This window comes from Micromonospora sp. NPDC049107 (genome assembly GCF_040648595.1).
Lineage (GTDB): Bacteria > Actinomycetota > Actinomycetes > Mycobacteriales > Micromonosporaceae > Micromonospora.
In genome coordinates this window covers 1,009,867-1,066,335 of sequence record NZ_JBEZEC010000001.1, presented here as the reverse complement: position 1 = coordinate 1,066,335, position 56,469 = coordinate 1,009,867, and the positions used below count along the sequence as shown (strand labels likewise).

The following is a 56,469-nucleotide window of genomic DNA, read 5'->3' as shown; positions in this document are numbered from 1 at the left end:
GGATGTCCACCGGGTCCCGGGACCGACCCCGGGTCACCTCGTCGGGCGGCCGGTAGTCGAGGCGTACCGCGTGTTCGAAGGTGTGGTGGACGTCGAAGCGGTAGGTACGGGCCTCGATCAGCTCCGGGCCGCCGCCGGCGCGCATCCGCGCGACGGCGGCGGACGCGGCGGCGCGTACCGTCTCGGGGTCCTGGCCGTCGACCTGGACGGCCGGGATGCCGAAGGCGGCGGCGCGGCCGGCGATGCTGCCGGCGACCGCGCCGCCGACCGGCATGGTGGTGGCGTAGCCGTTGTTCTCGCAGACGAACAGCACGGGCACCCGCCAGAGCGCGGCCAGGTTGAACGCCTCCAGCAGCATCCCCTCGTTGACCGCGCCGTCGCCGAAGAAGCTCACGCCGACGGTGTCCCGGCCCTGCCGTCGGCAGGCCCAGACCGCGCCGGTGATGATCGCCCCGGACGCGCCGACGATCGCGTTCGCGCCGAGCACGCCGATGCGCAGGTCGGCGGCGTGCATCGAGCCGCCCCGGCCGGCGTTGAGGCCGGTGACCCGGCCGCACAGCTCGGCGAGCATCCGCGCCGGGTCCGCGCCCCGGGCCAGCACGTGCCCGTGCCCGCGGTGGGTGCCGGCGAGCACGTCGTCGACGCCCAGCGCGGCGCAGACGCCGGCGGCGATCCCCTCCTGACCGAGGTACGGGTGGATGCCGCCAGCGATCTGCCCGCCGTGGACCAGCTCCACCGCCCGCTCCTCGAACCGGCGGATCAGCCGGACCGTGCGGTAGAGCCGGACCGGATCGGCGTCGCTCACGCCGGGCCCTTGATGGCGGCGAGGATGTCGTCCCAGAGCCGGGCGCGGGCGGCGAGGGCGGTGTTGACCGTGTCGGCGCACTCCTGCCACCTGGCGTCGTCGTCGCCGCACAGGTCGGCGAGCATCTGCATGGCCATCGGCGTGTGCTGCTCGCCGTCGACCTCGATGTGCCGTTCCAGGTAGTCGACGAACGTGTGCAGCCGGTTGCTGCGTTCGTTGACGGTGACGACCTGGGTGAACATGTCGGGGATCAGGTCCTCGCGGCCGAACGCGAACGCCGCCGCCTGGCAGTGCACCGGGGTCGACTCGATGATCTGCCAGGTGGTCGCGGCGAACCGGGCGGACGCCGCCGGCGCCCCCGCCTCGGCGAGCGCGTCGGTCACCGGCCGGCCCGCGCGCAGCAGGTCGACGAGGGCGTTCACGGCGGTGGTGTCCGCGCCGGCCTCGGCCATGCCCCGCACGTACAGCTCGAAGTGGCTGAGGTAGCCCTCGCCCAGTTCGTCGCTCTCCTCGACCATGACGATGTCGTTGATGAGCCGGCGACTGCCGGTCGGGCCGGTGGGGATCCACGGCACGCTCACACAGGTCAACTGCCGCTGCAACGACTTCAACAGGGACATGAAGTCCCAGACCGCGAAGACGTGGTGCTCCATGAAGGTGACCAGCGCCTGGTGGGTGTCCAGGTTGGCGTAGAGCGGGTGCTTGACCACGGCGTCGCGGCGCTCGGTCACCGCCGCCTCCAGCCGCTCGATGCCCGGGTGCGTCCTACCCCAGTCGTACCGTGACATTGTCAACCTCCCTGCTGGGCGCGGTCGCGCCAGATGACCGGGCAGTAGTCGGGGTCCGCGTAGTCCGGCCGCCCCTCGTGGGTGCGGCGGACCAGCACGTCGTGGTTGTACGCGGCGAGCGTGCCGTCCGAGAGGGGATACTCCCGCCAGGCGTTGTCGCCGTCCTGCAGGTGCAGCGAGATCGCCTGTCGGGGACGACCGCTGACGTTGGGGCCGCTGCCGTGGTAGGTGCGGCAGTGGTGGAAGCTCACGTGTCCCCTCGGGATCACCATGGGGATCTTGCGGATCTCCGCGCCGTTGTGCGCGGCGTTCTCGGCCAGCATCTCCTCGAGCTGGCTCCGGTCCCGGTCGGCGAAGTGCCGCACCACGGTGTCGTCGACGCCGATCTCCTTCCACAGGTGCGAGCCGTCGACCATCGTGATGGTGCCCATCTCCTCCCCGCAGTCGTGCAGGGGGATGAACGCGGTGAGCATCTTCTCCGACAACGAGGACGCCCAGTAGTGCTTGTCGAAGTGCCAGGGCACGATGTTGCTGGGCTCGCCCTCGATCGGTGGTTTGAGGATCAGGGTGGACTGGAAGACACGGATCTCGTCGGCCTGGGCCAGGCGGGCGGCCACCGCGCCGAGCAGCGGCTTGCGCAGGATCGCGCCGAGCCCGTCGTGTTCGTGGTGGACGTAGTCGTTGTGCCGCTGTACCGGCCCGTTCGACGGCTCCCAGTAGGCGAGCTTCGGTGGGCGTACCGGCAGCCGGCGATCCCGCTCGCCGTCGTAGTAGCGCCGCGCGGCGGCGGCGAGCGCCTCCACCTCGTCATCGGTGAAGATCTTCTTGGACAGGTACCAGCCGTGCTCGGCGTAGTGCCGCACGTCCTCGTCGGAGGGCAGCAGCGCCTGCTCCGCGGCGGTCAGCGCGCTCACGCCCCCACCCCCTGCGCGGCCAGTTCCCGCTCCTTGGCCTCGTAGAGCGCCTTGATGTTGCCGCTGCCGAAGCCGCTCGCGCCCCGCCGCTCGATCAGCTCCAGGAACAGCGTGCGGCGCACGTGCATCGACTCGGCGAAGATCTGCAACAACTGTCCATCGTGGTCGGAGTCGACCAGGACCCCCAGCTCACGCAGACGGTCCAGCGGAGCGTCCACCCGACCCACTCGTGCCTGGAGGGTGTCGTAGTAGGCGCCGGGGGTGCCGGCGAAGCGAACCCCCCGCCGTCCGAGGGACTCCACGGCCGCCACGATGTCGTCGGTGCGCAGCCCCAGGTGCTGCACGCCCCCACCGGCATGCTGGTCGAGGAAGGCGTCGATCTGCCCAGGCCGGCGGGTACGGTCCGGCTCCAGCAGGACCACGGTGACGCGGCCCGACGGGCTCTGCACCACCTTCGAGTTCATCCCCTGGCCGGCGACCTCGACGTGCTCCTCGAAGATCTGCGCGAAGCCGAACAGCTCCTCGAAGTGCCGGACCGTCCCGTCGAGTTCCCCGGGCGGCACGCACACCGCCAGGTGGTCGACCTCGGCGAGGACCGCCTCGGCGTCGTCCGGCCCCGGCGGCGTCGGCGTGATCACCCCGGGCAGGAACTCGCTTCGACTCCCCCGACGCTGCACCAGGCGGTGCCGCACGTCGGCGAAGCCCTGCACCTCGGCGGTCACCACCTCGGCGTCCGCGCCGGTGCGGGTGGTCGGTGGCGTCACGCCCGTCGCACCCCGGGCCAGCAGCTCGGCGTACGCGCCCACGACGTCGTCGACCTCGACGGCGACGACCGCGATGCCGTCACCGTGCCGGTGCACGTACCGGGCCGCCGGATGGTCGACGCTCAGCCCCGAGGTGAGCAGCAGTCGGATGTCGCCGTGGCAGAGCAGCAGCGAGCGCTGCCCGGTCAGCCCGGTCTCCGGGCCGCCCTGCCCGCAGAGCTGGAAACCGACGGCGGTGCTGAACCAGAACGCCGCCTGTCGGGCGTCGCCTACGTAGAGTTCGATGTGGTCGATACCACGGATGTCCATGTCGTCACGTGCCCTTCCCCATGCTTCGCCCGTGTTGCCGTCCGGACGCCCCCAGCCCGGGATGCGCGTCGCTCACCTCCTCGGCTCGGCGACCCGCGCGAGCACCAGGCTCACGTTCTGGCCGCCGAACCCGAACGAGTTGGTCAGCGCGTACTCCGCGTCGGACCGGCGGGGCGCCCCCCGGATGTGGTCACCCGGGCAGGCCGGGTCCAGGTCGTCGAGGTGGTACGTCGGCGGCAGCAACCCCCGACCGAGCGCCAGCGCGGTCGCCGCCGTCTCCAACACCCCGGACGCGCCGAGCAGGTGACCGGTGAGCGCCTTGGTGGAGCTGACCGGCACGCCACCGTCGCCGAACACGTCCGCGAGGGCCGTGGTCTCCGCGATGTCGCCGAGCTTCGTGCCGGTGCCGTGCGCGTTGACGTAGCCGACCGCCGCCGCCGGCACTCCCGAGCTGCGCAGCGCGCCCCGGATGCACGCCGCCGCGCCCGCGCCGTCCGGACGCGGGGCGGTCGGGTGGTACGCGTCGGTGGTCGCGCCGTAACCGGCCACCTCGGCGTACCCCCGGGCGCCGCGCGCGGCGGCGTGCTCGGCACGTTCGAGGACCAGCAGCGCCGCCCCCTCGGCCAGCACGAACCCGCTGCGGGAGGTGTCGAACGGCCGGCTCGCCCGGGTCGGGTCGCCGCCGGCGCGGGCCAGTGCCCGCGCGTTGCCGAACGTGTCGGTGAAGGTCGGGAAGAGCGGCGCCTCACTGGCCCCGCAGACCACCACGTCGGCCTCCCCGCACCGGATCAGCCGGACCGCGTCGGCGACCGCCTGGGCCCCCGAGGCGCAGGCCGTGCCGACCGACGAGCTGTAACCCCGGATGCCGTACGCGATGGCGATCCGCGCCGCCGGCATGTTCGGCAGGATGCCGGTGAGCAGGTACGGGCTGACCGCCGACCGTCCCCGCGCCGCGCGGGCCAGCACCTGCGACTCCAGGGTGGCCAGCCCGCCGACACCGCCGACGATCACGCCGATCCGGGAGGGGTCGACGTCGCGGCCCACCTCGATGCCGGCGTCCGCGAGCGCGTCGGCGGCGGTGAGCAGCGCCAGGACCACGGTCCGGTCCAACACCCGGCTCTCCGGGCCGGGCAGGACGCTACGCGGGTCGATGTCGGGCAGCAGACCGGCGACGTCCAGCGAGCCCGACGCCGGATGGCCCTCGGGTGGGCGTGTCAGCCCGGACCGCCCGGTCGTCAACGCCTCGAAGGTCTCCTCGACGCCCCGCCCGACCGGAGAGAACAGGCCCATCCCGGTGATCAGCGCGCTCACGCCGGCGCTCCGCTTCGCTCCGCGCCGGCTTGAGACTCCGAGCGGCTGAGCTGCTTGGTTCGCTCGCTCCGCTCGCTCACGCCGGTGCTCCGACCCGCCCGCTCACGACGCGGCCTCGGTGAGGTAACGCTCCCGCAGGGCCACCTTGCGGACCTTGCCGGTCACGGTCACCGGAATGTCGTCGGAGCGTACCGGCACGACCCGGCGCAGCGTGGCGCCGACGTCCGCGCCGAGGGCGGCGCGCACCCGTTCGGTGCGGTCCTCGGCCTCGTCGGCGCCGGCGGCCAACTCCAGCAGCACGTCGGTCACCACCCGCCCGCCCTCGGCGACGATCACCACCGTGCAGTCGGTGACGTCCGGGCAGGTGGCGAGGATCCGCTCCTCCGACAGCGCGGTGAAGAACCGCCGCCCGTCCCCGGCGTCGACCGAGTCGACCGCGCGGTCCAGGTGGTAGTACCGGCCCTCGGCGTCGGCGCGGACCAGGTCGCCCGTGAGGTACCAGCCACGCTGGCGGAACCGGTAGGTGGTGGCCGAGTCGTTCCAGTAGCCCCGGAACAGCGACGGCGAGTCGACACCCAGGAAACCCACCTCGCCGACCGGCACCGGCTCGCCGTCGGTATCCAGCACCGCGACCCTGGTGAACTGGTACGGCCGGCCGATGCAGCGGCCGTACCGGTCGGTGTCGGCGCGGTGGGTGATGTGGAACATCGAGTGCCCCATCTCGCTGGAGCCCAGCCCGTCGATGAACAGCGAGCCGGGCACCCGCGCCACCCCGTCGCGGGTCACGGTGTCGTGCCAACCGACTGCGACGAGGCGGCGGATGTGCGGCTCGTGCGAGCAGTCGCCGGTGTTGAACCACAGCCGCACCGAGTCCAGGTCGTACCCGGACAGGTCGAACCGGGCCAGCTCGGCCCAGGTGACCGAGAAACCGAACACCCCGTCGGGACGCCAGCGTTGGATCGCGTCGAGGACCCGCTCGCCGCCCTGCTCGGAGAGCAGGAACATCTGGGCGCGGTTACCCAACGCCTGGTTGACCATCAGCACAGTCGCGGTGTGCGGTGCGGGAAGGGCGTTGAGGATCCGGCTGGTGCCCTGCGCCTGCGGCATGCTCAGCAGGTGCCGGGTGGCCGCGAAGAGGCTGGCGTGGGAGTGCAGCACCGCCTTGGGCACCCCGGTCGTCCCGGAGGTGTGGGTGATCACGATCGGGTCGTCCGGGTGGTGCCGGTAGTGCGGCGGGGCCTTCGCCGGGTCGCCGGTGCCGGCCCGCGCGGGCGTGCCGAGCACCGGTACGCCCAGCTCGTGCCCGGCCAGCAGCGCGGTGTGCGCGTCGTCGGCGAGCACCCCGACACCACGCAGCCGACGGATGTACTCGGCGGCGATCTCCGGGCGGAGCTTGCCGTTCATCAGCGCCGGGATCGCGCCGAGCCGGGCCAGCGCCAGGAAGCTGAGCACCATATCGGCGGCGGCGGTGGCCCAGACGGCAACCGGGTCGCGGGGGCGTACCCCCTGCTCGTGCAGCCACGCGGCGCGGGCGGCGACCCGCTCGTCGAGCTGACCCAACGTGAGCGGCGTCTCGGCTGGATGCCCGTCGACGGCGGTGTCGAAGGTCAGCGCCGGCCCGTCCGGGTCGGCGCCGTGCGCCAGCACGCGGGCCAGCATGTTGCCCGCGCCCAGCTCGGTGTCGGCGGCCAACCGGCCGCGCAGTCCCGGTGTCCTCATGGTCGTGCTCCTCCCCCCAGCAGCACCGCGACCGCCTCGGTGGACAGGTCGGGCGTCTGTTCGATCAGGATCAGCAACACCTCGTCGGCGTCGCCGTCGTCGTGCAGTAGTGCCGCCTGCGCGGTGCCCTCGGCGTACGGGTCGCCGGTGGGGCTGAGGCAGACCACCGGACCGCGCAGTCCCCAACGGGCCGCGAGGTGCCCGGCGACGCTGTTGGGCACGGACTGGTAGAAGAACAGCGGCCCGATCCGTCCGCCGGCCTCGACCGTCACGCGGACGTGATCGGCGCTGGCCCGGTCACCGCTGGCGCTGACCAGCACGATCGCGGTGCGTACCCCCTCCGGCACCGGCTGGTCCCCGTACCGCCGCCGCAGGCACCGCTCGCCGACCGCCACGACCGTGGGCGCGAACGCCGAGTGCACGAACCCCGGCACCCCCGGCACGACCCCGTCCCCCGGCTCGGGCCAGCGCGCCCGCGCGAGCTCCCGCACTCCCACCTCCCGCGATCTTGCGGTTTCTGTTGTGGATTCGCGTTCTTCGCCGGATTCGTCGGCGCAGAAAGTGCACGATCGCGGGGAGGTGGGGGTGGTCATGGCGCGCCGACCAGGAGCGCGGTGTTGGCGCCGCCGAACGCGGAGTTGAGGGTCAGGGCGTGGGTCACCGGCGCACGGCGCGACGCCGCCGTGATGACGTTGACCGGACACGCCTCGTCGGGGCCCCGCCAGCCGGCGTTGACCGGCAACTCGCCGGCCCGCAGCGCCATCGCCGTGACCACCAGTTCGAGCAGCCCGGACGCCTCCAACGCGTGCCCGTGCAACCCCTTCGTGGAGCTGACCGGCACCTCGTTGGCGTACCCGTCGAGGGCCCGCCGCAGCGCCGCGGCCTCGGCGGCGTCGCTCTGGGCGGTGCCGGTGGCGTTGGCGTTGACGTACCCGATCGCCCGCGGCGGCAGCCCGGCCCGGCGCAGCGCGGCGCTGGCCGCGCGGGCCAGCCCGGCGCCGGTCGGGTCCGGCTGGCACGGGTGGTACGCGTCCCCGGCGCGTCCCCAGCCCGCGACGGTCGCCACCGGCTCCGCGCCCCGCCGCGCCTCGGCGCGGGACTCGACCACCACGGCGGCCACGCCGTCACCGAGCAGCAGCCCACGGCGGCCAGCGCTGAATGGGCGGACCGCGCCGTCGTCGGCGAGGGCGCGGCCGGCGTCGAAGAGCGCGAACTGGTCCGGCTCGACGAGATAACCGGCGGCCACCACCACCCGGTCCAGATCACCCCGGCTGATCAGGGTGGCGGCGTCGGCGACCGCCGTACTCGCCGACACGCACGCGCTGGTGTAGACCCGGGTGTGAGCGGACAGCCCACACCGGGCGGCGAGCTGGCCGGCGAGCGCGGACGGGACCGGCTCCACGCCGGGGGCCGGGCCGCCGTGCACGGCGAGCAGCAGCGCACACCCGGCACGCCGGGCGCGGTCCAGGCCGGCCGTCCGGCAGGCCGCGTCGATCGCGTCGGCCAGCTCGTCGGCGAGGGTGCCGACCTCCGGCAGGGTGGCCGCCACGGTGACCCGGCGTGTGCTCGTGTCGAAGCGACGGATCGGTCCGAAGGCCGGCGTGGCGGCGAGCTGCGCCTCGGCGCCCCGCCCGAGGGCGCTGACCGCGTGCACACCGGTGAGCTGGACGACGGGCGGCTCAGCCATCTGCGGGAGCGGCCAACGACGCCCGCAGGACCGCCAGGGCGTCGTCGACGGTACGGATGCCGGCCAGGTCGTCGTCGGTGAGGTCGAGCTGACGCTGGTAGCGCTGCTCGACGAGGTGTACGAGCCAGGCCAGCTCCATCGAGCCGACCCGGTCCGGGACCTCGTCGGCCGGTTTCGCGGTGAGTTCGGCGAGCATGGTCAGCAGGTCAGCTCGCCCCAGGTCGGGCTGACCGGTCATCAGGCGGCGTCGCGCTTCGCCTCGGCGACGCGGTCGGCGACCATCGTGGTGAACTCGCCGACCGTCATCAGCGCGAGCTTCTCCGACTCGTCGTCGGCGAACGTCAGGCCGAACTGGTCCTCGACGCGGACGGCCAGATCGGACAGGGCCAGCGATTCCAGGTCGACGCCGGACGGGCCGAGCGTGGTGGCGTCGTCGAGCCCCTCGACGTCGTAGTTCATGTCGACGAGCTGCTCGACGACGAAGGCGCGGACCTCGGCTCTCATGGATACCCTCTCTGCGTAAGCCAGGTGACGGTGTCCGATCGGGACACCGCGTTGGTCTGGGTCGGTGGGGACACCGGCGGTCGGCCGGATCCCGCCGTACGGTCGCCGCGCGCGGGTGTCGGCGCGGTAGTCGGCGCGGGTGTCGGCGCGCTTGACGGCGCGGGTGTCGGCGTCGAGGTGGCGCAGCGGGCCGGTCACGACGTCACCGCCGAGCGCAGCGCGTCCGTCGAGCGGACCAGCTTGCCGGTGGTGGTACGGGGCAACGCGTCGAGCAGGCGCAACACCCGGGGTCGCTTGTAGCCGGCCAGTCGTTCGGCGAGGAGCTTGTCCAGGACCTCCTCGGACAGCGGGCCGTCGGGCTGGACGTAGGCGGTGATGCCGTCGTCCCACACCACCACGGCGGCGGCCACGCCGGGCAGCTGGGCGACGGTCGCCTCCACCTCGGTTAGGTCGACCTTCATCCCGCCCACGGAGACCTGCGAGTCGAGGCGGCCGCGCACGGTGACCAGGCCGGTGTCGGCGTCGACAGTGCCGGCGTCGCGGGTGTGCAGCCAGCCGTCGGCCCAGCGGGTGGGGTCACTCAGCCCGACGTACGGCGACGCCGGACAGGACACCCACAGCTCACCGCCGGACTCGCGGACCTCGATGCCGGGCGCGGGGGCGATCGACGGGCGGTGCGCGCCGTGCAGGTCGGTGCCGATGACCCCGACCTCGGTCATCCCGTACATGTTGCCCAGCGGCACCCCGTACCGGTCGGTGAACGCCCGGACCACCGCGGCCGGGACCAGCTCGCCGCCGGTGGTCATCCGCCGGAACTGCGGCAGCGGACCGGTCGGCCGGCTGGAGGCGAGCAGACCGATGTGGAACGGCACGCCCAGCACCGTGGCCGGCGTGGCCTGGGCGGCGATGGCGGCCAGCACCGCGTCGCCGCTGAGCCGCTGCGGCGGCACCAGCTCCACACCGGCGTGCAGACCGTAGAGCAGGCCGCCGACCAGGCCGAGCACGTGCACCATGGAGGGCAGCAGGATGATCCGCTCGCCGGGCAGCGCCACCCCGTCGATACGGGTGTAGCGGCGCACCTCGGCAACCAGGTCGGCGGCCGTACGGCCGATCACCTTGGACGGGCCGGTCGAGCCGGAGCTGAGCTGGATCACGGCGTGGCCGCTGACCGCTGGACCGTCCGCGTACCGGGTGACGCTCTCGGTGACGTCGACGAACACCTTCAACGCGCCCCCGCCGGTCCGCAGCGGGGCGACGACCACCTGCGGGGCGAGCCGGGCAAGCGCCCGGTCCACCTCGTGGTCGGTGAGCCGGTGGTCGAGCAGGATGGCCTGCGCTCCCGCCCGCCAGGCGGCGAGCAGGTTGACGACGTACGCCAGCGACGGCGGCAACCGCAGCGCGGCGGCGCCACCGGGACGCAGTCCGGCAGCGGTCAGCCGGTCCTGCGCGGCGGTCACCAACCGGTGCAGGGTGGCCCGGTCGATCGGTTCCGGCAGGCGGAGACAAACATCGGTTGGACGGCCGGCGAACAGGACTTCATCCACCCAGCCGGGGTCATCTACCGTAAGGTTTTCGGCGACATGATTCATTGCCCCCACCATTCGACCCGCAGCGCAAAGTAGGGCATAGGAGCCAATTTCTGGCATCTTTCGAGGTGCTGCCGGAACCCTACGACAGCCACGTTGAGCATCGCTAGATGCAAATGGCTAGATCAATTTGAGCGCCCGGACCGATTGCCGCATACCGCCGCCCACCACTCGTTCCCACCTGCCGACCATGATCGACTCGACTTCCTGGAAGTCGGGCCGTCCCAGCCGATCGGACACCGCCGTTTCCGGGATCCCGAGTCGATCAGGGATGGGTGAGGCCAATGAGGTCGGCCAGCCGGGCCACGCCGGCGGCCGCCGGTCCGCACTGGGCGATCTCGGCGACCAGGGTACGGACAGCAGGGCGACGGTGGATCTCGCCGGGCGCGACGGTGTGTGCGTCGGCCAGCGCGCGCCCGGCTCCGGTGACGTCGCCGCCGTCGAGGTGGGCGCGGGCGGCGTCGACGAGGTGGGCCGCGCGAAGGTCGGCGGGCAGCAGGGGCCAGTCGTCGCGGCGAACGGCCATCCGATGGTGGCGCAGGGCCTCGTCGGTGTCGCCGACGCGCAGTGCGGTCAGGAAGCGGGCGAGCCTCGGGAGCCAGGCTGTGCAGACGTTGACGGGGCAGGTCACTTCCGCCAGGTACATCAAGCACGTCGGCAACCTGGTGGGCGCGCGCCAAGTTCATAACGGTATTGAGCGAGGAGGCAGCCTCGCGCTGGTCTCGCTAACGTGCGGAGCCAGCAGATGCGCGCATCCTGAGCCTCGGTCAGTCCCGGGCAGACCGCTACAGGTGCTCGGCCGCAAGCTGCTCGGCTTCCAGGGTGAACTCGTCCAGTTCGGCCGGACTGAGGTCGGCTTCACGAAGAAGCTGGCCGAGCATGAATAGCTCGGCTCCGAGGGCGGTCTCGGGGGAGATTGAGTCGACCAGTTCCGGCTCCCCGAGGACTGCCCGGATAAGCCCTTCCATCTCGAGTACCGGCAGTGGATCTCCGCCCTGCTGCCGGGATCGGATTCCCGAGACCCAAGCAGCCACGTCACTCGGAGTGGCGTCCGCACCGAATCGCCGTTCGACAGCGACGGCAAAGGCAGCCCCAATGACCTTGAGACCGTTACCCAACCCGTGCCGGCCAATCTCGACTGACAAGGCATCGACCGCGTCCCAGTCCGCCCTGTGCAATGCCCGGATGAGTTCGCTGAGCGGCTGATCAATCACTTCTGGTTCAACCTGGCCTTCCACTGTCGGATCACTCCGGAAACTCGCTGCGCTGCCACGCCCGCCAGCAGCCCAGCCACCACGAGATGCCCCGCAGCCTCCGACCCATCGATCTTCGCGCGTGGTGACGGGCCAGGACCGGTGGGGGTGCTCGTTCCGGACGAGTGTGCACCGGAGGGACGGTCAAAGTCACGCAGGGCCGTAGATCCCTTCTCCACGGCGTCGACACCTGCCGAGACCTGGTCCTGCACGTCGTCGGCCCTTCGCGCCGCACGAATGAGGAAGGCGCCTCTTCTCCGGCCCAGGTCCCGTCGATCGCTGTCAGCCAAGAGTTCCTCCCCCGGCGGTGACCCGGAGGTGGCTGCCGCCGATCGTGGCGCCGAGCCAGGTGCCACGGCATTCAGGAAGTCCGCGACGTTCCGCGCCGCATCGCTGCTCAACCGGGCGATCCGGCGAGCCTTGTCGGCACCGGTGCGGCTCTGACCTACCGCCGCGCGCAGCCTGGGATGGTCGGTACCTCTCCCGACCGTGGAGTACCGGGCATGCCCCTGAGTGACGTCCGATGCGGCACGTGTCGCCTGGACCGCGATCGCGTCCAGGCGGTCGATCGTGGACCGGAGTTGGGCCACGACCTGAGCGAGCAGGTCGCTCACCCCAGCGCCCTGCGGAATTCGTCAGCACTTTCCTGTGCGGAGGTGATGACCCGCAGGGTCAGCGTCACCTCGCGTATCGCCTCAGCGAGAGCCCGGCGGGCCTTCTCGGCCTCCTCGCGCCGGCTGTCGTGCATGGTGGGGAGCATGACCCCAGCGGCTTCGTCCAGGGATGCGCCGATGCCCTCGATCGTCGTCCGGCTCTGGTCGAGAAGGTGACGCGCTTCGTCGAGGGCTGCCTTGACCTCGCCGATGCTCATAGTCAGCCAAGGATGTTGATGTACTGCCGGGCCGCCGCGGTGCTGCCCTGGAGGGTCGTGGCTGCCTCGGTCAGACGTTGCTTGCTCTGCTCGGCTCGGGCGATCGCCTCAGCGATGGCCGGATGGCCAGTGCCTGCGGATACCGCGCGCAGCCGAGCGAGCACCTGGTCGGTGCCGTCGATGGCGGCGCGGATCTGGCTCGTCGTCGTGACGCTCTGCTCGGCTGCCTGGGCGAGCGCGGCTTTGACTTGCTCGATGCTGGCCATGCCGTCCTTCCGGTCGATCGCACGGCGAGGGGCACCGGCGTTCTGCACGGGCAGTAGCGACGCAGACACTACCCAACATGAATCCCTCTCCGTAGCCCCGTCTCGGGGCGTCGCGCTAGCCCGGTTTGATGCTGGCGAGCTGGACGAGAAGTTGAATCAGCCGATATGCCTCGGCGGCGTCGACGGCGCGGAAGGCGACCGTCCGGCCGCCGCCGACCCGGGTCACACCCGGCACCAGAACGGCGAGGTCGACCATGTACGGGCCGTACAGATCGACCTCCACGTCCAACGGCCCGGACATCGTCCACGGGGGAATCGAGGCGCGGCGGGTGATGGCATCGGCGGCAGCGTGACGCAGCCGCTCGCGCGCCTCCTGCGGATGCAGAGCCACCGCGGCGGCCTGGCCCAGGGTCTGTTTGACGGCGACGGTGACCGCCGAGGGCACCAGCTCACCGAACTCGGCGCAGGCGGCGTCGTCTCCGCTGAGCAGGACGACCGGCACGTCCAGGTGCCCTGCCATGGCGGTGTTGAGGCCGATCTCGCCTAGTGACCGACCCGCCACGCGTACGTCGAGGATCGCGTCACTCATCGTGTGGGCCAGCACGGCCGGGCCGGCACCGGCCCGAGCGTGATAACCGATGAACATGACGGCGCCCGTGTGCTCGTCCAGACCCGCGAGCATGCCCAGCGGGCGCGGTTTGCCGCGCACGAGGTGCGCCCGTCGGTCGAGGTCCTCCGGCAGGATGTTGCGGAACGTGCCGTGCGCGTCGGCAACCCACACGACGGCGTCGGGTGCGGCATCGAGAACGCCGGCGATCACCGCGTTCGCCTCGGCCGTCATGAGGGCCCGGCCGCGCTCGTAGTCGTACCGATCGGGATTCGTCTCGGTGGGATGCACGATCCCCGAGACGCCTTCCAGGTCGACGGAGATCAGCACCTTCATGACCTCGGGATCCTACGCGCTCCCGATGGTCACGAAGGTGGTCGAGTTGATCGACAGCAGGTCGCCGAGGTGGGGGCATCCACCCGCTCCGGATACCCCCACCTCGGCGATCTGGAGTGGATCAGAGCCCTGCGGCGGCGGCGAGACGGGCCTCGTCCGGGGTCTGGGCGTGGATGTGGAAGCGCAGCGACCGGGCGTCGGTGAAGCACTCCCGCATCGGCCGCACCAGGTCGCGGTGCTCCTCGGTGCGCTCCCACGCCTCGAAGTCGGCCAGGCTCGCCCACTCGCTGGTGATCAGCCACTGCTCCGGGTCGGTCGACGAGCGGCACACCTGGTCCACCAGGTGCCCCGGCACACCGTCGGCGACCAGGTGCCGGATCTGCTCGTACGCGGCCAGAAACGCCTCCGTACGCGGCGCCGGCACCCGGACCAGGAAGACCACTCGGGCCCGCTGTCCGCTCACGGCGTCTCTCCTTCCGTCGGCGCGGCGCCCCGCAGGACCAGCGCGCTGTTGAATCCGTCGAAGCCCCGCGCGCAGACCAGCGCCAGCCGGCTGCGCGGCCGGCGGTGCTCACGCAGGAAGTCCAGCTCGCACCCGTCGGCGACCTCGTCGGGGCCGGCCGAGGCGGGCAGCGTGTCGTGCGCGAACGCGAGCAGGGCGGTGGCCACGTCCAGTGCCGAGCCGCCCTGGTGGGCCCGGCCGGTCAGCGGTTTCTGGGTGGTGACCGGGGGCGGCCGGTCGGCGAAGACGGCGCGCAGCGCCGCGGCCTCGCTGCGGTCGTAGCGGAGTACGCCGAGGGCGTCGGGCAGCACCACGTCGATCGCGGTCGCCGCGACGCCGGCGCGGTCCAGGGCCAGCCGCATCGCCCGCGCGTACTGGATCGGATCGCCGGCGCTGTCGGCGGTGGTGTGCGCGGCGTCGTGGGTGGCCCCCCAGCCGCTGACCTCGCCGTAGATCCGGGCGCCCCGGGCCAACGCGTGGCCCAACTCCTCCACCACGAAGACCGCGCCGCCCTCGGCCGGCAGGTAGCCGCTGGCCGTCGCGTCGAACGGCCGGTACGCCCGCTCCGGGTCGGCGACGTCGCTGAGCAGCCCGGAGCGCAACTGGCAGGCCAGGGCGTACGGGCTCAGTGGACACTCGGTCGCCCCGGCGATGACCACCGGAGTCCCCCGGCGCACCGCGCGGGCGGCGTGCGCGAGGCTGTCCAGCCCGCCGGCCGCCTCCGCGACCAGCACGCCGCTCGGACCCTTGAACTGGTGGTGGATGGAGAGCTGTCCGACGCTCGCCGCGTAGAACCAGGCGATCGACTGGTACGCGCCGACGGTGCGCGACGGCCCACCCCAGAGCCGTTGCAGTTCCCGCTGCCCGAACAGGTTGCCCCCGGACGAGCTGGCCAAGGCGACCGCGTAGCCGTACGGGTCGGGTGCCCGCTCGGGCAGCCCGGCGTCGGCCAGCGCGAGGCGGGTGGCGGCGAAGCCGAGGTGTGTCCATCGGTCGGTCTGCACGAGTTGCCGGCTCTCGGCGTAGGACTCGGCCGCGAAGTCGGGCACCTCGCCGCCGAGGCGGGTGGGGTAGCCGGCCGGGTCGAAGAGCGTGATCGGCCCGGTGCGCTGGGTGCCGGCCAGGACGGTACGCCAGTGCGCGTCCGCGCCGACGCCGCTGGGCGCGACCACACCGATTCCGGTGACGACCGCCCGGGCGGTGCTCACGCCGCCGCCGGAAGTCGGCGGAACACCATCGCCGACTGGAAGCCACCGAACCCGCTGCCCACCGACAGGGCCACGTTCACCGGCACCTCCCGCGCCTCGTTGGGTACGTAGTCCAGGTCGCACTCGGGGTCACGGGTGCTCCAGTTGGCCGTCGGCGGCACCACCCCGAACTCGATCGCGAGGGCGCAGGCGGCCATCTCGATCGACCCGATCGCGCCGAGCGAGTGCCCGACCATCGACTTGATGGAGCTGATCGGCACCCGGTACGCGGCCTGGCCCAGCGCCCGCTTGAACGCGGCCGTCTCGTGCCGGTCGTTCTGCCGGGTGCCCGAACCGTGCGCGCTGATGTAGGAGACCTGCTCCGGGATGATCCGGCCCTGCCGCAGCGCGTCGCTGACGGCGAGGCCCATCTCCAGCCCGTCGGGGCGCAGCCCGGTCATGTGGAAGCCGTTGCTGCGGCTGGCGTAGCCGGCGACCTCGCAGTAGACGTGGGCGCCCCGCCGTCGGGCGTGCTCGGCCTCCTCGAGCACCAGCACGGCCGCGCCCTCGGCCAGCACGAATCCGTGCCGGTCGGCGTCGAACGGGCGGGAGGCGTGCGCTGGGTCGTCGTTGTCGGGACTGGTCGCCTTGATCGCGTCGAACGAGGCGACGGTGACCGGTGAGATCGGCGAGTCGGCCGCGCCGGCCAGCACGATGTCCGCCTCGCCGTCCACGATCATCTGGTGGGCGTAGCCGATGGCGTCGATGCCGGACGTGCAGCCGGTGGAGACGACCTGCGCCGGGCCGTGCAGGCCGTGCCGGCAGGCCACGTCGGCGGCCAGGCTGCTGGGCACCAGCGCCTGGTACAGGTATGGGCCGCCGAGTGCCGCGTCGACCAGCCACCGCCGGCCGTGCTCGCTGACCCGCACGTACTCCTCTTCCAGGGCCATCGTGCCGCCCACGGCGGTGCCGAGCACCACCCCGGCGCGGTCCCGCTCGGCGTCGGTAAGCACCAGGCCGGCGTCGGCGATGGCCTCGGTGGAGCAGGCCAGCGCGAACTGGACGTAGCGGTCGGCGCGACGCCGCTCGGCGTCGGTGAGCCCGGCGGCGACCGGGTTGAAGTCACACTCGGCGGCGATCTGCGAGCGGAACGGCGACGGGTCGAAGAAGCTGATCCGCCGGGTGGCCGTACGCCCCTCGGTGATGGTCTTCCAGAACCGGTCCCGGCTGGCGCCGCCGGGGGCCACGACGCCCACGCCGGTCACCACGGTGCGACGGCCGGTCACCGCGCCACCTCTGTTCGCGACTGCGGGGCTCGCAAACCCGGCTCACTCCTCGCGCTCACGACCCACCCCCTGTTCGACGAGTTCGGTGTCGACGTGCCCCAGCTCGGGGCGCGGGGCCAGGGGGCCCAGGTGGAAGACCACCTCGGCCGGCTCCGTGCCGGTGTTGCGCAGCCGGTGCCGCACGTTGACCGGTACGAACAGCGCCTCGCCGGTGGCCACCTGCGTGGGCTGGTCGTCGAGGTCCACGGTGATCGCGCCGCGAGCCACGTACAGGAACTCCTCGCTGTAGGGGTGGTAGTGCTCGGCGATCCGCTCCCCCGACGCGAGGGTCGCCACCCCGAGGAAGCCGGAGGTGCTGCCGACGGTGCGGGGGCCCAACAGCACCCGCAACTCACCGCCGCGTCGCCGGTCCGCCGGTACGTCCGAGGCCGCTATCAGCCGGGTGCCCAGGTCACTCATCGCCGGCCTCCCCCGCGGCGGAGCCGGCCTGCGCCGAGGCGTCGCCGTCGACGGAGCCGGCCTGCGCCGGAACCGAGCCGCCGGCCGGGCCGCTCCGGCCGGCGCGTTCCCGGGCGATCCGCTCCACCCGGTCCTTGATCACGGCGAGTTGGATGACGCTGTTGGTGTTGATCCGCTCGGTCATGGCGGCGTTGTCGACAGGCGCGGTCGGCTTCATGGCGAAGTCCTGCATCCAGGTCATCCGGGTGCCGCCGGCCTCCTCGATGTAGCGCCAGTGGATCCTCATGTACTCGAACGGCCCGGTCTCCACCCGGTGCGCCCGCACCTGACGGCTCACCGGGTCGGCGGTGCGTTCGCTGACCCAGCTCCACGCCACCCCGTTCTCGTCGGGGTACATGGTGAGCCGGAACCGTACGGTGTGCCCGTCGCGGTGCAGAATCTCCACCACGGCGTACTCGGTGAACAGCTCGGTCCAGTTCGCCACGTCGTTGGTGACGTCCCAGACCAGCGCGAGCGGCGCGTCGATGAGCACGGTGTTCTCGGTGTGCCCGGGCGGGTCGGTACGGCGGGCGACCAGGTCGGCCACCGCCGCGATGCTCAGTTGCCCGGCCTGCTCGGGGATGCTCACCTGCCACCGGTCGGCGACGACCGCCGAGAGTTCCAGCAGGGCGAGCGAGTCCATGCCGAGTTCCTCCAGCGACGCGGCGGGCGTGCGGGCCGCGGCCTCGGCGTCCAGGCCGCAGTGCGCCACCAGGATGTCGGTGATCTCGGCGGTCATCGGGCGACCATGGGTGACGGTCATCGGGTCCTCCTGTGGGTTACGTCGGGCTCCGCGGCGGGCGCGGCGCGGGGTGTTGGGGTGGCCGCCGGCCGCGACGCGGGCGCGGCGAGCAGGCGGTCGACGAGGCCGGTGGTGTAGCGGCCCTTGCGGAACCCGGCGTCGTCGAGCACCCGCCGGACGAACGGGATGGTGGTGTGCACACCCGGACCGGCGATGTCGAACTCGTACAGCGCGCGTTCCAGCCGGTTGAGCGCCGACTCCCGGTCGGGCGCCCAGACCACGACCTTGGCCAGCAGGGAGTCGTACCAGGGGCCGACCAGGTAACCGGCGCGGGCGTGGGTGTCCACCCGGGTGAACGGGCCGCCCGGCGGGGTGAACCGCTCGAGCCGTCCGGGGGTGGGGGCGAAGCCGCGTGACGGGTCCTCGGTGTTCACGCGGCACTCCACGGAGACGCCGCGCAGGTGTATCTCCTCCTGCCGCCACCGCAGCGGCACGCCGGCCGCGATGTGCAGTTGCTCGTGCACCAGGTCGATCCCGGTGACCATTTCGGTGACGGGGTGCTCCACCTGGATCCGACAGTTGATCTCCAGGAAGTGGAAGCGTTCCTCGGCGTCGACCAGGAACTCCAGCGTGCCGGCGCCGACGAAGCCCACCTCCAGCGCGCCCCGCAGCGCGGTCTCGGCGATGGAGTCGAGCGTCGCGGCGGACAGCGCGGGGGCGGGGGCCTCCTCGACGAGTTTCTGGTGTCGGCGCTGCACCGAGCAGTCCCGGGTGCCCAGGTGCACGCCGTTGCCGTGGGCGTCGCAGAGCACCTGCACCTCGACGTGCCGGGCCTCGGTGAGGTAGCGCTCGACGTACACCCGGTCGTCGCCGAAGGCGGCCTGGGCGGCGGCCCGCGTCCGCGCGTACGCCCGGACCAGCTCGGCCGGACGGCGCACCACGGTCATCCCCCGGCCGCCGCCCCCGGCGGCGGCCTTGACGATCACCGGGTAGCCGACGGCGTCGGCGACCTCGGCCGCCGCCGCGGCGGTGGCCACCGGCGCGACGCTGCCCGCCGGCAGCGGCAGTCCGGCCCGGCTCATCAGGGCCCGGGCCGAGGACTTGTCGGCCAGCGCCGCCATCACCGCCGGCGGCGGCCCGATGAACGTCAGCCCGTTGTCCGCGCAGATCTCGGCGAAGTCGGCGTCCTCGGAGAGGAACCCGTATCCGGGGTGGACGGCCTGCGCGCCCACCTGGCGGGCGGCCTCCACGATCGCGGCGGCGTTGAGGTAGCTGCGCCGGCTGGACGCCGGTCCGATCCGGACGGCCTGGTCGGCGAGGCGGACGGCCGCGGAGTCCGCGTCGGCGGCGGAGTAGACCACCGCCGTGCGGACGCCGAGTTCCCGGCAGGCCCGCAGCACCCGCAGGGCGATCTCGCCCCGGTTGGCGATCAGAACGGTCTCGAACATCGCCACCCCCGCCGTCAGGCCGGATCCAGCTCGACCAGTGGCTGGTCGTACTCCACCGGCTGACCGTCCTCGACGAGGATCGCGACCACCCGGCCGGCCCGGTCGGCGCTCACCTCGTTCATCAACTTCATGGCCTCGACGATCGCCACCGGCTGACCGGGACGGACCAGGTCGCCGACCGCGACGAACGGCCCAGCGCCCGGCTCCGGCGCGCGATAGAACGTGCCGACGATCGGCGCCCGGATCGCGGCGCGGCCCGGAACCGGGGGGCGGATCAGCGCGGCCGGCGGACCGGGCGCGGCCGCGGTCGGCGGCGGCGTGGCGGCGGCCACCGGCAGGGCCGCAGGTACGCCCGAGCCGCCGACCGGCTCGTCCGGATGCCACTCGATCTCGAGCACGGTCGCCCCGCTGCGCAGCCGGATCCGGCGTACCGGCCCGGCCAGCTCGGCGAGCAGGTGCCGGGCCTGTCGGCGTAGCCCGGCCAGCACCTCCTCGCCGTCCGTGTCGGATCCCTGGGATCCGTCCGCCCGGAGGCGACCGTCGACGTCCGCCCGGCCGTTCGGGCCGTCGGCGGTGGACACCGTCGCGCCGGCCGTCATCGGGCACCTGCCTGGTTGCCGGCGCGGGTGGCGCCGAACCGACGGAAGCGCTGCCGTCGCAGGCGGACCAGCATCGCGGGCGGCACGTCCAGCAGTGGCAACAGATTGGCCAGCAGGGCGGCGCGCAGCCGCCGGGCGGTCTCCGCCGGGTCGTCGTGGGCGGCCGTCGCGGGCTCGGGGACGATCTCGTCGACGACGCCGAGGCGACACAGGTCGGGCGCGGTCAGCCGCAGCGCGCGGGCCGCCTGTGGGGCGGCGGAGCGGTCCGGCCAGAGGATGGCGGCGCAGCCCTCCGGGCTGATCACCGAGTAGACGGCGTGTTGGAGCATCAGCACCCGGTCGGCGACGCCGAGGGCCAGCGCGCCGCCGCTGCCGCCCTCGCCGGTGATCACCGTGACGACGGGAGTCGGCAGCACGGTGAGGGTGAGGATGTTCTCCGCGATCGCCGCCGCCTGCCCCTGCTCCTCGGCGCTGATCCCCGGGTCCGCGCCGGGCGTGTCGATGAGGGTGACCACCGGCAGGCCGAGTCGCGCGGCGAGACGCATCAGCCGCAACGCCTTGCGATGCCCGGCCGGGCTGGCCATGCCGAAGTTGCGGGCGACCAGGTCGGCGGTGGTGTGCCCCTTCTGGTGGCCGATCACCATCACGTGCCGCCCGGCCAGGCGGGCGATCCCGCCCACGATGGCCGGGCAGTCCCCGCCGAGCCGGTCGCCGTGCAACTCGACGAACCCGTCGAAGACCGAGTCCAGGTAGTCCAGGGTGGTGGGTCGGCCGGGGTGGCGGGCCGTGCGCACGGTGTCCCACGCGTCGCGTACCGCCGGCTGCGTGCCGTCGTCGGCCGCCGCCGTGGGCGGTCGCTGCCCGTCGGCCACCGCCGGCGGGACCGCGTCCACCAGACGCTCGTGGTGTCGCGCCGGCTCCTGACGGGGTACGGACGCCCGCGCCGGACGGCCGGTGCGGGCCGCGGCCAGCAGCGCCGCCAGCCGACCGCGCAACGACCGGCGCTGCACCACCATGTCGACCTGCCCGTGACGCAGCAGGAAGTCAGCGGTCTGGAACCCCTCCGGCAGGGCGCGACCGGTGATCTGACGGATCACCCGTGGACCGGCGAAGCCCATCCGGGCGCCGCTCTCGGCGAGCACCAGGTCGGTGTTGGTGGCGAAGGACGCCGCCACGCCGCCGTAGGTCGGGTCGGTGAGCACGCTGACGGTGAGCAGGCCCGCCTCGCGCAGGGCGGCGATCGCCTGGCTGACCGTGGCCATCTGCATCAGCGACAGGGCGCCCTCCTGCATCCGGGCGCCGCCGGACGCGGTGACCAGGATGAGCGGCACCCGGTCGTCGAGCGCCCGCTCGGCGGTGCGGGTGATTAGCTCGCCCACCGCGGCGCCGAGGCTGCCGCCGAGGAAGCGGAAGTCCATCACCGCCAGGGCGGCCGGGTGCCCGCCGATGGTGGCGGTGCCACAGAGAACAGCCTCGGGCAGGCCGGTGGCGGCCCGCGCCGCGGTGAGCCGGTGCGGGTACGGGAGCACGTCGACGAAGTTCAGCGGGTCCGCCTCGGGTATCCGGTCGGGCAGCAGGCGCAGCGAGCCCGGGTCGACGAGCTGCCGCAGCCGCTCCGGCGCGCCGAGGCGGGAGTGCTCCCCGCACTCCGGGCACACGTCCAGGTTGCGGCGTAGCCGCTTGCGGTAGAGCAGGCTCGCGCAGCCGGCGCAGCGGGACCAGAGCTGCTCCTCCTGCCCCGCGGCGGCGGTCACGAGCGCCCTCCGGCGTCGAACCGGTAGAAGCAGCGCGCCATCGCGTCGCGCGGGGAGCGCCAGGTCGGCAGGTACGGCGAGACGTACGGCCGGAGCCGGTCGCTGACCCGGATGAACTCGGGGTGGCCCCGGGCGGCCTCGACCGCCGGCTGCGCCGGCTGCTCGGTCTCGAGCAGGTGCACGTAGAGGTCGTGCAGCCGGTACAGCGCGCGGTGCCGGACGCCGACCAGGCGCGGTAGCTCGGTCGCGTCCGACTCGGCGAAGATTTCGGCGACCTGCTCCTGCGCGGTCGGTACGACCTTCGCGATGATCAGCGATCGGTCCATGGCTGGGCCTCCCCCCACGGCGTCCGGGTCGGCCGGATGAGCCCCGGGGACGCGCTGGACGACTGCCGCCACGATGCGGCAGTCGTCGTCACGGCGGCGTCACCGCGACGGATCGACCGGCGACGCCAAACGGTGACGCTGCGTTGACGCAACCTGTGTATGAGCTATGCGTCCCATGTGCAGCCCGCCTCGAATGATCGATGTTTTTGCAGTTCAGAACCGATTTCATGGGCGAGATTGGGCCAACATGGGCGTTGACTCACCGTGACCGTAATTGATAATCTTCACGGTGGTCAGCCCGGCGGCTCCGGCGGGTGACGCCGCGCGTGGACAGCCGTGGTCGGATTCCATCGACGGAGCCGACGGTGGCGACGCGGGCAGCCGATCCGGGACACAGCAGACAGTCGGGACGAGCGTTCCACAGAGGGGTGCCGCCGTGGCCGCTGATCCGTCCGTGCCGACCGCCGAAGGACCCGGCGAGGGTGACCTCGCGCTGCACCTGCTCGGCGGCTTCCGCCTCCTGCACGCCACCGCGCACATCGTGGTGCCGCGCGGACTGCAACGGGTGATCGCCCTGATCGGGCTGCGCCCCGGCGCCACCCGCAGCCAACTCGCCGGGCTGCTCTGGCCCGACGTGTCCGAGGAGCGGGCGCTGTCGTCGCTACGGACCGCGCTGTGGCGGCTGCGGCAGGACCCGTGCTGCCCGATGGTCGTGGCCGGCGACACCGTCCGGCTGGCCCCGGCCGTCCGCCTCGACGTCGACGACCTCGTCGGGACGGCCGAGCGCGTCCGCAACGGCGACGACCCGCGGACCACCGCCGGGGCGCTCGCCGCCGGCCGGCACGACCTGCTGCCCGGCTGGTACGACGACTGGGTGTTGCTGGACCGGGAACGGCTGCGGCAACTGCGTCTGCACATGCTGGAGCAGGTGTCCGCCCAGCACCTCGCCGCGGGGCGGCACGGCGAGGCGTTGGAGGCAGCGTTGGAAGCGATGGCCGCCGAACCGCTGCGCGAGACACCGCACCGGCTGGTGGTCCGCATCCACCTCGCGGAGGGCAACGCGTTCGAGGCCGTGCACGCCTTCTACGTCTACCGGGACCTGCTGCGCCGCGAGCTGCGCCTCGAACCCAGCCCGGCGATGAACGCCCTGCTCGACGACACGCTCGCCCCGATCCGGGCGGCCACCCGCCCCGCCGCCGGCCGGGACCCCGCCGTACGGCCGTCACCGGCCGGTCGGCACACGTGACGGTGACGTGACACGGCCTGCGGCACGGTGACCGCATCAAGCACGTGACCACCGGCCTGCGGGTCGGGATCGGCCACCGGCGGAAGGGGTCCCATGAGTCGTCTACTGATCGTCAGCCGGATCATCCCAGGCGCGGAGGGGCGGGTCGCCCAGATCTTCGCCGAGTCCGACGCCACCGAACTGCCCGGCCTCACCGGCGTCACGCACCGGTCCCTGTACGGCCTGCACGACGTGTTCGTGCACGTCATCGAGACCTCGGACGTCAATCCGGGCGCCCTCGCCGCCGCCCGTAACCATCCGCTGTTCCAGCAGGTCAACGAAAGGCTCGCGGCGCACACCTCGCCGTACCTGTCGACCTGGCGCTCCCCGAAGGACGCCATCGCCGAGTGCTTCTACCGCTGGGACGCGGCCGACGCGGCGGCGCCTCACCCGGCCGGCTGACATGTCCACCACGGGACCGCACGTCCTGGTCATCGGCGCCGGCACCGGCGGCCTGTGCCTGGCGCACGGGCTGCGCCGCGCCGGCATCAGCGTCGCCGTCTACGAGCGGCATCGGCACAGCGGAGAAGGGCTGCTCGGATACCGCGTGGGCATCGGTCCGACCGGCAGCCGGGCACTGCGCGACTGCCTGCCACCTCAACTGTTCGCCACGTTCCTGGCAACCTGCGCCCGGCCACCGAGCTACTTCAACGTCGTCACCCAGCGGCTGCGCGAGACCGCGTCGTTCGAGCTGCGGCCGGCCGTCGATCCCGTGCGGACGGAACACTCGGTGGCCCGGATGGTGCTGCGCCAGGTGCTGTTGACCGGCCTGGCCGACGTGGTGCACTTCGACAAGACCTTCGTCCGGTACGAGCAGCACGACGACGGCACGGTCACCGCCCACTTCGCCGACGGGACCACCGCCACCGGCGACCTGCTGGTGGCGGCGGACGGCACGCACTCGGCGGTCCGCCACCAGTACCTGCCGCACGCGGTCATCCGGGACGCCGGGACGATCAACATCGCCACGCGCATCCCGCTGACCGCGCAGACCCGCGGTCTCGTGCCCGAGCGCGTCGCCAAGGGCATCTCGCTGATCTTCGGCGTCGGCGGCACGATGGGCGTGCTGCACGTGATGGAGTTCAAGTGGGACGCGAACCGGACGATCAAGCCCGGCGTCGGCGACGACGACGCCGCCCTGCTGCGGGCCTGGTCCGGCCTGTCCGAACAGACCAGCGCCGACTACATCAACCTCATCATCTGGAGCACCGCCCGTCGGTTCCCGTCCGACGTCCTGGAGCGCCGGGGCGAGGACCTGAAGCGGGTCGCGCTGGACCTGACCCCGAACTGGCACCCAGACCTGCGGGAACTGTTGCGGACCAGCGATCCGGGCAGTGTCCTGCCGATCAGGGTGAGCACGTCCGAGCCGACGCCACCCTGGAAGAGCAGCACCGTCACCCTGCTCGGGGACGCCATCCACACGATGACCCCCGGGCGCGGGGTGGGGGCGAACACCGCGCTGCGCGACGCCCGCCTGCTCTGTCAGCACCTCACCAGCGCCGTCGCCGGGGACAAGACGCTCGTGCAGGCCGTGGCGGACTACGAAGCCGCCATGGTGCCGTACGGCTTCGCACGGGTCGCCGAATCACTGAACCGCAGCGGCACCAACGGCGAGGACCGGATGTACCGCCCGGTGGTGGGCCGTCTCGCCCTGCTCGGCGCGCGCGGCTACTTCGGAGTGACCAGTCGGGTGCCCCCACTGCGACGCCGTTTCGTCGACGACTTCCACACCTACGAGGGCGACGAGGACTGACCGCGGCACCCACCGACCCGGGTACGACGTGCGAGCGTCGTACCCGGGTCGCCTCGTGCCCGGCGGGCGCCGGTCGCGACGTCGGCGCTGGTGGGCGCGACGCTGCGTCACCCGTCGGGCACCCCGCGAGGTGGTGGGCGTCGGCGCGCGCCGTACGACCGGTCCTGTCTGTCGTCGTCCGATCGCGTGTGCGAAGCTGCGGCGAGTTTTTCTCGTGACTTTCTCGACGAGGTGAGAGGGAGGTTCGCCGTGGAGTGGTCTATCGGACACTCGCTGATAGTGGTCGTGGCGGTGTTGCTGGGCCTGGCCGCCGGATGGTTGCTGCGCGGCCGGCAGGGCGCGGGGGCCGCCGCACGGCCCATCGTGGACGGCGATCCCGTCGCCGGTCTGGCCGTGGTCACCAGCCCGGAGCCACCGGCCATGACCGACGAGGCCCGGCCGGCGGCGAGCATCGACTCCCCGCCCGCGGCGGTCGCCGACGAGCCGGCCCCGGTCGACACGGTCAGCGCGCCGGCCACCGTGACCACGTCGGACGATTCCGCGCCGGACGCCGTCGACCCCGGCGACATGGCCCTCACCGAAGCCCCGCCGACCGTTCCGGCCGATGACCGGACCGACGCGGTCGACGAGCCGGGCACGGTCGACGAGCAGCCCGCCCCGGCGACGGTGGTCGCCCCGCGCCAGCCGCTGGACGACCGCACCGACACTCCGTCCGACGAGCCGATCGACGCCACGCCGGTCGACACCACGCCGGCCGAGCCGGTCGACGCCACCCCGGCCGAGCCGATCGACGCCACCCCGGCCGACACGACGCCGGCCGATGCCACCCCGGCCGAGCCGATCGACGCCACCCCGGCCGAGACCGTCCCGGCCGCGCCGGACGAGCAGGCCGAGGCCGCTCCCGCCGAGAGCGCGTACACCGGGACGACGCCGGCCGACACGACCCCGGCGGTCGCGGCCGGTCTGCCGGCGGTGGACGTCGACGAGGCCGAGCCGGCGCGGGCCACGCCGCCGGTCCGCGCGGCCGACGCCCCGCCGATCCCGGCGACCACGGCGGACACCGACCCGACGGGCCCGGCGGACGACTTCCGTCGGATCCAGGGTGTGGGGCCGAAGATGGCGGCCGCGTTGCAGGCGGCCGGCGTGCGCACCTACCGCCAGCTCGGCGAGCTGGACGAGCCGGCGCTGCGCGACCTGATCCGGACCGCCGGCCTGCGCGCCGCGCCCGCGCTGGCCACCTGGCCCCAGCAGGCTCGGGTGCTGGCCGGCGCCGGCGACGCGGCGAGCGCCGTCCTGCCCGGCGGCGACCAGGGCTGACGCACCACCGTGAACCCCCGGACGTCCGCGCGGACGTCCGGGGGTTCGCTCGTTCCGAGCGCGCCCGACGGAGGCCGGGACGCGGGTCGACCAACCGCCCGGTCGGGGGACGGTGGGACGAATCCCGAGGTGGCGGGGTGGGCCGCTGGCTAGCGTCGGTCGGGGTGGGCCGGACGGTCCGCCACGTCGACCGGCACCGCAGGAGCGAGCGTGCAGTTCTCCGCGCCGGAGCCCGGGCCTGGCAGGACGCGACCACCGGTACGCGACCCGGATTCCCCCCGCCGGGTGACTCTGCTCGAACTCTTCTTCGACCTGGTGTTCGTGGTCGCGCTCGCGCTCATCTCACGCGGCATGGTCGACCAGCTCGACTGGCACCGCGCCGGACAGGCGTTGATCCTGCTGGCCGCCGTCTGGTGGACGTGGGCGATCACCACCCTCGTCACCGACCTGTACGACCCGGAACGGACCGAGATCAAGCTGCTGATCGCCTCGGTCATGTTCGGCGCGCTGCTGATGACCACCGCGATCCCCGAGGCGTTCAACGCGCGCGGCATCGTCTTCGCCGGCACGTACGTGGCCATCCACCTGGGGCGCGGGCTGTTCCTGATGCCGGCCGTGCGTCGCCAACCACAGACCCAGCGCCGGGCGTTGCGCATCTTCACCTGGTTCGTCGTGTCGGCGATCCCCTGGATCATCGGCGCGTTCGTCGCCGGTGACGCCCGGCTGGCGTGCTGGGCCATCGCGCTGGCCATCGACTACACCGGCTTCCGGCTCGCGTACCCGGTGCCGGGGCTGGGGGTGGTGCCGGAGCCGCAGCGCAACGTCACGGCCGAGCACCTGTCCGAGCGGTACCAGCAGTTCTTCATCATCGCGCTCGGCGACGCCATCCTGACCATCGGCACCATGTTCAACCTGGCGCACACCGAGGCCCAGAACATCGCCTCGTTCGCGGTGGCGTTCGGGACCACCCTGCTGCTCTGGCGGATCTACGTCCACAAGTCCGGCCAGCTGCTGCCGACGGCCATCAAGATGTCCGGCGCGCCGGCCAAGTTTCTGTTCACCGCCCCGTACACCCACCTGCTGATGATCGCCGGAGTGGTGACCACGGCCGCCGGGTTCGACCTGGTGCTGCACGACCACCCGGGACGTACGCCGCCGGCCTGGGTGGCGGTGATCCTCGGCGGCCCGGCGCTGTTCCTGGTCGGCCGGTCCTCGTTCGAGTACGAGGTGTTCAGTCGGGTGTCGCCGTCCCGCCCCGGTGGGCTCCTCGCGTTGCTCACGATCGCGCCCGTGGTGATGTACCTGCCACCGCTGGCCGCCTCGTTCGGCGCGCTGCTGGTGCTGGCCGGGGTCGCCTACGCGGACCACCTCCGCAGCCACGGCAAACCGCCGGAGCCCCCCGCACCGCCGCACTGAACCAGCCGCCGGCCGGCGGGCGGTCACACCAGCGCGCCCGCGTACCCCCGGGCCTGTAGCCGCTGCCCGGCGGTGTTGCCGAGGCGCACCTGGAGGCCCAGCGGCACGGCGGCCCGGCGGACGTCGTCCACGTGCAGCGAGCCGTGCCGGTCAACGGTCAGCACCGGCGGCTCCTCCAGCTCGCCAACCGGCGCGTGGAAGGAGAGCAGGGTCACCGAGGTGGTGAGGTAGCCCGGGTAGGCGGCGCGGGCCACCGCCTCGTCCGGGTGGGCGAGCACCACCAGGTCGCGCAGGTGAGCGAAGTCGGCCGCGAGCGCGCCGGCCTTCCAGTGGGCCGGCTCGTCGGCGGCGCCGGTGTGGTGCCGGGACCGGTTCGCCGACGTGATGTAGAGGTGGTCGGTGCCGGTCTCGGCGAGCGCCCGCTCGAAGAACGTGTTGGACGGACAGGTGAGGCCGGGAGCGATGACCTGGGCGGTCCGCAGTCCGCAGTCGACCTGGGTGAGGTGGTCGGGCAACCGGTCGGCGGCCGGACCCCGGAAGCCGAACGGCCCGGCACCGTAGAGGGCGTCCATCAGGGCCCGCACCCGGCCGACCGGCAACCGGGGTGAGATACGGGACCAGTCGAACATCCCCGGGATACGTCCGATCGCGGTGGTGATGCTGCCGACCTGGTCGACGGCCCGGCCCTTGGCCAGGTTCACCCGACGGACGGTGGCCGGGTCCGGGCGGGCGACGAGGGCGTAGACGTTGGCGAACGCCACCGCGACGACCGCGCCTCCGGCGAGCGCGCGGGCAGCGACCGCGACGTCGTGGGGGCGGTCGACGTAGAGCGATGGTGTCGGGACGTCCATGGGTCCTCCTCGGCGGGCCGTGAGGCAGTTCTACGTCCGATGCCCCGCGCGGCGGCCGGGTCGGTCGGCGATCCGATAGCCGCGCGCGGAGACCTCGTGCGGGCGGCCGATGCCGGCATCGGCCGGACGGACGATGCGGCGGGGGTACGACGCGTCCACCGTTAGCGGCGCGACCCGATTGGGTACAACGCGTGCACCTCAGCTCCACCACATTCCTTCAGGAGGCAGCGATGCGCGGCACCTCGATACTCGGAGTCATCGTCGTTATCTGGCTGGTGATCGGCGCGGTCGCCGCCGGCCAGCGGGGCTACTACAGCGGCGACGACACCAACTGCGCCGAGGCGGGCACGATCCTGGTCACGATCGTGGCCGGACCGTTGAACTACATCGGGGCCAATCCCAAGATCGACTGCAAGCTGCCCGAGCCGTCCAAGTAGGACGAAGGCGGTTCGCCCGGCCCGCGCCCGCGTAGGGCGCGGGCCGTTTTCCGTCCCAGGGTCGGGCGGGCGGTCGGCGGTCGGCGGTCGGCGGTCGGCGGTCGGCGGTCGGCGGTCGGCGGTCGGCGGTCGGCGGTCGGCGGTCGGCGGTCGGCGGTCGGGTGATGGTGAGGGCGGTGCCCAGGGCGGGCGCAATGGGGCGAAGAAGCCGAAAGGTGATGTCGGGGCGTTCATCGCGAAGAGGGGACATCTATCCGGCACCTGGCCGCTGACAGCCAAAAAGTTTTGTGGGGTCTCTACAACTCAGCGGCGGTTGGTTCGGCCGTTGCACCATGGCGCCGTCCGCTCCGAGCCGGAAAAGTGATCACTGCCGGGAGCCGTCGTGTCTCGGCACGTACAGATGGTCTACCAAAGGGGTCAGTCGGGTGTTCAACCGCGTCGCCATCGTCAACCGTGGTGAGGCCGCCATGCGGCTCATCCACGCGGTCCGGGAGCTGGCCGCGGAGACGGGCAGCCGGATCGAGACGGTCGCCCTCCACACCGACGTCGACCGCACGGCCACCTTCGTGCGCGAGGCCGACATCGCCTACGACCTCGGGCCCGCGTCGGCGCGCCCGTACCTGAATCTCGCGACGCTCGAGCGCGCCCTGACCGAGACCGGCGCCGACGCCGCGTGGGTCGGCTGGGGCTTCGTCGCCGAGGATCCCGCCTTCGCCGAGCTGTGCGAGAAGATCGGGATCACCTTCGTCGGACCGAGCCCGGAGGCCATGCGCCAGCTCGGCGACAAGATCGGCGCAAAGCTGATCGCCGAGCAGGTCGGCGTGCCGGTCGCGCCGTGGAGCCGCGGCGCCGTCGAGAGCCTGGAGGCCGCGACGGCGGCAGCGGCCGAGATCGGCTACCCGCTGATGCTCAAGGCGACGGCCGGCGGCGGCGGGCGCGGCATCCGCGTGGTCACCAGCGACGCCGAACTCGCCGACGCGTACGAGCGCACCAGCCAGGAGGCGGCGCGGGCGTTCGGCAGCGGCATCGTGTTCCTGGAGCGCCTGGTCACCGGTGCCCGGCACGTCGAGGTCCAGGTGATCGCCGACGGTCAGGGCACCGCGTGGGCGCTGGGCGTGCGGGACTGCTCGGTGCAGCGGCGCAACCAGAAGGTCATCGAGGAGTCGGCCTCGCCGGTGCTCGACAAGGCGCAGGCCGCCGAGCTGAAGACGTCGGCGGAGCGGCTCGCCGTGGCGGTCGGCTACCGGGGCGCGGCGACCGTCGAGTTCCTCTACCACCCCGGCGACCGGCTGTTCGCGTTCCTGGAGGTCAACACCCGCCTGCAGGTCGAGCACCCGATCACCGAGCTGACCACCGGATTCGACCTGGTCAAGGCGCAGCTGCACGTCGCGTCGGGCGGCCGGCTCGTGGGTGACCCGCCGGTGGAGCGCGGGCACGCCATCGAGGCCCGACTCAATGCCGAGGACCCCGACCGTGACTTCGCGCCGTCGCCGGGGCGGATCGCGCGGCTCGACCTGCCCGCCGGGCCGGGCATCCGGGTGGACACCGGCGTCAGCGAGGGCGACACCATCCCGGCCGACTTCGACTCGATGATCGCGAAGATCATCGCGTACGGGCGGAACCGGGACGAGGCGCTGGGCAAGCTACGGCGGGCGATGGCCGACACCACCGTCATCATCGACGGTGGCGCGACGAACAAGAGCTTCGTGCTCGACCTGCTCGACCAGCCGGAGGTCATCGACGCCAGCGCCGACACCGGCTGGATCGACCGGGTCCGGGGCGAGGGCCGGCTCGTCACGCACCGGCACTCCGCGGTCGCCCTGGCCGCCGCCGCGATCGAGTCGTACGAGGAGGAGGAGCACGCCGAGCGGCAGCGGCTCCTGTCGACCGCCGCCGGTGGGCGTCCGCAGGTGCAGCACGCCAGCGGCCGACCGCTGGACCTCAAGCTGCGCGGCGTCACCTACCGGCTGCGGGTGGCCCGGATCGGCGCGCACCGGTTCCGTGTCGGCATCGAGGCGGGCGGCGACGTCCGCACGGCCGACGTCGAGCTGGACCGCTTCGACCGGCACACCGGCCAGATCGCCGTCAACGGCATCCGGTACCGGCTGCTCACCGGCACGCACGGCCCGACCCACCTCGTCGAGGTGGACGGCGTGACGCACCGGGTCAGCCGGGACGAGGGCGGCGTCCTGCGCTCCCCCATGCCCGCGCTCGTCGTCGCCACCCCGCTGGAGGTGGGCGCCGAGGTCGAGGCGGGCGCGCCGGTGCTGGTGCTGGAGGCCATGAAGATGGAGACGGTGCTGCGCGCGCCGTTCCGGGCCCGACTCAAGGAGTGCGCCGTCTCGGTGGGCAGCCAGGTGGAGGCCGGTGCGCCGCTGCTGCGGCTGGAGCCGGTCGCCGACGAGGCCGCCGACACCGTGGCCGCCCCGAGCGGCCCCACCGTCGAGCTGGACCTGCCCGCCGCCGACGCCGGCCTGTCGGCGTACGAGCGCAGCCGGCGCGGTCAGGAGGACCTGCGCGGCCTGCTGCTCGGCTTCGACGTCGACCCGCACGACGACCGGCGGGTGCTCGACGACTATCTCGTCGTACGCCGGTTGGCGGCCGAGGACGGGCACCGGCCGCTGGCCGCCGAGCTGGACCTCGTCGACGCGTTCGCCGACCTGGCCGAGCTGAGCCGCAACCGGCCGACCGGCGAGGACGGCGGCGCGCACGCGCGCAGCGACCGGGAGTACCTGCACACCTACCTGCAGAGCCTCGACGTGGAGCGGGCCGGTCTGCCGGACGCCTTCCAGGCCAAGCTCGCCAAGGCGCTCAGCCACTACGGCGTGACCGACCTGGAGCGCTCCCCCGGCCTGGAAGCCGCGGTGTTCCGGATCTTCCTGGCCCAGCAGCGCGCGTCCGTCGACGCCACCGTCGTGGCGTCGCTGCTGCGGGAGTGGCTGCGCGAGACGCCGCCGGACGAGTCGCTGCGCGAGCCCGCCGGTCTGGCGTTGGAGCGGCTGGTGGCCGCGACGCAGGTCCGCTTCCCCGCGATCGCCGACCTGGCCCGGGGCGTGGTGTTCGCCTGGTTCGCGCAGCCGCTGCTGCGCCGCAACCGCGCCCGCGTCTACGCGCAGGTACGGGCCCACCTGCGACACCTGGACGCCCACCCGGATTCGCCCGACCGCGCCGAGCGCGTCGCCGAGATGGTCCGCAGCACCGAGCCACTGGTCCGACTGCTGGGCCAGCGCCTCGTGCGGCACCACCTGGACAACACGGTCATGCTGGAGGTGCTCACCCGCCGCTACTACGGCAACAAGGCGCTCAACCGGGTGCGGACCCGCGAGGTCGCCGACTGCTCCTTCGTGGTCGCCGAGCGCGCGGACTCCACCGTGGTCTCCGCGGCCGTCCGCTTCGACGGGCTGGGCGACGCGTTGCGCGGGCTCGCCGAGCTGGCCGGCGCCGAGGATTCCGTCGACGCCGACATCTACCTCGGCTGGGAGAACCAGCCGGAGGACTTCGACGCGATGGCCGCCGCGCTGCGCGACGTGCTCGCCGCCCATCCGTTGCCGGCGCGGGTCCGTCGGCTCACCGCCACCGTCGCGGGTCGCGGCGGGGCGGTCATGCACCACCACTTCACCTTCCGCCCGTCGGACGCCGGGATGGTCGAGGACCGGCTGATCCGCGGTCTGCACCCGTACATCGCGCAGCGGATGCAGTTGGAGCGGCTGCACAAGTTCGACCTGACCCGGCTGCCGTCGTCGGACGAGGAGGTCTACCTCTTCCAGTGCGTGGCGCGGGAGAACCCGGCCGACGAGCGCCTGGTGGCGTTCGCCCAGGTGCGTGACCTGACCGAGCTGCGCGAGCAGGACGGCCGGCTGGTGGCGCTGCCCACCGCCGAGGACGCGGTGGCGGCCTGCCTCGACTCGATCCGCCGGGCCCAGTCGCGCCGGCCGTCGAAGACGCGCTTCACCACCAACCGGATCGTCGTCTACGTGTGGCCGCCGAGCGAGCTGACCCGCGAGGAGATGGAGATGATCGCCGGGCGGGTGCGCCCGACGACGGTGGGCGCCGGCCTGGAGGAGATCCTGTTCATCGCGCGTCAGCGCGACCGCCGCACCGGCGAGCTGACCAAGATCGCCGTACGGATCTCGTTCGACGCCCAGGGCGGCGCGGAGCTGACCGTCGGCGAGCCGCCGGCCGAGCCCGTCGAGCCGCTCGACGAGTACCGACTGAAGGTGCTGCGGGCCAGCAGCCGCAACACGGTGTACCCGTACGAGCTGACCGGTCGGCTCGGTGAGTTCGTCGAGCACGACCTCGACGACGCGTACGCGCTGGTCCCGGTGGACCGGCCCAAGGGGCGCAACCGCGCCGCGATCGTCGCCGGTGTCGTCACCGCGCCCACCGAGCGACACCCGCAGGGCGTGACCCGGGTCGTGCTGCTCGGCGACCCGACGAAGTCGTTGGGCGCGCTGTCCGAGCCGGAGTGCCGGCGGGTGATCGCCGCCCTGGACCTGGCGGAGCGGATGCGGGTGCCGCTGGAGTGGTGGGCGCTGTCGGCCGGGGCCAGGATCTCGATGACCTCGGGTACCGAGAACATGGACTGGGTGGCGGCGGCGCTCAAGCGCATCGTCGAGTTCACCCAGGCCGGCGGTGAGATCAACATCGTGGTCGCGGGCATCAACGTGGGCGCGCAGCCGTACTGGAACGCCGAGGCCACGATGCTCATGCACACCAAGGGTGTCCTGGTGATGACCCCGGACTCGGCGATGGTGCTCACCGGCAAGCAGTCGTTGGACTTCTCCGGCGGCGTCTCCGCCGAGGACAACTTCGGCATCGGCGGGTACGACCGGGTGATGGGTCCGAACGGGCAGGCGCAGTACTGGGCGCCGAACCTGACCGCCGCGCGGGACGTGCTGATGGCCCACTACGACCACACGTACGTCGCGCCCGGCGAGGACGCCCCGCGTCGCGCGACCACCACCGACCCGGTGGACCGGGACATCTCGGAGTTCCCGCACGACGTGGCGGGCAGCCCGTTCCGTACGGTCGGCGAGATCTTCTCCGCCGAGGCCAACCCGGACCGCAAGAAGCCGTTCGACATCCGGACGGTGCTGCGGGCCATCGCCGACCAGGACCGCCCGGTGCTGGAGCGGTGGGCGGGCATGGCCGACGCCGACACGGCGGTCGTGCAGGACGCCCACCTGGGCGGCATCCCGGTGTGCCTGCTCGGTATCGAGTCCCGGTCGGTGCCGCGTCGGGGGTTCCCGCCCACCGACGGCCCGGACACCTACACGGCGGGCACGCTCTTCCCCCGCTCGTCGAAGAAGGCCGCGCGGGCCATCAACGCGGCCAGCGGCAACCGGCCGCTGGTCGTGCTGGCCAACCTGTCGGGCTTCGACGGCTCGCCCGAGTCGATGCGCAAGCTGCAACTGGAGTACGGCGCGGAGATCGGCCGGGCGATCGTCAACTTCCAGGGCCCGATCGTGTTCTGCGTGATCTCGCGGTACCACGGCGGCGCGTTCGTGGTGTTCTCGAAGGCGCTGAACCCGAGCATGACGGTGCTCGCGTTGGAAGGGTCGTTCGCCTCGGTGCTCGGTGGCGCTCCCGCCGCCGCGGTGGTGTTCTCCGCCGACGTCAACGCCCGGACGGCCGCCGACGAGCGGGTACGCGCCCTGGAGGCCCGTGTCGCCGCCGCGTCCGGCACCGAGCGCGCCGCGTTGACGGCCGAGCTCGACGAGCTGCGGTCCTCGGTGCGGGCGGAGAAGCTCGGCGAGGTGGCTACCGAGTTCGACCGGGTGCACAACATCCAACGGGCCGTCGAGGTCGGCTCGGTGGACGCCGTCATCCGCGCCGCGGAGCTGCGTCCGCGCGTCATCGAGGCGATCGAGGCGCGGCTGAACGCTTGATCCGCCGCCGGTCCCGCTGAGTGGGGACGGCGCCGACCCATCCGGGTCGGTGCCGTCCCCGCTGTCGTTGACGCCCTGCCGCTCGGCGCAGCGGCGAAACTTTCATCCGATGACTATCCACAGTCGCGCAGCTCACCCGACTGTTTTCCGGAAGTTTTCAGAGTTGACGGGGCCCATCGACGGCCATAATGTTTCGAACGAGTTTCCGGTCCTTCGAAGCCACTCCCCGCGCCCTTTCATCCCGGGCCGCACCCTTCCTTCAAAGATCGACACTTGTCGATCATTATCGAGAGGTAGGCAGATGAAGCCAAGACGGTGGATCAGCGCCGGCGTCGTCGCCGTCGCGACCGCTGCGGCGTTGAACGCGGTTCCGGCCACCGCGAGCCGGCCGTACGACCCGACCAGCCAGACGCTCGCGGCCCTCGGCCAGCGCCACGGCCTGAAAATCGGCACCGCGGTCAACGCAGAGGCGCTCAACGACGCCAACGACCCGCGCTACCGCCAGCTCGCCGCCTCGGAGTTCTCCTCGGTCACCGCCGAGAACGCGATGAAGTGGGAGAGCCTGGAGCCCACCCGGGGCACCTACGACTGGACGGCCGCCGACCAGCTCATCCAGTTCGCCCAGCGCAACCACCAGAGCGTCCGGGGCCACGTGCTGGTCTGGCACAACCAACTGCCCGCCTGGCTCACCAGCGGCGTCGCCGACGGCACCATCAGCAAGCAGGAGCTGCGCGAGCTGCTGCGCAAGCACATCACCACCGTCGTCGACCACTTCAAGGGCAAGATCTGGCAGTGGGACGTCGTCAACGAGGCGGTCAGCGACCCCTGGGACACCCCGTCGACGCTGCACTACAAGGGTTTCTGGGCGCAGAACCTGGGCCCGGACTACATCGCCGACGCGTTCCGCTGGGCCCGCGCCTCCGACCCGAAGGCGCTGCTGTTCTACAACGACTACAACATCGAGGCGTTCGGCTCGGGCAACCCGGCCGACGACAAGACGCAGTTCGTCTACGACATGGCCAAGGGCCTGCGCGCCAAGGGCGTCCCGATCGACGGCGTCGGCTCGCAGGGCCACCTGGGCACCCAGTACGGCAACTTCGACACCCTGCAGGTGACCGCCGCCCTGAAGCGCTTCTCCGCGCTCGGCCTGGCCACCGCGTTCACCGAGGTCGACGTCCGGAGCCAGCTGACCGAGGGCGTCCGGGCCGGCAACTCCGAGGAGATCAATCCCCGGTTGCAGGCGTCGGCCGCCAACTTCAGCGTGCTGATGAAGGCGTGCCTCGCCGTACGCGACTGCCTGTCGTACACCGTCTGGGGTTTCAGCGACAAGTACTCGTGGGTGCCGGACTGGTTCAACGACCCGCCCGAGGGCCTGGCCACCATCTACGACGAGAACTACCAGCCCAAACGGGCGTACCAGGAGCTGAAGTCGGATCTGATCTTCGCCGGCCCGCCGTACGTCCTGCCGCGCGTCGCGCCCCGGCCGCACCGCTGAACCGGCACGGGTCGTGCGGGGTCCACCCTCCCCGCACGGCCCGTGTCAGCGGGCCACCGTCATGTCGTCATCGGGCAGGAGCGGACGCATGAACGTCCGCTCGTAGCGCACCACGCAACCCGACTCGTCACGGATCGCCTCGGCCGCGACGAACTCCGGGTCCTGGCCGAACCGTGCGCGGTACCGCTCGTACGCCGCGAGGCTGTCGAAGCTGAACAACGCCTCGGCCCGGTCGCTGGCGCCCTCGGCGGGCAGAAAGTAGCCGTGGTGCACGCCGCCGTGCCGGGCCACGAGCCGCATCCACGCGCGGGCGAACCGTTCGAACGCCTCGATCTGCGCGGGGTCGATGGTGTAGTGCACGACGCAGGTGATCATCGGTCCACCATAGAGCTCCGGGCGGCCGGCAGTAGGATCGCGGACACCTCGGCGAAGAGTGCCGCCCTGCTGCCGGAGTCCGCATGTCCGACGATCCGCCCGGCGACACCGACCGCCGCCGGGGCACGACCGTCCCTGGTCGGCGCGCGAACGGCCCGTTCCGCGCGATTCGCCGGGCCCTCGCCGTCGGCTGTCTCGTCGTCGTCGCCGCTGTGCCGGCCCGGCCCGTCCCCGCCTCCCCCGGGCCCACGACCCTGTGGGTGGCGCAGATGAACCTGTGTGACAGCGGTCGCGCCGCCTGCTACACCGGCCGGGCGGTGCCCAGGGCCGCCGAACTGATCAGGACCGAGCGGCCCGATCTGGTCACCCTCAACGAGATCTGCCAGGACGACGTGCCCACGCTGGAGGCGGTGTTCGCGACGGTCCACGGCCGCGCGAGAGTCACGTCCGCCTTCCAGGCTGCCGGCGACCGGCCCAGCGGCGCCGACACCCGGTGCCGCAACGGTCGGGCGTACGGCATCGGTCTGCTGGCCCGACTGCCGACGACGGTCAGCCGGTACACGGTGCACGGTGGGATCCACCCGGCGCAGGACCTCGCCGACCCCGAGGAACGACCCTGGCTGTGCGTGCACGTCGAGGGCGGGTTCAACGCCTGCACCACCCACCTGGCGGCCACCAGCCGCAGCGTCGCGCTCACCCAGTGCGGCCACCTGATCGACGGGATCCTGCCCGCCATCGCCCGCAGCGCCGGGTACGCCCCAACGGTGCTGAGCGGCGATTTCAACCTGCGCCCCGGCGACGTCGGGTCCTGCGTGCCGCCCGGTCATCCCCGCGTCGGTGACGGGGCGGTGCAGCACATCGTGGCCAGCGACGACATCAGCATGTGCTGCGCCCGGTCGGTGGACCTGGACGGGGCGACCGACCACCCCGCCCTGTTGGCCACCCTCGTCGTCGGCTGCGCCCGCCCGGCCCGTCAGTCCTCGTCGTCGTCCGGTTCGAGGTCCTGCTCGTAGTAGTCGAGGTCCTCCTCGTCCATGTCCTGCGCGGCCAGCGTCTTCTCGGCCTCGTCGGCGCGACCCTGCGCCCGCAGCGCGAGGGTCAGCACCGCGGTGGCCTCGTAGCCGTACTCGTCGGGGTCCTCGGCCAGCACCTCCCGGGCCTCCGCCTCGGCGCGGGCCGGCTCGCCGAGGCGCAGCCGCAACCGCGCCCGGTGCAGCCGGGCCGAGCGACGACCGTCCGCCAGCTCGTCGCCGTCGAACAGGGTGACGGCCCTGTCGAGCCGGTCGAGCGCCTCGCCGGTACGGCCGGCGCGGTCCAGCAACTGCGCGGCGGCCACCTGGTCCCGGCCCGACAGCTCGGCGGAGGTGGGCCGCGCTGCCGCGCCGAGGGCGTCGACGCGCGCCAGCACCGCCCAGGCGACGTCGTCCGGCGGCCGGTTGGCGAGCCGGCCCAGCGCCTTGCGCAGCACCCGCAGCTCGGCGTCGGCGTCACCGTTGGCCCGGTGCCGGTCGGCGGCCGTGACCAGGTGCGTGAACCCCTCCGTACCGTGGAGCAGGTCGGCGGCGTCCTCCAGGACAGCCGCCAGCGGCGGCAGCCCGTCGGGCAGGTCCCCGGCCCGGATCAGCTCGGCCAGCACCACCCGCGCGGCATCGCGGTGGTGGTAGCCCCGGCGGTACAGCTCCCACAGCAGGTGGCGGCAGCGCAGCGCGTCGTCGCGCAGACCGACCCGGTCGAGGCTGCGGACCGCCTCCTCGGCGGCCTCGATCGCGTCCTCCTGCCGGCCCGCGTTGCGCAGGGTGTGCGCCACGTCGAGCCGGGTCCGCGCGGCGCCGGCCTGGTCGCCGGCCGCGGTGAGCGCGGCGACCCGTTCGACGAGCGCGGCCAGCGCCGGGTCGGCTGCCCGCTCGGACGTGGTGACCCGCCCGGCGAGGACGGTGAGCGGCACGTGCCGCGCCACCGGCGTCGCCGCCATCCGCGCCTCGACCCGCTCGCTCTGGTGCCGGTTGCCGTTGCGAACGTCGAACCGGGCGGCGATCGCGCGGGCCTGCGCGGCCACCTCGTCGTGGACCTCGGCGACCGTCGCCTCCCAGCGGCGGGTGCCGTCGTCCGAGCGGCGGGACACCACCAGGTCGGCGTGGCCCGCCGCGCGCAGCCGGCCGAGCACCAGCGCGGCGGACGCGGCGAACTCCATCGCCGCGTACGGCGACGAGGGGCGCTCCAGCCAGCTCAGGTGCCGCTCCACCAGCTCCAGGCCCCGCGCCTCGTTGCCGGTCAGCCCGCAGAACAGCACGTGCTGGGCGAGGTTGTCGAGGTGGTGACGGTCGTCGCGGATGCGGCGGTAGCCGTCCCGGTGCGCCTCGACGGCCTCGTCGAAACGGCCCGTCCGCAGGTACGGCGTGAGCAGCTCGCTGAGCATCCACTGTGGCTGTTCGGTGCAGCCGCCGCGCTTGTACGGCTCCCCGATGGTGATGGCCTCGTCGAACCTGCCGAGCGACGTGAGGTGCCGGACCTGCCCCGACGGAACACACGCCTGGCAGTCGGACATCGAGTCGCGCTTGGCGGTGACCATCCGGTCGTACGCCTCCTGGGCGGCATCCATGTCCCCCACGTGGTGCGCCACGAGCCAGCGGTGCTGGTGGACCGCGTGCAGGCTGTGCCCGGCGAGCCGGTAGCGGCGCTGCATGTCGTCGAGCACCGCCCTGGTGCGCTCCAGCGGGATGTCCGGGAACTGGGGCAGCGCCCACACGATCCACTTGAAGTCCCACAGCAACGTGCGGGTGTGGTAGGCCTCGACCACCTCGGGCTGCCGGTCGGCCGTCGCCAGGCACCAGGAGAAGGCGAGGAACGCCCGGGTCGGGTCGCCGCCGTGGTGGAAGTCGCTGATGGCGTTCATCCGGGCCGAGAAGGCGAACGGCACGTCGCCGGCCGCGTCCGCGTGCCGGAAGACCGCGTCCAGCGCGGCGAAGCGGGCCGGACCACGTGGCAGCGCGTACGCCTGCGCCAGGCGGTCCCGCAGCTCCTGCTCGGAGGTGGTCATCGGGTTCCCTCCATGGCGCGGGCGAGCAGACCGAGGAACGACTGGTTCAACGCGGCCGTGTCGGCGGGCCGCAGCGGCTGGTGGCCCAGCAGCAGCGCCTGCACGTACAGGCCCTCGATCGCCAGCGTCGTCAGCTCGTCGTCGCCGGCGGCGATGGCCTGCCGGACGAGGGGGTTGCGGTGGTTGAACACGAGCTGCGGTCGCTCGTCGCGGCCCTGCGTGAAGGTGCCGAGGATCGACGACCACAGTTCGTCGGCCTGCTCCTGCCCCTGACGCAGGTCCACCGCCAGGGCGGTGTCGCCGTCGAGCAGGTGCAGCGCCGGCATGCTGGCCGGTTCGAAGGCACGCACCAGCACCTGCACGCCGAGCCGGTCGAGGGTCCGCTGCGCCAGGACGAGGAAGGGCCGCACGGCCAGCTCGACGTCCGGGTCGAGCGGTTCCAGCCGGGTCGCCAGGTCACTCGCCGTGAGGATCTCGGTGACGACGCCGCTGTCCACGTCGGGCAGCCGACGCAGCAACTCGGCGTCGTACACGTAGCCCGCGTTGACCACGGCGATCCCCTGGGCGGCGGCGACCGCAGCGAGCTGCCGGAACTCGTCCACCGACGGCGTGTACCGCACCACGCCGTGCCGATCCCGGAACTCGGCGAGCGTCAGTGGGCCCATGTTCGTCTCGAACGGCCACCACTGCTCGACCAGGCGCAGCATCTCGTCGTCGTGCACCGCCAGGGCCTTGACGCCCAGGTGGTGCACCCGCAGGAAGGCCTGGAGGCGACGCGGGTCGGTGCGTCCGAGCCGGGTCATCCAGCCGCGCAGGGTGTCGCCCAGCGCGTCGCGGACCTCGTCGAGCAGCGCGTCCTCGTAGAGCGCCTCCCGACTCGCGGTCGGGCGCAACTCGGTGGTGTCGACCACGCACCGGACGAAGAAGGCCCACGCCGGCAGCAGCCGTTCGATGTCCTCGGAGAGGAGCATCTGTTTGAGGTAGACCCGGTGGGCCACCCGCGACGTCGGGTTGGCCGGCATGGGCAGCACGAACGCCACCCCGCGCAGGCCCGCCGCGGGCACCGCCAGGTCGATCACGTCGAAGGGCGGAAAACCGAAGACCTCCTGGGCGTACGCGTCGAGACGCTCCCGCCGTGCCGCCGCCGGCTCGGCCGGGTCGTTCTCCCAGGGGGCGAGGCCGGTGGTGATGGCCTCGTGCTCGACGTGGACGTCGATCGGCAGCAGTGACCCGTACAGCGCGGCGATCTCGACGACGGTGTCCCTGCGCAGCCAGTGCTCGGCGCCGCGCCGGGGCACCAGGGTCACCGTGGTGCCCTGCGCGGGGCGTTCCCGCTCGGCCGGGGCGATGTGCAGCTCGTAGCGCCCGTCGCCGTAGCCGATCCACTCGACGGTCGGCGAGTCGGCCGCACGGGTGGACACCCGGATCTCGTCGGCGACCAGGAAGCAGGAGAGCAGCCCGATGCCGAACTGGCCGAGGAACTCGTGTCGGGCGAATCCCAGCTCGTCCCGCTTGGAGCTGCGGCCGATCGTGGCGAGCAGTTCGTGCACCTGCGCCTCGGTCAGACCGACGCCGGTGTCCTCCACGCGCAGTGTGCCGTCCCCGGTGGACTCCGGTGGGTAGATCCGGATCGCGCCCGGCGCGCCGGGCTCGCCCGCCCGACGGGCGGTGATCGCGTCGACGGCGTTCTGCATCAGCTCGCGGACGTAGACGCGTGGGCTGGCGTACAGGTGGTGACTGAGCAGGTCGACGATGCCGCGCAGGTCGACGTGGAAGGTGTAGCTCACAACCGCCCTCTCCCGTGATCCGATCGGCTGCACCCTAGCGGCTGGCCCGACGCGCTGGGGGGCGCGTTTTCGTCGGACGGTCGTGCCATGCTGCCGCTCACCTTCAGGGCGAGGAGCGCAACGCATGGTCACGGTGATGGTTCGGGACGAGACGGCGACCGGCAGAGCCGTCGACAGTTGGCCGTTGACGGGCCTGCCGGAGCGCATCTCCGCGCGGGAGTTGGTCCGGCTGCGGGTCCGCGAGGAGGTGGCGCGGTTCAACGCCGCGCGGCCGCGGCACTTCCGGGGCCTGGTGCAGCCGACCGACACGGAGGCCACCCTGAACGGCTACCGGGTCGCCCCGGGCCGGCGACTCGACTGGGAGGCGCAGGCGGACCGGGCCTGTGTCGCGTTCTCGCACAACGGTTTCCTGCTGCTGGTCGGCGACCACCAGGTCGACGACCTCGACGAGGAGATCGACCTGCGATCCGACCTCGACGTGGCGTTCGTCCGGCTCGTCGCGCTGGTGGGCGGCTGACATGGGTGACTGGACGGCACTGCTCCCCCACCTGAGCGACGCGGACCGGCGGCAGGTGGAGACCGGTCTCGCCGAGGCCGACGAACGGATCCGCGCGGTGCTGCGCATCGCCAGCACCTACTACTGGGGATCCTCGGTGACGAACGTGCCCGAGTGGTCCACGGTGGAGTCGTGGTCGGCCGGGGAGCGCCGCCGCGCTGCCCTGGCCCTGCACCGGGAGTCGGCGTCCGGGATGAGCGGGGTGATGCCCGATCTCGCCACCGAGGATGTCCCCTTCACGCGGGCGGACCTGCTGTGGTGCCTGGACGTGGTCGCTCGCCGAGGCGGCGTCGACGACGGCACCGACCTGGAACTACCCGCCCTGATCGCGCCGCGCCTGACGGCCGCCGAGCTGGCCGACCTGGTGCCGGCGCTGTCCGCCCTGAACAGCGAGCTGCTCGACGACTACTTCGTCACGGCGGCGACCCGACGGCGTACCGTCACGCTGCTCGGCCAGGCCATCGACCGCGCCACCGGCAGCCGCCTGCCGGCGTGGTTGCTGCACCACGGGGACAGCTTCGGGCCCGCCGTCCGCGCCGACCTGGACGCCGACCTCGCCGCACCCGGCGTGCCGGAGCTGCTGCAACACTGCGCCGCGTTGGAGAAACCGGCGGCGACCGCGAAGTGGCTGCGTCGCCTCGACGAACTGCTCGTGGCCGCGCACGGCGGCCGGCAGGTCGTCCGCCGGCTCCTCGACGCGTTCGCCGCCCACGGGCGGAGCGTGCACGACGACACGGACCGCCTCCTGCGCGGGCTGGTCTGGGCGCTGTCCCGCGAGCGCGACGAGCGGTCGACGGAGCTGCTGGCTCGGGCCACCACGAGCGCGGCGTCCGCGCCACGCCAGGCCGCCGGATTCCCGTACGCCTCGCGGACGGCCATCGCGGCAGTACGGCTGCTGGCCGACCGGGACGGTGACGTGCCGCTGCGCACGCTGGCCCGCCTCGCGGTGACGGTCCGCAACAAGGCCGTACGGAGCCGGGTCCAGAGCGCGCTGACCCAGCTCGGGGCCCGGCGTGGCTGGTCGCTCAGCGAGGTCATGGAGCTGGCCGTCGACGACCACGGGCTCGGACCGGACGGGCGGCTGCGCAGGACGGTCGGCCCGTACGAGGCGACGGTCGAGATCGTGGGCGAACGGGCGCGCCTGGTCTTCGCCCGCGACGGGGTCGACCTGAAGGGCGTTCCGGCGCAGGTGAAGCAGTCCCACGAGGACGATCTCGCCGAGCTGCGGGGCCTGGTCAAGCGGATCGGCGCGACGCTGGTCAGCGAGCGGCAACGCGTGGAGGGGCTGCTGTCCGAGGAGCGCGTCTGGTCGTACCCCGACTGGTCGTCGCGCTTGCTCGACCACCCGGTGACCGCGACCTACGGGCGGCGTCTGCTGTGGGAGACCAGCGCCGACGGCCGGCGCTGGACGGCCGGTCTGCCCCGGCGCAACGGCGACGGGTGGACGATCGTCGACCGGGACGGCCACGCCCTCGCCCAGGGATCGGTCCGGTTGTGGCATCCGGCCCGCGCGGACACGGCCGAGGTGCTGGCCTGGCGCGCGCACCTCGTCGCCGCCGGCCTGACGCAGCCGTTCAAACAGGCGTTCCGGGAGGTCTACCTGCGCACGCCGGCGGAGGAGAAGACGGAGACCTACTCCAACCGCTTCGCCGCGCACATCCTGCGCTACCGGCAGGCCAACGCCCTGCTGCGCGCCCGCGGCTGGCAGGCGGGCTACCTGGGCACCTGGGACGGCGGGTACGACAGCGAGGCCACCAAGGTCTTCGGCGGCGGCGCGTGGCAAGCGTCCTTCCACCACGCGCTCGTCGACGACCCGCACGAGCGCCGCCACGACGTCGAGTACTGCTCGACCGACCAGGTGCGCTTCGCCCGGCACGACGGGAAGACGTGGCAACCCGCGCGGATCATCGACGTGCCACCGCTGGTGTTCACCGAAGCCATGCGCGACGTGGACCTGTTCGTCGGCGTCACCTCGATCGCCACCGACCCGCAGTGGGCCGACCGTGGTGAGGACCGCTTCTCCGTCTACTGGCACCGGACAGCGGTGGCCGAGCTGACTCCGTCCGCGCAGGTACGTCGGGACGCGCTCGCCCGGCTGCTGCCCCGGATGGCCATCGCGGACCGGGTGGACCTCACGGAGCGGTACCTGCGGGTGCGGGGCAACCTGCGCGCGTACCGCATCCACCTCGGGTCGGGCAACATCATGATGGAGCCCGATGACAGGTACCTCTGCATCGTCGCCGCGCGCACCCAGACCGGTCGCCTGCACCTGCCGTTCGACGACGACCCCATGCTCGCCACGATCCTGTCCAAGGCGATCATGCTGGCCGCCGACGACCGCATCACCGACCCCACCGTCCTGAGCCAACTCCGACCCACGGTGAGCGGTTGATGCCGACCGAGCGAGTGGACTACCGGCGCATAGCGAACGAGATAGCAGGAAGGATCAAGTCCGGCGAGCTTGCGCCGGGCGAGAAGCTACCGTCCACGCGGGAACTGGCCGGACAGCACGGCGTGCACATCTCCACGATCAACCGGGTCACGACGATCCTGAAGGATCGCGGGTTGGTCGAGGGACATCCCGGTAAGGGTCTCTACGTGGCTGAAGCGGAGCAATCCGATTAACAGGCCCCGCCTGCTCAGGGCACGTCGATGACGATCTTGCCGGTGCTGGCGCCGGCTTCCACGAGAGCGTGGGCGTCCGCGACGGTGTCCAGCGTGAACCGTCGGGGGTCGACGATCGGCCGCAGCGCGCCCGCGTCGCCGAGGGCGCTGGCCTCGCGCAGGATCTCGCCGTGCGCGTCGCGCCCCTGACCGGTCAGCAGTGGCAGCAGGGTGAAGACGCCGGAGTAGGTGGCACCCCGGAACGACAACGGTGCCAGGCTGTGCGTACCCCAACCGAGCGCGCTCACCACGCGGCCGGTGTAGGTGCGCACGGCGGTGAAGGACTTGTCCAGGGTGGCGCCGCCGACGGTGTCGAAGACGACGTCGAAGCCCTCGCCGCCGGTGTGCGCGGCCACGTAGTCCGCGACCTCGGTGGCGTTGTAGTCGATCGGCGTCGCGCCGAGCCGTGCGATGGTCTCCAGGTTCCGGGGTGAACCGGTGGCGAAGACCTCCGCGCCCCGGGCGCGGGCGATCTGGATGGCGGCCTGTCCGACGCCACCCGCGCCGCCGTGCACCAGGACCCGCTGGCCGGCGCGCACCTGCGCCCGGTGCACCAGCGCCTCCCAACTGGTGATGACGGCCAGCGGCAGCGCCGCCGCCTCGCGCAGGCTCCATGCCTTCGCGGTGCGGGCCAGCAGCCGGGCGTCGACGGCCGCGTACTCGGCGAGCGACCCCTGAACATCACCGACTCCGCCGGTGAGGCCGTACACCTCGTCACCCTCGGCGAAGCCGACGACGCCCGGACCGACCTCCGCCACGACTCCGGCCAGGTCCAGGCCGAGGACGACGGGCGGATGGTTCCGGGCGTGCGGCGCCTTGCCCTCCCGGATCTTGGCGTCCAGGGGGTTGACGCCACTGGCCGCGATTCGGACGAGCACCTGCCCCGCGCCGGGGACCGGCGTGTCGACCGCCTCGACGACGAGCGGGCCGCCGAACTCGTTGAGCACTACCGCGCGCATGGCGCTACCTCACCCTTTCCACTGCTGATGAGCACATTGTTGGTCTTTGTCATGTCGTCTGGTGAGCGACCAGCGACCGGGCGGCGTTCTTCGCCTCGTGCACGACCACCCGGTCCTGCAGGAGGCGACCCGAGGCCAACGCGCCGTCGATCAGGAGCCCGATCTGGCGGGCGAGGCCGGCCGGATCGCTCGCACCGGCCTGCCTGGTCAACTCGGTGAGCCACGTCTGGCGCCGCTCGGTGTGCCGGATGGTGATGGCGCGGGCTTCCGAGTCCAACGATGCCTCCACGGCAGCGCTGACGAAGGGGCATCCGAAAAAGCCGTGTCGGTCGAACGCGTCCAGGAGGGCGTCGAAGAGACCGACGAGTTGGTCCGCCGGCCGAGCGCCGGCGCGCTCGGCGGCCCGCTGCAACTGCGCCATCCACGAGTCGTCGGTGCGGCGCAGGTAGGCGGCCACAAGGTCGTTCTTGGTACGGAAGTGGACGTACAGGGTCGACTTGGCCACCCCGCTCTCGGCGATGACCTGCTCGATGCCGACACCCCGCAGTCCGTGGGCGTAGAACAGCTCGGCGGCGGTGTTGAGGATCCGCTCCTCGGTGGTGGTCTTCCTGATCTTCGTAGCCATGACCCCTCCCTTAATCGAACAGACTAGTCCGTTCGATTAAGGGAGCCCACATGAGTGCCGTCACACACCGTGACAGTCGTGGGTCAGGGCAGCAGGAGGATGTGCAGGCGGCGTGGACCGTGCACGCCCTCCACGCGGATCAACTCGATGTCGCTGGTGGCCGACGGACCGCTGATCCAGGTCAGCGGGCGCTGTGGCCTCAGCCGGGCCAGGGCCTCGGGCACGGTGGCCACCACCTGGTCGGCGCGGACCACGCAGACGTGCAGGTCCGGCAGCAGGCTGAGCACGCGGCGTCCCTGGTCGGGCGAGCCGTCGAGGACGACCGTGCCGGTCTGGGCGACGGCGACGGCGGCGGCGGTGACGACGGCGTCCGCCGCGCCGATCCGCGCGTGGTCGAGACCGTCGTCGGGCAGCGCGGTCACCGTCGGCGGCAGCCAGGCGGGGGCCAGACCCGGGGGTACGACGACCGTACCGCCCGCCGGCAGGATGTCGGCGATCGTGTCGGCGACGGCGGCCTCGGGAACCCGGTGCACCTGCGCCCGGTAGTCGGTCAGGCGCTGCGCCAACTGGTCGAGGTCCGCGTCGGCGGTCCGGCGGTAGTCGCGCGGCACCGACACCGGATCGGCGGGACTGCCGGCGAGCGCGGCACGCAGCCGGCCGAGGACGAGGTCGCGGGAGGTCACCGGGCATCCCACCACTCGCGGAAGGTCTGCTCCGGCGGCTCGGGCAGGTCGCGGCTGGCGGTCCAGCCGTTCAGCGGCGGGGGCAGGCCCCGACCCCGCCGACCGGCGAGCCGGCTCAGCCGGGCCGCGCGCTGCCCGGCCGCGTACAACCGGGGTCGGTCCATCGTGTACGCGGCGGCGGCCATCGCGATCGACTCGGCGGTGGGTCGCTGTCGCGCCTCGACGGCCTCGGCCCGCAGGTGCACCAGCACCTCCGGAATGTTGATCTTCACGGGGCAGGCGTCGTAGCAGGCGCCGCAGAGCGTCGACGCGTACGGCAGGGACGCATTGTCCTCGATGCCGGTGAGCTGGGGAGACAGCACCGCCCCGATCGGACCGGGATACACCGACCCGTACGCGTGCCCGCCCGCGCGCTCGTACACCGGGCACACGTTGAGGCACGCCGAGCAGCGGATGCACCGCAACGCCTGCCGGCCCACCTCGTCGGCGAGCACCGCGCTGCGCCCGTTGTCCAGCAGGACCAGGTGGAACGCCTGCGGCCCGTCGCCCGGGGTGACGCCCGTCCACATCGAGGTGTACGGGTTCATCCGCTCCCCCGTCGACGCGCGCGGCAGGAGTTGGAGGAAGACCTCCAGGTCACGCCAGGTGGGCACCACCTTCTCCACGCCCATCACGGTGATGAGGGTTTCCGGCAGCGTCAGGCACATCCGGCCGTTGCCCTCGGACTCCACCACCGCGAGGGTGCCGGTCTCGGCGACGGCGAAGTTCGCGCCGGACACCGCCACCGGCGTACTCAGGAAGGTCTGGCGCAGGAACCGGCGCGCGGCGGCCGCCAGGGCCGCCGGGTCGTCGGTGAGCGCGGGGTCGACGCCGGGCATCTCGCGCAGGAAGATCTCCCGGATCTCGGCCCGGTTGCGGTGGATCGCGGGTACCAGGATGTGGCTCGGCCGGTCGTCGCCGAGCTGCACGATCAGCTCCGCGAGGTCGGTCTCGACGGCGGTGATCCCCGCCGCCTCCAGGGCCTCGTTGAGCCCGATCTCCTGGGTCGCCATCGACTTGACCTTGATGACGCGGTCCGCGCCGGTCGCCTGGACGAGGTCGGTGACGATGCGGTTCGCCTCGATCGCGTCCGCCGCCCAGTGCACCACGCCGCCCGCCTCGACGACCTTCGCTTCGAGCTGTTCCAGCAGCTCGGGCAGGCGGTGCAGGGTGTCGGTCTTGATGGCCGCGCCGGCCGCGCGCAACTGCTCCCAGTCGGTCTGCTCGGCGATCACCGATCCGGACTTGGTCCGGATCGTCGTCGTCGCGTGCCGCAGGTTCCGCCGCAGTTGCGGGTCGGCCAGGCTGCGCCGCGCGGCGGTCGGGAACGACTCGTCGCCGCGCAGGTGCCCCACGCCGCTCGGCGCGGTCGTCGGCATGCCGAGGAACGTGCGGCGGGTCACGACCGGGCCGCCGCTGCGCCGCTGGTCTCCGTCGACGCCAGGATCTCGGCCAGGTGCACGGTGCGCACCCCGGTGCGCAGCCGGGACAGTCCACCGCCGATGTGCATGAGGCAGGACACGTCACCGGCGGCGCACACGTCGGCGCCGGTGTCCAGCACGTGGCGCATCTTGTCCGCCAGCATCGCCGTGGACGTCTCCGGGTTCTTCACGGCGAACGTGCCGCCGAAGCCGCAGCACTGCTCCGCCGCCGGCAACTCGACCAGGTCGAGGCCGCGCACCTCACGCAGCAACTGTCGCGGCCGGTCGCCGACCCGCAGCATCCGCAGTGAGTGGCAGGTCGGATGGTAGGTGACCCGGTGCGGGTAATACGCGCCCACGTCGGTCACCCCGAGCACGTCCACGAGCAGCTCCGACAACTCGTACGTCCGCGCGGCCACCGACTCGGCCCGGTCGGCCAGGCCCTCGTCGCCCGCGTGCCGGGCCACCATCGCGTGCTGGTGCCGGACCGACCCGACGCAGGAGCCCGACGGCGCGACGATCACGTCGTACGGATCGAAGGTACGCACGTGGCGGCGCACCAGCGGCACGGCCTCGCGCCGGTAGCCGGTGTTGACGTGCATCTGCCCGCAGCAGGTCTGCTCGGTCGGGAAGACGACCTCGTGGCCGAGCCGTTCCAGCAGCCGTACGGTCGCCGTGGCCGCCTGCGGGAACATGGTGTCGGCCAGGCAGGTCACGAAGAGCGCGATCCGCACGGCACACCCCCGCCCGTCGTCACGGTCGGACCCGCAGGTGGGTGACCCCACCGTCGACGTCCAACACCGTACCCGTGGTCGACGCCGATCGGGGTGACGCGAGGTAGAGGATCGCGTTGGCGACCTCCTCCGGGGTGACCAGCCGTCCGATGGGTTGGCGGGCCCGCAGCGCCGCGCGCTCGGCCGCCGGGTCGCCCGCCTGCGCGAGCAGTCGTCCCACCCACGGCGTGTCGGCCGTGCCGGGGCAGACGCAGTTGAACCGGATGCCCTCGCGGACATGGTCGGTGGCCATGGCGAGGGTCAGCGACAGCACGGCGCCCTTGCTGGCCGAGTAGAGCGCGCGGCCCGGCAGCCCGTTGAGCGCCGCGATGGACGAGATGTTGACGACCGACGCGTGCTCCGAGCGGCGCAGCCAGGGCAGCGCGGCGCTGACCACCCGGGCCATGCCGACCACGTTGACGTCGAGCACCCGGTGCCACTCGTCGTCGCCCTGGTCGGCGACGGTGCCGGTCGCGCCGATGCCGGCGTTGTTGACCACCACGTCGAGGCCGCCGAGCACGGTGGCCGCCTCGGCGACCGCCGCGTCCACCGATGGCCGGCTCGACACGTCGGCGGTGATGCCCGCGATGCCGTCGTCAAGCCCGCTCGGGTCGAGGTCGAGAACCGCCACCCGGGCGCCCCGAGCGCGCAACTCCACGGCGGTGGCGCGTCCGATGCCGGACGAGCCGCCCGTGACGATCGCGGCCAGCCCGGCGAACTCCGCGGTCATGCCGCCACCAGCGTCTGGCGTGCCCGGCCCAGGCCGGCGACCTCCAGCTCCACGACGTCACCGGCGCGCAGGTACGGGTGATCCGGAAGACCCAGCGCCACCCCGGCCGGCGTTCCCGTGTTGATGACGTCGCCCGGGTACAGGACCATGAACTGGCTCAGGTACCAGAGCACGTGCGCCACCGGGAAGATCATGTTGGCGGTGGACCCGTCCTGGCGGAGCACGCCGTTGACCCACAGACGCAGCGCGAGCGACTGCGGGTCCTCGACCTCGTCGGCCGGCACGAGACCCGGCCCCAGCGGGTTGAAGGTCTCGCAGCTCTTGCCCTTGTCCCACTGGCCGCCGCGCTCCAACTGGAAGGCGCGCTCGGAGACGTCGTGCGACACCGCGTACCCGGCGACGTGCCGCAACGCCTGCTCCGGAGTGTCGGCGTAGCGGATGGTCGTCCCGACGACGACCGCGAGTTCGACCTCCCAGTCGGTCTTGGTCGAGCCACGGGGAACGAGCACGTCGTCGTACGGCCCGACGATGGTCATCGGGTCCTTCATGAAGACCACCGGCTCGGCGGGCAGCGCCGCGCCGGTCTCCGCGGCGTGGTCGCGGTAGTTGAGTCCGATGCAGACGATCTTCGCTGGACGCGCCACCGGAGCGCCCACCCGCAGCGACGCGGCCCCGGGCAGCTCGGTCAGCTCGCCCCGGTCGAGCGCGCCGCGCGTCCGGGCGATCCCGTCCGACGCCCAGAACGCCCCGTCCAGGTCGGCGGTGAGTGGCCGCAGGTCGAAGGCCGTACCGTCGTGCTGGACGACCGGGATCTCCTGGCCGCTCGGGCCGAGGCGCTGGAAGTTCATCTCACCCTCCTCTGTGTCCGGCTGAATCGCGGGGGGTGGCGGACACCACCGCATTCAACACCGACACGCCTCGCCGCCCGCACAGCGGGATCACCTCGGTCGGCGGACTGGGACGCGGCCACCGCGCCGCACGCGCCGCGTCGGCCGGGTGGCGCGACGATCGACACCGGATCGCCGATGTGGGGGTGACCCAAGAACAGGTCACCCCCACATCGCCGATGTCGTGTGGATCATGTGGTCCGGGTCGCCTCAGCGCCGGACGGCACCGGCCGGCGTCAGCGCGGCGGGGTGTCCCGGCGGGAGGGGAACGGGGTGCCGGGCTGCCCGAGGGTGGAGCGGGCGCGCAGCCCGACCGGGTCCGGGGCGGCTGCCGGCGCGGCCGGGGTGGGCTCCGGGGTCCGGCGCGCGTCCAGGTACGCGGCGGCGGCCAGGTCGTCGTCGGTGGGGGCGGCGAGCAGGGCGTAGAGCAGCCCGACCACGCCGAAGATCACCGCCACGACGATCGGCACCAGCAGGGCGCTCACCCCGGCGCCGGTCACTCCGCCCGAGCGCTCGTGCAGGTGCACCGAGAGGGCGCTCATGCCGGTGAAGTGCATGCCGTTCACCGCGACGCCCATGACCAGAGCGGAGGCGAAGATCGCCAGGCCGCGCCGGACGGTCATCGCGAGCCACAGGGCCACGGTCGCGGCGACGACCGCGATGACCACGGAGAGGACGACCCGGATGGTGTCGTAGCCGAGGCTGCCATTGAGGCGCATCGCCGCCATGCCGGTGTAGTGCATGGCGGCGACCCCGGCGCCGGTGAACACGCCGCCGGCGATGAGGCGTACCGGGTTCAGCCGGCCGGTGCCGACGATCGCCAGGCCGATGCCGACGGCGACCACCGCGATGGCGGTGCTGGCGGCGGTCAGTGGCACGTCATACCGGATGCGGGTGCCGTCGACGGCGAAGCCGAGCATGGCCATGAAGTGCATGGCCCAGATGGCGGTGCCGCCGAGCGCCCAGGCGGCCAGCAGGCCCCACCAGGCGCGCTGGCGGGCGGTACGGGCCGTGCGGATGCGGCCGGCGCAGACGAGCCCCAGGACCGACCCGAGCACCGACAGCGCGTAGCTCAGCGCGGGCGTGATCCACCCGTACTCAAAGTGATTGATGTCCGCCACGGCGATGTTTCTCCCCACTCGTTACCGGCGCGTATGCACAGCGCCCGGGCAATGATCAGGGGTGCTCCGAGCAGGCGCAATAGCACCCCCGGGCTATTCGTGGGGTGCCGTCACGGTGACCGTCCGATGCGTCGATTCACCGACCCGGTTGACCGAAAGTGATCATCAGGCGGAGGTGTGGTACGCGAGCACTCCCCGGTTGATGGCCGCTATGGCCTGCCGGGCCGTGGCACGCAGCTCCGGCGACGCGCCGCCCGAGTCGGAAAGTTGACCAAGAAGGTCGACCACCTGCCGCGCCCACCGGACGAAGTCGCCGGCCGGCATCTCGCCGTCAATCTCGTGCCCGCTGCCGAGCACCTTCGCCAGGGCCTCGCCCCGGGCCCACCGGTAGACCGGCCAGGCGAAGCCCAGATCCGGCTCGCGGGTAGCGGCCAGCCCACGGGCGGCCTCGTCGGCCTCGATCTCGCCCCACAGCTTCAGCGTCTCGTCCACGGCGTCGGAGACCGGGCCGCGCGGCAGGGAGGCCCGCTCGTCGACGTCGCGGCGCGCCTCGAAGACCACCACGGACACCGCGGCGGCCAGCTCGGCCGGGGAGAGCCCGTCCCACACGCGTCGACGCAGACACTCGGCGACCAGCAGATCCGCCTCGGTCCAGATCCGGCCAAGCATCCGACCGGCGTCGGTGACCGCGCCGTCGCGGCCGAGGTATCCACGCTCGGTCAGCAGCGCGACGATCCGGTCGAACGTCCGGGCGAGGGACCCGGTACGCCCGGACACCCGCTCACGCAGCTCGTCGGTGTCCCGTTCGAGACGACGGCGGCGCTCCGCCCAGCGGGCGTGCTCCTCCCGCTCCGGGCAGGCGTGACAGGGGTGGTTACGCAGCTCGGTGCGGAGCTGGCTGAGCCGGTGGTCCTCGCCGGGCGTCTGCCGGGAGCGGCCACCTCGGCGGCCACCGTGCCGGTCCAGGCCGGTGCCGCTGACCTCGGCGGCGAGGTCCCGCCGGGCCCCCGGCGAGCGGTGGTTGAAGTGCTTGGGCACCCGGATCCGGGCCAACACCTCGGCGGGCGTGGTGAAGTCCCCCGGGCTGACCCGCCCCGCCCAGCGGTCCTGGGTGAGTACCAGCGGACGAGGTTCGCCGAACCCGCCGGTCGCCGGGTCCAGCACGACGGCCAGACCGGCCCGCCGGCCCGACGGAACACGGATCACGTCGCCGATACGCAGCCGCTCCAGCGACGCCACGGCCGCGGCCTTGCGCTGGGTCTGCCCCTGCCGGGCGATGGCCTTCTCCCGGTCGGCGATCGCCACCCGCAGCGCGAAGTACTCGTCGAAGTCGCCGTGGTGGCAGGCGGCCTCCGCGCCGTACGCCTCGATGGTCTCGGTGTTGCGCTGCACCTGCCGCGCCAGACCGACCACCGACCGGTCGGCCTGGAACTGGGCGAACGACGACTCCAGCAGCGCCCGGGCGGGCTCCGCGCCGACCGAGCCGACCAGGTTCACCGCCATGTTGTACGACGGGCGGAAGCTGGACCGCAGCGGATAGGTGCGGGTGGAGGCGAGCCCGGCCACGTGCCGCGGGTCGGTCTCCGGGGACCACACCACCACGGCGTGCCCCTCGACGTCGATGCCCCGCCGGCCGGCGCGGCCGGTGAGCTGCGTGTACTCCCCCGGGGTCAGGTCGACGTGCGCCTCGCCGTTGTACTTGACGAGGCGTTCCAGCACCACACAGCGCGCCGGCATGTTGATGCCCAGCGCAAGGGTCTCGGTGGCGAAGACCGCCTTGACCAGGCCCCGGACGAACAGCTCCTCGACGACCTCCTTGAACACCGGCAGCATGCCGGCGTGGTGGGCGGCGAGGCCGCGCTCCAGGCCGTCCAGCCACTCCCAGTAGCCCAGCACCGTCAGGTCCTCGCCGGGGATGGCGGTGACCCGGGACTCGACCACCCGGCGGATCTCGGCGCGCTCCTCGGGCGAGGTGAGCCGCAGCCCGGCGGCCAGGCACTGCTGCACGGCGGCGGCGCAGCCCGCGCGGCTGAAGATGAACAGGATGGCCGGCAGCAGACCCTCCCGGTCCAGCCGGTCCACGATGTCCGGGCGGATCGGGCCGCGCCAGCGCGGACCTCGGCGTCCGGAGCCCGGCCCGGCGCTGCGCCCCTCGCCCAGCTCCAGCCGGCGCATCGTGTCGCGGGTGTAGCGCAGCAGCTCCGGGTGCACGTCGTGCTTGCGGGCGGCGTCGGCGTCGTGGAACAGGTCGAACATCCGCTTGCCGACCAGCATGTGCTGCCACAGCGGCACCGGCCGGTGCTCGCTGACCACCACGGCGGTCTCGCCGCGCACGGTGACCAGCCAGTCGGCGAACTCCTCGGCGTTCGACACGGTCGCCGACAACGAGACCAGGGTGACCGACTCCGGCAGGTGGATGATCACCTCTTCCCACACGCCGCCGCGGAACCGGTCGGCGAGGTAGTGCACCTCGTCCATCACCACGTAGGCGAGCCCCTGCAACGTGCTGGAGCCCGCGTAGAGCATGTTGCGCAGCACCTCGGTGGTCATCACCACCACGGGCGCGTCGCCGTTGATCGCGTTGTCGCCGGTCAACAGGCCAACCTGCTCGGCGCCGTACCGGTCGACGAGGTCGTGGTACTTCTGGTTGGACAGCGCCTTGATCGGCGTCGTGTAGAAGCACTTGCGCCGGGTCGTCGGCGGCGTCGCGCCGCCGGCCGCCGCCGGGTCGTCGGGCCACCCCCGCAGAGCCAGGTGTACGGCGAACTCGCCGACCACGGTCTTGCCGGCGCCGGTCGGGGCGCACACCAGCACACCGCTGCCCCGCTCCAACGACTGACACGCCTCGCGCTGGAAGTCGTCGAGGTCGAACCCCAGGTCCAGGGCGAACTCGTCCAGCGCCGGAAACTCGGAGGCCTGCGCGGTCCGGCGGCGCGCCGCGGCGTACCGCTCGGCGGGGCTCGACATGGCACCAAGATTAGTGCGTGCCGGCACAGTGCACCCCACAAGGCCGTCCGGCAGGGCTGTCGGCGAGGGTCGGTAGGGTGCACGGCGTGCCGGACCATGCCGAACCGCCCCAGACCACTCCGCCGGGCAGCGCCACCGCCCGCCGGACGTCCCGACGGCCCGTGAAGGCGGTGCTCTTCGACTTCCACGGCACCCTGGCCCAGGTGGAGGAGCCTCGGCAGTGGGTGCTGGAGGCCGCGGCGGCGTGCGGGGTCACCCTGGACCGGGTCCGCGCCACCTCGCTGGCCGACCGCCTGCTGACCGCCGGCCGCGCGGGCGGCCCGCTACCGGCCCGGGTGCCGCCCCGGCTGGCCGAGCTGTGGGCCGACCGGGACCTCTACCCGCACGCCCACCGGGGGGCGTACACCGGGCTGGCCGAGACCGTGGACGCCGGCATCGAGGGCTTGCCCGACGCGCTCTACGAGCGGCTGCTGATCGCCGAGGGCTGGGTGCCCTACCCGGACACGGCCCCCACGCTGGCCGCGCTGCGCGACGCCGGCGTACGCGTCGCGGTGGTCAGCAACATCGGTTTCGACCTGCGCCCGCACTTCGACGCCTGGGGGTTGACCGACCTCGTCGACGCGTTCGTGCTGTCGTACGAGGTGGGGCGCTGCAAGCCCGACCCGGCGATCTTCTGGCGCGCCTGCGGGATGCTGGGCGTCGACCCGGAGCAGACGCTGATGGTCGGCGACAGCCCGGCCGACGCGGGCGCGGTGGCCGCCGGCTGCGCGGTGCTGGTGCTGCCGGCCGCCGAGCCGGGCCGGGAGAACGGGCTGGGCGCGGTCCTGGACCTGGCCCTGCCCGCCTGACCCCGGGCTGATCCGCGTCGAGGCCGCCCGCGCGTCCCCGGAGCCCACCGCCTAGCGTCAGGGCCGTGACGGACACCCTCCTGCCTGCGTCGACACCGACCGACGCGCCCCCACAGCGGCACGGTGGTGTCCTCGCCGTGGGGCTGGTGCTCGGCGGGGCGCTGTCGGTCCAGTTCGGCTCCGCCGTCGCCGCGCTGCTCTTTCCGCGTACCGGCGTGGCCGGGGCGGTCACCCTGCGGCTGACGATCTCGGCGGTGTTGCTGCTCGTCGTGTGCCGGCCGCGACTGCGCGGACACGACCGCTCGGCCTGGCTCGCCGTCGGCGCGTTCGGGCTGGCCCTGGCCGGCATGAACTCGCTGTTCTACCAGGCCATCGAACGCATCCCGCTCGGACCGACGGTGACGCTTGAGGTGCTCGGTCCCCTCGCCCTGTCGGTGTTCACCGCCCGCCGGCTGGCGAGCTGGTGCTGGGCGGGACTCGCGCTGGCCGGGGT

Annotated in this window: 53 protein-coding genes (2 of these 53 cut by a window edge); 14 read left to right on the top strand and 39 right to left on the bottom strand. The window is 72.8% G+C overall.

The genetic code is table 11. The features are described 5' to 3' along the window. The 26 genes from AB0B55_RS04755 to AB0B55_RS04630 form a co-directional block, all read right to left on the bottom strand. A protein-coding gene (locus AB0B55_RS04755; protein ID WP_357170391.1) for a thiamine pyrophosphate-dependent dehydrogenase E1 component subunit alpha crosses the window boundary here: on the bottom strand, positions 1-805 show its 5' portion. 167 nt of this gene lie to the left of the window's left edge; only the first 805 of its 972 coding nucleotides appear in the window; the start codon lies at positions 803-805; its stop codon lies off the left edge, out of view. After that, positions 802-1,593: a DUF3050 domain-containing protein gene (locus tag AB0B55_RS04750; protein WP_357170389.1), complete on the bottom strand. Its 792-nt coding sequence runs from the start codon at positions 1,591-1,593 to the stop codon at positions 802-804. Before AB0B55_RS04750 ends, AB0B55_RS04755 begins: the two co-directional genes overlap by 4 nt. A 2-nt stretch (positions 1,594-1,595) precedes the next feature. Then, complete coding sequence (locus tag AB0B55_RS04745) at positions 1,596-2,507, bottom strand: phytanoyl-CoA dioxygenase family protein (protein WP_357170386.1); 912 nt, start codon at positions 2,505-2,507, stop codon at positions 1,596-1,598. Then, positions 2,504-3,580, bottom strand: a complete 1,077-nt coding sequence (gene hppD, locus AB0B55_RS04740) for a 4-hydroxyphenylpyruvate dioxygenase (RefSeq protein ID WP_357170383.1) — start codon at positions 3,578-3,580, stop codon at positions 2,504-2,506. The genes AB0B55_RS04745 and hppD overlap by 4 nt, the downstream gene beginning before the upstream one ends. Positions 3,581-3,652: 72 nt before the next feature. Continuing rightward, positions 3,653-4,891 (bottom strand): beta-ketoacyl-[acyl-carrier-protein] synthase family protein, encoded by a 1,239-nt coding sequence (locus tag AB0B55_RS04735; protein WP_357170380.1) that lies wholly within the window; start codon positions 4,889-4,891, stop codon positions 3,653-3,655. A 102-nt stretch (positions 4,892-4,993) separates the two neighbouring features. Beyond that, entirely contained in the window at positions 4,994-6,610 is a 1,617-nt protein-coding gene (locus tag AB0B55_RS04730) for a class I adenylate-forming enzyme family protein (protein WP_357170377.1), read from the bottom strand. Beyond that, on the bottom strand, positions 6,607-7,101 hold the full coding sequence (locus AB0B55_RS04725) for a beta-ketoacyl synthase chain length factor (protein ID WP_357119081.1): 495 nt from the start codon (positions 7,099-7,101) through the stop codon (positions 6,607-6,609). The genes AB0B55_RS04730 and AB0B55_RS04725 overlap by 4 nt, the downstream gene beginning before the upstream one ends. 98 nt (positions 7,102-7,199) lie before the next feature. Then, entirely contained in the window at positions 7,200-8,297 is a 1,098-nt protein-coding gene (locus AB0B55_RS04720) for a beta-ketoacyl synthase N-terminal-like domain-containing protein (RefSeq protein ID WP_357170374.1), read from the bottom strand. Beyond that, complete coding sequence (locus AB0B55_RS04715; protein WP_357119087.1) at positions 8,290-8,535, bottom strand: acyl carrier protein; 246 nt, start codon at positions 8,533-8,535, stop codon at positions 8,290-8,292. The genes AB0B55_RS04720 and AB0B55_RS04715 overlap by 8 nt, the downstream gene beginning before the upstream one ends. Further along, positions 8,535-8,801: an acyl carrier protein gene (locus tag AB0B55_RS04710; protein ID WP_357170372.1), complete on the bottom strand. Its 267-nt coding sequence runs from the start codon at positions 8,799-8,801 to the stop codon at positions 8,535-8,537. Before AB0B55_RS04710 ends, AB0B55_RS04715 begins: the two co-directional genes overlap by 1 nt. Positions 8,802-8,995: 194 nt before the next feature. Next, a complete protein-coding gene (locus tag AB0B55_RS04705) occupies positions 8,996-10,390 on the bottom strand; it encodes a class I adenylate-forming enzyme family protein (protein WP_357170368.1) in 1,395 nt (464 codons plus the stop codon). A gap of 262 nt (positions 10,391-10,652) precedes the next feature. Next, positions 10,653-11,033, bottom strand: a complete 381-nt coding sequence (locus tag AB0B55_RS04700) for a hypothetical protein (protein ID WP_357119095.1) — start codon at positions 11,031-11,033, stop codon at positions 10,653-10,655. A 139-nt stretch (positions 11,034-11,172) separates the two neighbouring features. Continuing rightward, entirely contained in the window at positions 11,173-11,601 is a 429-nt protein-coding gene (locus tag AB0B55_RS04695) for a hypothetical protein (RefSeq protein WP_357170365.1), read from the bottom strand. Next, on the bottom strand, positions 11,598-12,254 hold the full coding sequence (locus tag AB0B55_RS04690) for a hypothetical protein (RefSeq protein ID WP_357119101.1): 657 nt from the start codon (positions 12,252-12,254) through the stop codon (positions 11,598-11,600). The genes AB0B55_RS04695 and AB0B55_RS04690 overlap by 4 nt, the downstream gene beginning before the upstream one ends. Next, complete coding sequence (locus AB0B55_RS04685) at positions 12,251-12,511, bottom strand: hypothetical protein (RefSeq protein ID WP_357119104.1); 261 nt, start codon at positions 12,509-12,511, stop codon at positions 12,251-12,253. The genes AB0B55_RS04690 and AB0B55_RS04685 overlap by 4 nt, the downstream gene beginning before the upstream one ends. A 2-nt stretch (positions 12,512-12,513) precedes the next feature. Next, positions 12,514-12,777 (bottom strand): hypothetical protein, encoded by a 264-nt coding sequence (locus tag AB0B55_RS04680; RefSeq protein WP_357119107.1) that lies wholly within the window; start codon positions 12,775-12,777, stop codon positions 12,514-12,516. 115 nt (positions 12,778-12,892) lie between these two features. After that, on the bottom strand, positions 12,893-13,720 hold the full coding sequence (locus AB0B55_RS04675) for a M55 family metallopeptidase (RefSeq protein WP_357170362.1): 828 nt from the start codon (positions 13,718-13,720) through the stop codon (positions 12,893-12,895). 121 nt (positions 13,721-13,841) lie between these two features. After that, positions 13,842-14,183: an antibiotic biosynthesis monooxygenase family protein gene (locus AB0B55_RS04670; protein ID WP_357119113.1), complete on the bottom strand. Its 342-nt coding sequence runs from the start codon at positions 14,181-14,183 to the stop codon at positions 13,842-13,844. After that, positions 14,180-15,430, bottom strand: coding sequence for a beta-ketoacyl synthase N-terminal-like domain-containing protein (locus AB0B55_RS04665; protein ID WP_357170358.1), 1,251 nt, complete (start codon positions 15,428-15,430; stop codon positions 14,180-14,182). The genes AB0B55_RS04670 and AB0B55_RS04665 overlap by 4 nt, the downstream gene beginning before the upstream one ends. After that, complete coding sequence (locus tag AB0B55_RS04660) at positions 15,427-16,695, bottom strand: beta-ketoacyl-[acyl-carrier-protein] synthase family protein (RefSeq protein WP_357119118.1); 1,269 nt, start codon at positions 16,693-16,695, stop codon at positions 15,427-15,429. The genes AB0B55_RS04665 and AB0B55_RS04660 overlap by 4 nt, the downstream gene beginning before the upstream one ends. A 42-nt stretch (positions 16,696-16,737) precedes the next feature. Then, positions 16,738-17,154: a cupin domain-containing protein gene (locus tag AB0B55_RS04655; protein WP_357119121.1), complete on the bottom strand. Its 417-nt coding sequence runs from the start codon at positions 17,152-17,154 to the stop codon at positions 16,738-16,740. Then, on the bottom strand, positions 17,147-17,956 hold the full coding sequence (locus tag AB0B55_RS04650; protein WP_357170355.1) for an SRPBCC family protein: 810 nt from the start codon (positions 17,954-17,956) through the stop codon (positions 17,147-17,149). The genes AB0B55_RS04655 and AB0B55_RS04650 overlap by 8 nt, the downstream gene beginning before the upstream one ends. After that, positions 17,953-19,383: an acetyl-CoA carboxylase biotin carboxylase subunit gene (locus AB0B55_RS04645; RefSeq protein WP_357170352.1), complete on the bottom strand. Its 1,431-nt coding sequence runs from the start codon at positions 19,381-19,383 to the stop codon at positions 17,953-17,955. The genes AB0B55_RS04650 and AB0B55_RS04645 overlap by 4 nt, the downstream gene beginning before the upstream one ends. Positions 19,384-19,397: 14 nt before the next feature. Then, positions 19,398-19,982, bottom strand: a complete 585-nt coding sequence (accB, locus tag AB0B55_RS04640; protein WP_357170349.1) for an acetyl-CoA carboxylase biotin carboxyl carrier protein — start codon at positions 19,980-19,982, stop codon at positions 19,398-19,400. After that, positions 19,979-21,736 (bottom strand): acetyl-CoA carboxylase carboxyltransferase subunit alpha, encoded by a 1,758-nt coding sequence (locus AB0B55_RS04635; protein WP_357170346.1) that lies wholly within the window; start codon positions 21,734-21,736, stop codon positions 19,979-19,981. The genes accB and AB0B55_RS04635 overlap by 4 nt, the downstream gene beginning before the upstream one ends. Further along, positions 21,733-22,062 (bottom strand): TcmI family type II polyketide cyclase, encoded by a 330-nt coding sequence (locus AB0B55_RS04630; RefSeq protein ID WP_357119136.1) that lies wholly within the window; start codon positions 22,060-22,062, stop codon positions 21,733-21,735. The genes AB0B55_RS04635 and AB0B55_RS04630 overlap by 4 nt, the downstream gene beginning before the upstream one ends. Before the next feature lie 436 nt (positions 22,063-22,498). Here AB0B55_RS04630 and AB0B55_RS04625 point away from each other — a divergent pair, with 436 nt between their 5' ends. The 5 genes from AB0B55_RS04625 to AB0B55_RS04605 all read left to right on the top strand — a co-directional run bounded on the left by AB0B55_RS04625 (position 22,499) and on the right by AB0B55_RS04605 (position 27,833). Further along, the gene (locus AB0B55_RS04625) at positions 22,499-23,308 is read left to right on the top strand and encodes a BTAD domain-containing putative transcriptional regulator (protein WP_357170343.1); all 810 of its coding nucleotides are present in this window, start codon (positions 22,499-22,501) and stop codon (positions 23,306-23,308) included. Between the two features lie 93 nt (positions 23,309-23,401). Further along, entirely contained in the window at positions 23,402-23,749 is a 348-nt protein-coding gene (locus AB0B55_RS04620; RefSeq protein ID WP_357119142.1) for a TcmI family type II polyketide cyclase, read from the top strand. A 1-nt stretch (position 23,750) separates the two neighbouring features. Further along, positions 23,751-25,100 carry an NAD(P)/FAD-dependent oxidoreductase gene (locus AB0B55_RS04615; protein WP_357119145.1) on the top strand — a complete coding sequence of 450 codons (1,350 nt, stop codon included), beginning with the start codon at positions 23,751-23,753 and terminating at the stop codon, positions 25,098-25,100. Between the two features lie 249 nt (positions 25,101-25,349). Further along, positions 25,350-26,417, top strand: coding sequence for a hypothetical protein (locus tag AB0B55_RS04610; protein ID WP_357170340.1), 1,068 nt, complete (start codon positions 25,350-25,352; stop codon positions 26,415-26,417). A 210-nt stretch (positions 26,418-26,627) separates the two neighbouring features. Next, the gene (locus tag AB0B55_RS04605) at positions 26,628-27,833 is read left to right on the top strand and encodes a low temperature requirement protein A (protein ID WP_357119151.1); all 1,206 of its coding nucleotides are present in this window, start codon (positions 26,628-26,630) and stop codon (positions 27,831-27,833) included. Positions 27,834-27,856: 23 nt separating this feature from the next. On the opposite strand, the gene AB0B55_RS04600 is transcribed toward AB0B55_RS04605, so the two are convergent. Continuing rightward, on the bottom strand, positions 27,857-28,684 hold the full coding sequence (locus AB0B55_RS04600) for a hypothetical protein (RefSeq protein ID WP_357170337.1): 828 nt from the start codon (positions 28,682-28,684) through the stop codon (positions 27,857-27,859). 230 nt (positions 28,685-28,914) lie between these two features. Here AB0B55_RS04600 and AB0B55_RS04595 point away from each other — a divergent pair, with 230 nt between their 5' ends. The 3 genes from AB0B55_RS04595 (at position 28,915) to AB0B55_RS04585 (ending at position 36,504) form a co-directional block, all read left to right on the top strand. Beyond that, a complete protein-coding gene (locus AB0B55_RS04595; protein ID WP_355052696.1) occupies positions 28,915-29,121 on the top strand; it encodes a hypothetical protein in 207 nt (68 codons plus the stop codon). A gap of 425 nt (positions 29,122-29,546) precedes the next feature. After that, positions 29,547-35,009: a carboxyl transferase domain-containing protein gene (locus AB0B55_RS04590; RefSeq protein WP_357170334.1), complete on the top strand. Its 5,463-nt coding sequence runs from the start codon at positions 29,547-29,549 to the stop codon at positions 35,007-35,009. 301 nt (positions 35,010-35,310) lie between these two features. Further along, entirely contained in the window at positions 35,311-36,504 is a 1,194-nt protein-coding gene (locus AB0B55_RS04585; protein ID WP_357170331.1) for an endo-1,4-beta-xylanase, read from the top strand. Positions 36,505-36,549: 45 nt separating this feature from the next. On the opposite strand, the gene AB0B55_RS04580 is transcribed toward AB0B55_RS04585, so the two are convergent. Then, entirely contained in the window at positions 36,550-36,879 is a 330-nt protein-coding gene (locus tag AB0B55_RS04580) for an NIPSNAP family protein (RefSeq protein ID WP_357119165.1), read from the bottom strand. Between the two features lie 83 nt (positions 36,880-36,962). On the opposite strand from AB0B55_RS04580, the gene AB0B55_RS04575 reads away from it, so the two are divergent. Continuing rightward, a complete protein-coding gene (locus tag AB0B55_RS04575) occupies positions 36,963-37,892 on the top strand; it encodes an endonuclease/exonuclease/phosphatase family protein (protein WP_357119168.1) in 930 nt (309 codons plus the stop codon). Here the strand turns inward: AB0B55_RS04575 and AB0B55_RS04570 are convergent. Together AB0B55_RS04570 and AB0B55_RS04565 are read right to left on the bottom strand one after the other, a co-directional pair. Beyond that, positions 37,853-39,916 (bottom strand): hypothetical protein, encoded by a 2,064-nt coding sequence (locus tag AB0B55_RS04570; RefSeq protein WP_357170328.1) that lies wholly within the window; start codon positions 39,914-39,916, stop codon positions 37,853-37,855. The genes AB0B55_RS04575 and AB0B55_RS04570 overlap by 40 nt on opposite strands. Then, positions 39,913-41,703 carry an HSP90 family protein gene (locus AB0B55_RS04565; RefSeq protein WP_357170325.1) on the bottom strand — a complete coding sequence of 597 codons (1,791 nt, stop codon included), beginning with the start codon at positions 41,701-41,703 and terminating at the stop codon, positions 39,913-39,915. Before AB0B55_RS04565 ends, AB0B55_RS04570 begins: the two co-directional genes overlap by 4 nt. Positions 41,704-41,827: 124 nt before the next feature. Here AB0B55_RS04565 and AB0B55_RS04560 point away from each other — a divergent pair, with 124 nt between their 5' ends. From AB0B55_RS04560 to AB0B55_RS04550, 3 genes are read left to right on the top strand one after another with little or no spacing between them, the layout of a single operon-like run. Continuing rightward, positions 41,828-42,220 (top strand): hypothetical protein, encoded by a 393-nt coding sequence (locus tag AB0B55_RS04560; protein ID WP_357170322.1) that lies wholly within the window; start codon positions 41,828-41,830, stop codon positions 42,218-42,220. A gap of 1 nt (position 42,221) precedes the next feature. Then, entirely contained in the window at positions 42,222-44,651 is a 2,430-nt protein-coding gene (locus tag AB0B55_RS04555; protein ID WP_357170319.1) for a DUF4132 domain-containing protein, read from the top strand. Continuing rightward, positions 44,651-44,884 carry a GntR family transcriptional regulator gene (locus AB0B55_RS04550; RefSeq protein ID WP_357170316.1) on the top strand — a complete coding sequence of 78 codons (234 nt, stop codon included), beginning with the start codon at positions 44,651-44,653 and terminating at the stop codon, positions 44,882-44,884. Before AB0B55_RS04555 ends, AB0B55_RS04550 begins: the two co-directional genes overlap by 1 nt. Before the next feature lie 14 nt (positions 44,885-44,898). Here the strand turns inward: AB0B55_RS04550 and AB0B55_RS04545 are convergent, their stop codons facing one another. The 9 genes from AB0B55_RS04545 to AB0B55_RS04505 form a co-directional block, all read right to left on the bottom strand. After that, on the bottom strand, positions 44,899-45,882 hold the full coding sequence (locus AB0B55_RS04545; protein WP_357170313.1) for a zinc-dependent alcohol dehydrogenase family protein: 984 nt from the start codon (positions 45,880-45,882) through the stop codon (positions 44,899-44,901). A gap of 49 nt (positions 45,883-45,931) precedes the next feature. Next, positions 45,932-46,507 (bottom strand): TetR/AcrR family transcriptional regulator, encoded by a 576-nt coding sequence (locus AB0B55_RS04540; protein ID WP_357119189.1) that lies wholly within the window; start codon positions 46,505-46,507, stop codon positions 45,932-45,934. A gap of 83 nt (positions 46,508-46,590) precedes the next feature. After that, positions 46,591-47,190 carry an LUD domain-containing protein gene (locus tag AB0B55_RS04535; RefSeq protein ID WP_357170310.1) on the bottom strand — a complete coding sequence of 200 codons (600 nt, stop codon included), beginning with the start codon at positions 47,188-47,190 and terminating at the stop codon, positions 46,591-46,593. Beyond that, positions 47,187-48,608 (bottom strand): LutB/LldF family L-lactate oxidation iron-sulfur protein, encoded by a 1,422-nt coding sequence (locus AB0B55_RS04530; protein WP_357170307.1) that lies wholly within the window; start codon positions 48,606-48,608, stop codon positions 47,187-47,189. The genes AB0B55_RS04535 and AB0B55_RS04530 overlap by 4 nt, the downstream gene beginning before the upstream one ends. Positions 48,609-48,628: 20 nt before the next feature. Then, the gene (locus AB0B55_RS04525; RefSeq protein ID WP_355053046.1) at positions 48,629-49,384 is read right to left on the bottom strand and encodes a (Fe-S)-binding protein; all 756 of its coding nucleotides are present in this window, start codon (positions 49,382-49,384) and stop codon (positions 48,629-48,631) included. A 19-nt stretch (positions 49,385-49,403) separates the two neighbouring features. Continuing rightward, a complete protein-coding gene (locus tag AB0B55_RS04520) occupies positions 49,404-50,153 on the bottom strand; it encodes an SDR family oxidoreductase (RefSeq protein ID WP_357119198.1) in 750 nt (249 codons plus the stop codon). Next, positions 50,150-51,001: a fumarylacetoacetate hydrolase family protein gene (locus AB0B55_RS04515; protein ID WP_357170302.1), complete on the bottom strand. Its 852-nt coding sequence runs from the start codon at positions 50,999-51,001 to the stop codon at positions 50,150-50,152. The genes AB0B55_RS04520 and AB0B55_RS04515 overlap by 4 nt, the downstream gene beginning before the upstream one ends. Before the next feature lie 275 nt (positions 51,002-51,276). Next, the gene (locus tag AB0B55_RS04510) at positions 51,277-52,161 is read right to left on the bottom strand and encodes an MHYT domain-containing protein (RefSeq protein WP_357170299.1); all 885 of its coding nucleotides are present in this window, start codon (positions 52,159-52,161) and stop codon (positions 51,277-51,279) included. Between the two features lie 165 nt (positions 52,162-52,326). Then, entirely contained in the window at positions 52,327-55,128 is a 2,802-nt protein-coding gene (locus tag AB0B55_RS04505; RefSeq protein ID WP_357170296.1) for a DEAD/DEAH box helicase, read from the bottom strand. 86 nt (positions 55,129-55,214) lie between these two features. Between AB0B55_RS04505 and AB0B55_RS04500 the strand changes: the two genes are divergently transcribed. Together AB0B55_RS04500 and AB0B55_RS04495 are read left to right on the top strand one after the other, a co-directional pair. Continuing rightward, positions 55,215-55,976 carry an HAD family hydrolase gene (locus AB0B55_RS04500; RefSeq protein WP_357170293.1) on the top strand — a complete coding sequence of 254 codons (762 nt, stop codon included), beginning with the start codon at positions 55,215-55,217 and terminating at the stop codon, positions 55,974-55,976. 65 nt (positions 55,977-56,041) lie between these two features. Beyond that, positions 56,042-56,469 carry the start of an EamA family transporter gene (locus AB0B55_RS04495; protein ID WP_357119213.1) on the top strand. The gene runs 484 nt beyond the window's last position, so only the first 428 of its 912 coding nucleotides appear in the window; it begins with the start codon at positions 56,042-56,044; the stop codon falls past the right edge of the window.

Excerpts from the sequence above, each read along its gene's own strand:
- AB0B55_RS04685 (WP_357119104.1), bottom strand. The coding sequence starts at position 12,511 with ATGAGCATCGGCGAGGTCAAGGCAGCCCTCGACGAAGCGCGTCACCTT.
- AB0B55_RS04710 (WP_357170372.1), bottom strand. The coding sequence starts at position 8,801 with ATGAGAGCCGAGGTCCGCGCCTTCGTCGTCGAGCAGCTCGTCGACATG.
- AB0B55_RS04700 (WP_357119095.1), bottom strand. The coding sequence starts at position 11,033 with ATGTACCTGGCGGAAGTGACCTGCCCCGTCAACGTCTGCACAGCCTGG.
- AB0B55_RS04580 (WP_357119165.1), bottom strand. The coding sequence starts at position 36,879 with ATGATCACCTGCGTCGTGCACTACACCATCGACCCCGCGCAGATCGAG.
- AB0B55_RS04520 (WP_357119198.1), bottom strand. The coding sequence starts at position 50,153 with ATGACCGCGGAGTTCGCCGGGCTGGCCGCGATCGTCACGGGCGGCTCG.
- AB0B55_RS04675 (WP_357170362.1), bottom strand. The coding sequence starts at position 13,720 with ATGAAGGTGCTGATCTCCGTCGACCTGGAAGGCGTCTCGGGGATCGTG.
- AB0B55_RS04515 (WP_357170302.1), bottom strand. The coding sequence starts at position 51,001 with ATGAACTTCCAGCGCCTCGGCCCGAGCGGCCAGGAGATCCCGGTCGTC.
- AB0B55_RS04715 (WP_357119087.1), bottom strand. The coding sequence starts at position 8,535 with ATGACCGGTCAGCCCGACCTGGGGCGAGCTGACCTGCTGACCATGCTC.
- AB0B55_RS04550 (WP_357170316.1), top strand. The coding sequence starts at position 44,651 with ATGCCGACCGAGCGAGTGGACTACCGGCGCATAGCGAACGAGATAGCA.
- AB0B55_RS04570 (WP_357170328.1), bottom strand. The coding sequence starts at position 39,916 with ATGACCACCTCCGAGCAGGAGCTGCGGGACCGCCTGGCGCAGGCGTAC.
- AB0B55_RS04505 (WP_357170296.1), bottom strand. The coding sequence starts at position 55,128 with ATGTCGAGCCCCGCCGAGCGGTACGCCGCGGCGCGCCGCCGGACCGCG.
- AB0B55_RS04575 (WP_357119168.1), top strand. The coding sequence starts at position 36,963 with ATGTCCGACGATCCGCCCGGCGACACCGACCGCCGCCGGGGCACGACC.
- AB0B55_RS04645 (WP_357170352.1), bottom strand. The coding sequence starts at position 19,383 with ATGTTCGAGACCGTTCTGATCGCCAACCGGGGCGAGATCGCCCTGCGG.
- AB0B55_RS04705 (WP_357170368.1), bottom strand. The coding sequence starts at position 10,390 with ATGAATCATGTCGCCGAAAACCTTACGGTAGATGACCCCGGCTGGGTG.
- AB0B55_RS04600 (WP_357170337.1), bottom strand. The coding sequence starts at position 28,684 with ATGGACGTCCCGACACCATCGCTCTACGTCGACCGCCCCCACGACGTC.
- AB0B55_RS04585 (WP_357170331.1), top strand. The coding sequence starts at position 35,311 with ATGAAGCCAAGACGGTGGATCAGCGCCGGCGTCGTCGCCGTCGCGACC.
- AB0B55_RS04595 (WP_355052696.1), top strand. The coding sequence starts at position 28,915 with ATGCGCGGCACCTCGATACTCGGAGTCATCGTCGTTATCTGGCTGGTG.
- AB0B55_RS04630 (WP_357119136.1), bottom strand. The coding sequence starts at position 22,062 with ATGGACCGATCGCTGATCATCGCGAAGGTCGTACCGACCGCGCAGGAG.
- AB0B55_RS04720 (WP_357170374.1), bottom strand. The coding sequence starts at position 8,297 with ATGGCTGAGCCGCCCGTCGTCCAGCTCACCGGTGTGCACGCGGTCAGC.
- AB0B55_RS04540 (WP_357119189.1), bottom strand. The coding sequence starts at position 46,507 with ATGGCTACGAAGATCAGGAAGACCACCACCGAGGAGCGGATCCTCAAC.
- AB0B55_RS04620 (WP_357119142.1), top strand. The coding sequence starts at position 23,402 with ATGAGTCGTCTACTGATCGTCAGCCGGATCATCCCAGGCGCGGAGGGG.
- AB0B55_RS04545 (WP_357170313.1), bottom strand. The coding sequence starts at position 45,882 with ATGCGCGCGGTAGTGCTCAACGAGTTCGGCGGCCCGCTCGTCGTCGAG.
- AB0B55_RS04750 (WP_357170389.1), bottom strand. The coding sequence starts at position 1,593 with ATGTCACGGTACGACTGGGGTAGGACGCACCCGGGCATCGAGCGGCTG.
- AB0B55_RS04655 (WP_357119121.1), bottom strand. The coding sequence starts at position 17,154 with ATGAGTGACCTGGGCACCCGGCTGATAGCGGCCTCGGACGTACCGGCG.
- AB0B55_RS04615 (WP_357119145.1), top strand. The coding sequence starts at position 23,751 with ATGTCCACCACGGGACCGCACGTCCTGGTCATCGGCGCCGGCACCGGC.
- hppD (WP_357170383.1), bottom strand. The coding sequence starts at position 3,580 with ATGGACATCCGTGGTATCGACCACATCGAACTCTACGTAGGCGACGCC.
- AB0B55_RS04555 (WP_357170319.1), top strand. The coding sequence starts at position 42,222 with ATGGGTGACTGGACGGCACTGCTCCCCCACCTGAGCGACGCGGACCGG.
- AB0B55_RS04650 (WP_357170355.1), bottom strand. The coding sequence starts at position 17,956 with ATGACCGTCACCCATGGTCGCCCGATGACCGCCGAGATCACCGACATC.
- AB0B55_RS04530 (WP_357170307.1), bottom strand. The coding sequence starts at position 48,608 with ATGCCGACGACCGCGCCGAGCGGCGTGGGGCACCTGCGCGGCGACGAG.
- AB0B55_RS04730 (WP_357170377.1), bottom strand. The coding sequence starts at position 6,610 with ATGAGGACACCGGGACTGCGCGGCCGGTTGGCCGCCGACACCGAGCTG.
- AB0B55_RS04560 (WP_357170322.1), top strand. The coding sequence starts at position 41,828 with ATGGTCACGGTGATGGTTCGGGACGAGACGGCGACCGGCAGAGCCGTC.
- accB (WP_357170349.1), bottom strand. The coding sequence starts at position 19,982 with ATGACGGCCGGCGCGACGGTGTCCACCGCCGACGGCCCGAACGGCCGG.
- AB0B55_RS04680 (WP_357119107.1), bottom strand. The coding sequence starts at position 12,777 with ATGGCCAGCATCGAGCAAGTCAAAGCCGCGCTCGCCCAGGCAGCCGAG.